Consider the following 57,671-nt stretch of genomic DNA (forward strand, 5'->3'; position numbering starts at 1 on the left):
GTCATAGACTGCGCTCAGATGGGAGCGGCATCCTTTTGCGATTCCCTGAAACTTTTTTCCCAAACCAAACTTTTGTAGCAAAAGATACAGCAGACAGCCCGGCCCGAAGGGAAACGCCCAAAATATTCGTATTCTTTCAACAATATATCATCTTGTTTCTGTTAAATATAAATCAATTTTCGGTTTTAATTTAGCCTCAGTTAGCCATTTTAAATGTGAATCTGTATTTTTGTGTAAAATATTATAATTTAAGTATGAAAAAAAGTATTGTATTGTTAACATTGTTTGTTATCTCAAATTTAAGTGCTCAACAACGGCCTAAGTTAGTTGTAGGTATTGTAGTTGATCAAATGAAAATGGAATATTTATATCGATTTTCAGATGACTTTTCTCCAAATGGTTTTAAGAAATTAATGAATAGTGGGTATACTTTTCAGAATATGCATTATAATTATATGCCAACTTATACGGCTCCGGGACATGCTTCAATTTATACTGGGACGACACCAGCGACACATGGAATTGTTGGTAACGAATGGTTTAGCAGAACAACTGGAAAAGAAATGTATTGTACAGATGATGCTGGTGTAAAAATAGTTGGAGATGGAACAGTTGAAGAAGGCGCAATGTCTCCTAAAAATCTTCAAAGTACTACTATTACGGATGAAGTAAGAATGGCTACCAATTTTGAAGGTAAAGTTATTGGAATGAGTCTTAAAGATCGTGGTGCAATTTTGCCAGCGGGTCATTTTGCTAATTGGGCTTTTTGGTACAGTAAAACTGGCTCTTTTATTTCTAGTACTTTTTATGGTGAAAAATTGCCGGAATGGGTGACTCAGTTTAATAATGAGAAACATTACATGACATATATTAACAAAGGCTGGGATTTGTATAAGCCAGCTTCAACTTATAATGAGAGTTTACCTGATAATAACCCTTATGAAGGTAAATTATATGGTAGTGCTGCACCAGTTTTTCCATATGATTTGAAAACAATGTATGAGAAAAATGATGCCGGAATTTTGAGAGCTACTCCTTATGGAAATGATTTGTTAGCTGAGTTTGCTAAAAAAGCTATTGAAAAAGAAGAATTAGGAAAGGATAATATTACCGATTTTTTAACTGTTAGTTTTTCTTCTACAGATTATGTGGGACATTTGTTAGGGCCACGTTCTATGGAGCTTCAGGATACTTATTTAAGATTAGATCAGACTATTGCTGACTTCTTAGCTTATTTGGATAAAACAGTTGGAAAAGGGAATTACTTGCTTTTCTTAACAGCTGATCATGCTGGTGCCGAAAATGTTATTTATTTGAAAGATCGTAAATACAATGTAGATAATTTTCCTTCAAAAGACTTTAGAAAAAATCTTCAGGATTTCTCTATAAAAACTTTTGGTGTTGATTTGTTACTAAATTATTCTAACTTCAATATTTTCTTCAATAAACAAATAATTAAAGATAAAGGTTTGGAGTTAACAAAAGTAAAACAAGCTTTTAAAGAGTATATGATTTCACTTCCACAAATTAAGAAAGTGTATACGGAAGAAGAAATTTTAGCTAATTCTGGAAATGATTATTATTTGAATTTTGTTGCAAAAGGATATGATGTTACTCAGGATGGTGATATGGTTATCATCAATAAGCCAGGAGATATGGAATATTCTGTTACAGGAACTTCTCACGGAACTCCTTATAGTTATGATACTCATGTGCCTGCTATTTTTTACGGATGGCACATTAAAAAAGGAGAATCATACGATAAAAAAGCGATTACTGAAATTGCCCCAACAATAGCTCAAAAAATTAAAGTTAGTTTTCCTAATGGAACTGAGGCAAAAGTGTTGCAAGAAGTTTTAGACGAGAAAATCGAGAAAATCGAGAAAAAATAGTTTTTCTATTTATATATAAAAGTAAAACCTGTCATAAAATATGACAGGTTTTTTTATACATAAAAAAAAAGCTTTTCAGTTAAGAAAAGCCTTTTGAGTAGTGTTTTTTAGTAAGCACTTATTATAATGTTAGCACTATGCGTTTGCTAACACTAATTCTTCGTTGTAAGGAAGATTCCATGCCTCAGCAACTCCTTTGTAAAGAATTTTTCCGTTAGCAATGTTTAATCCTTTTTTCAATTCTTCGTTTTCGTTACAAGCTTTTTCCCATCCCTTGTTAGCTAATTGTACCGCGTAAGGTAAAGTTGCGTTAGTTAAAGCTAGTGTTGATGTATAAGGAACAGCTCCTGGCATATTAGCCACACAATAATGAACGATATCATCAATAATAAAAGTTGGATTTTCGTGTGTTGTAGGAGTACAAGTTTCAATACAACCTCCCTGATCTACAGCAACGTCAACTACAACAGTTCCCGGACGCATTAATTTTAGCATATCACGAGTAATCAGGTGAGGTGCTTTTGCTCCTGGAATTAAAACAGCTCCAACAATTAAATCTGCATCTTTAATTGCTCTTGTAATATTGTAATGGTTTGACATCTCTGTATTTACATTTGCTGGCATGATATCGTCAAGTTGACGTAAACGTGGCAAACTTAAATCCATAATAGTTACCTGAGCACCTAAACCAGCAGCCATTTTTGCAGCCTGAGTTCCAACGATTCCTCCACCTAAAACTAATACTTTAGCTGGCGGTACACCTGGAACACCACCTAAAAGAATTCCTCTTCCTTTCAATGGTTTTTCAAGATATTTTGCTCCTTGTTGAATTGCCATACGACCAGCAACTTCAGACATCGGTACTAATAATGGTAAACTACGATCTGCTTTTTCAACTGTCTCATAAGCTAAACAAACTGCACCTTTTTCAAGCATGGCATGAGTTAATGGCTCTGATGAAGCAAAGTGAAAATAAGTGAAAAGCAATTGATCTTTTTTGATTAAAGGATATTCAGAAGCAATTGGTTCTTTTACTTTAATGATCATTTCTGCGATTGCATAAACTTCTTCAATAGTTCCTAAAACTACTGCTCCTGCATTTGCATATTCATCATCGCTAAATCCACTTCCTACACCTGCAGTTGCTTGTACATAAACTGTATGTCCATGTTTTTTCATTTCAGAAACACCAGCTGGAGTTAATGCTACACGATTTTCGTTGTTTTTTATTTCTTTTGGAACACCTATTATCATCTTGTTATATTTTTTTGTTATCTTCTTGAATTTGTTTTACAAAGCTACTGATAGAGAATATATTATTGATATTGGAGGTATAAATAAGAAAATATTATTTTATTTTATACTTTTACAGAAAAATATTCTTTTTGGATAGGTTTAGGCTTCTCAAAAAAGAAAAAAAGACTAAATTTTACTAATTTAAGAAAACGTTTTCGTTATGGCTTTAGATGAAATTGACAAAAAAATCTTACGACTTTTGCAGGAAAATGCCCATTACACTTTAAAGGACATTGCAAATAAAATAAATCTATCTCTGACTCCTGTTCATGATAGGGTTAAACGCCTTGAGAAAGAGGGAGTTATAGAGAAATATGTTTCTATTTTGAACAAGAAAAAACTCGGAAATAATCTTACTGTTTATTGCCAGGTTACCTTAACGAAACAGACTTACGATACTTCTGAAGGGTTTAATCAATCCATTCTTAATTTACCGGAAGTGGTTGAATGTAATTACGTTTCTGGAAATTTCGATTATATGCTTAAAATTATCATTCCTGATATGGAAAGCTATCACCATTTTCATCAAAAAAAATTATCAATCTTGCCTGAAGTTTCCTTAATTAACACTGTTTTTGTGATTTCAGAAGTAAAAAGTACGACAGTTCTTCCAATTTAAAATAAACAAAAAACCACCAAGAAAACTTGATGGTTTTGAGAATAGTTGGTTTTAGTTTTATATTAATAATAAGTAAAACGTCTAACTTTAGCAATGTACTTTGCTAAACGAATTACCTGGTGACTATATCCATATTCATTATCGTACCAAATGTAAAGTACGATGTTCTTACCGTCTTTAGAAACAATTGTTGCATTGCTGTCATAAATCGATGGAGCAGAAGTTCCCACTATATCAGAAGAAACTAATTCATTATTTAAAGAATATTTGATTTGCTCTACAAGTTCTCCTTCTAAAGCGTATTTTTTCATTATTTTATTAATTCCTGCTATAGAGGTAGCTTTTTTAACTTCTAAGTTTAATACCACCAACGATCCGTTTGGAACGGGAACTCTGATAGCATTTGAAGTTAATTTTCCTTCAAGGGATGGAATTGCTTTTGCAACTGCAGTTCCGGCACCAGTTTCGGTAATAACCATATTTAATGCAGCAGCTCTTCCGCGACGGTATTTTTTATGCATATTGTCAACCAGATTCTGATCGTTTGTATAAGCATGAATGGTTTCTAAGTGACCTTTTGTAACCCCTAAAGTATCTTCAACTGCTTTTAAAATTGGTGTTATGGCATTTGTAGTGCAGGATGCTGCAGAAAAAATATTTATTTCGTCAGGATTATATTCAGTATGATTAACGCCGTGAACGATATTTGGAACTCCTTTTCCAGGTGCAGTCAATAAAACTTTGCTAACTCCATTTGAAGTTAAATGCCTTTTTAGCGTTTCCTCAGTTGTAAAAGCACCAGTATTATCAATAACTAAGGCATCGTTGATTCCGTATTGTGTGTAGTCTATTTCTTCGGGAGTATTGGCATTTATAATGTGAACAGTGGTTCCGTTTATAATTAGGGCATTATTTTTTGGATCTGCAATTACTGATCCCTGAAAATCCCCATGAATTGAATCGTAACGTAATAGAGAAGCTCGTTTCTCTAAAATTGAAGCGTCATTTTTGTCGCGGGTTACAATTGCTCTTAAACGCAATTGGTTTCCTTTGCCGGTTTTTGACATTAATTCTCTTGCTAGCAAACGTCCAATTCTACCGAATCCATATAAAACAACATCTTTTGGCTGAATTTCTTTTGTTGATTTTGCTTTTTTCAATTTTTCCATAACAAAATATCTTGCATCCGGATATTTCTCTTCTTCTAAAAGATATTCGTAGGTAAGTTTTCCTAAATCTAATTTTGCAGGTGGAAAATCTAAGGACAAAATTACTTTTGCAATTTCAACAGAATCAAAGACACTAATGGGCTTTCCTACGAATTCACCTGCGTATTGATGTAAATTGATTATATCACTGACATTTTTATCCAATAATTGGTTTTTGAATAGAACCATTTCGATGGATTTGTCATACCATAAATCGCTTATGACTTTTATTAATTCGACACCAGCTCTTCTTCGGTCGACTTGTAATGATACCTCTTTTTGGTATAAAGTTTTTTTACTCATAATTGATCAAATTGAAAAAATAAATAGACGACTATTTTTAAATTTGGCGCAAAAGTATCCATTTCAATCGATTTCGTAAACTATTTTGTGATTTATTTTTGAAAATAAAAAAGCCACCTTAATTTCTTAAGATGGCTTTTTTTGAGTTTCAGTCCCAGTCTCAGTTTTCAGTTTTTGACTGAAGACTGAGACTGATAATTGCGACTAAATAATGATTCTGAAGATTTCTCCATTTCTGTTTATCATTTCGATACGGACACTTTGTCCTTCGTCTTTTTTGCTTAAAAGTTTCGAAACGGTTTCAACATTTGTTGCTTTTACATTATCAATGCTTAAAATAATATTTCCTTGCAACTCATTTTGATATTGCATTAAATTGTCATTGGTTATGTTTTTAATTTTTACACCATAATCAATTCTGAATTTCTTTTTATCAGCGGCATCGATATTTTCTAATTCTATACCTTTAAATTCGGTACTAAAAAATTCATTTTTACTTAAAGTTACCGGAACTGTTTTGGTTTGCCCGTCTTTCATATAAGTAACCTTGACAACATCGTTTGGTCGTTTTGTGTTGATGTACCCAGAAAGATCAGCATAAGTTGCAATGTTTTGATCATCTAGTTTTACAATGATATCTCCTTTTGTAAGGCCCGCTTTTTCTGCTCCGGAATTTTTAGAAACTTTACTGATATAAAATCCCTGAGTTTGAGTTACTCCTAATTCTTTTGAAGCAGTACTATTTAATTCACCACCTTCAACACCTAGAATACCTCTTTGAACATTACCAAATTCCATAATGTCTTCGATAATTTTTCTGGCGATATTAGACGGAACTGCAAATGAATATCCAACATAAGATCCGGTCATTGACGAAATCATCGTGTTAATTCCAATTAATTCTCCTCTAGTATTTACTAACGCTCCACCACTATTTCCAGGATTTACAGCTGCATCAGTCTGAATGAATGACTGAATACCACTGGTGTCTAAATTTCGGGCTTTCGCCGAAACAATTCCCGCAGTTACAGTTGATGTAAGGTTGTACGGATTACCAACTGCCAAAACCCATTCGCCAATTTTTACATTGTCAGAATTTGCAAAAGCAGTGTAAGGTAGTTTTTCATCGGCATTGATTTTTAATAGTGCGATGTCCATTTTTGAATCGGTACCAATCAATTTTGCCGTATATGATTTCTTGTTGTTTAAGGTAATTTCAATTTCTGAAGCGTCTTTAACTACGTGATTATTCGTCACGATATATCCATCTTCAGAAATAATAACACCAGAACCAGTTCCTACTTGTTCCTGTTGTTGTTGACCACCGTATCCATAGAAAAATTCCATCATCGGATTACTGACTGTTCTTCTTGAAACATTCTTTACGTGAACAACAGTATGGATTGTCTTATCCGCAGCAGCTGTAAAATCAACTGTTTCAGCTGACAATGCAACATTTCTGCCAAATGAATTGGGGGCGAGCGTAACAACAGAATTTTCTCTTCCAAAAAAAGAATTGTTGCCATCAAATAATAATTTGTAAGCACCAAGTGTAGTAGCACCACTTAGTAATGACACTAAAAATAAGCTTGAAAATCTTTTCATAATTAGGATTTATGTTTAAGTTACTAACGTAAAATTAAAGGAAAAAATTATTTCAAAAAATGCTTTAACGCTCTTTAACATTGATTAACATTTCATTAATTAATAGTTCGTACTTTTGTACTTATTAATAGACTAAAAATGCAAATAGAATTTTATAAATATCAAGGTACGGGCAATGATTTTGTAATGATTGACAATCGTACTAATTTTTTCCCAAAGGAAGATATTCAACTGATTGAGCAATTGTGCGACAGAAGATTTGGCATTGGCGCTGACGGACTTATTTTACTCGAAAATGATTCGGATACTGATTTCAGAATGGTTTATTACAATTCTGACGGTAACGAAAGTTCGATGTGTGGAAACGGAGGTCGTTGCTTGGTAGCTTTTGCAAATCAATTGGGCGTGATCAAGAATCAGGCAATTTTTATGGCAACGGACGGATTACATCATGCTTCTGTTGGAAATGATGCCATTGTTTCTTTGCAAATGATTGATGTAGATGAAATACTAAAGAAAGATTCTTATACTTTTTTAAATACTGGATCTCCGCATCATGTTCAAATTGTTGAAGATTTGAAAAACTATAATGTAAAAGATAATGGAGCATCGATTCGTTACGGAGAATTATATGGAGAAAAAGGAAGCAATGTCAATTTTGTAAAGAAAATTGATGATGATACTTTTTCTGTTCGTACTTATGAAAGAGGTGTTGAAGATGAAACGTTAGCCTGTGGAACAGGAGTAACAGCAGTTGCAATTGCAATGAACGCGATAGGTCAAACTGACAAAACATCCATTAATTTAAATGTTGAAGGAGGAAAACTAGTTGTTTCTTTTGATAAAGTTGGAGATCAATTTACCAATGTTTTCTTAACTGGTCCTGCAAAATTTGTTTTTAAGGGAACAATTGAAATTTAAAAAAATCCAATTTTTAAATTCCAAAATCCAAAAATTAGAGAAGTCAAAATCTAAAATCAACAATCTAAAATTACAATGATCACACTCAAAGGAGAAAATATCTATCTGCGTGCATTAGAACCTAATGATTTAGAGTTTGTGTATGCGATGGAAAATGATCAGAGCATTTGGGAAGTTAGCAATACGTATACGCCATATAGTCGTTTTTTGGTTCGTCAGTATCTTGAAAATGCACATCAGGACATTTATGAAGCCAAACAATTGCGGTTGGCTATTTGTCAGGATGAAGATTTTCCTGCTATTGGATTAATTGATTTATTTGAATTTGATCCGAAGAATAATAAAGCGGGAGTTGGAATCGTTATCCAAAAGAATGAAAATAAAAGACAAAATATTGGTTCTGAAGCATTAGAACTTTTAATTAAATATGCTTTTTATAATTTAAATTTACATCAGCTCTATGCAAATATTAGTGTCGAAAATGTAGCAAGTATAGCTCTTTTTACTAAATTTGGTTTTGAGAAAATAGGAATTAAAAAAGATTGGATCTTGCTGAACAACCACTATCAAGACGAGGCAATGTACCAGTTAATTAACAAACAAATTTAAAATTTAGACTTTGAGCTTAAAAAAAATTATCACGATAACTGCTGTAGCCGTAATTTCAGGTTTAATGATTTACGGATTTATTTTAATCAGCAGGATTTTTAGCGCCAACACCAAATTTGAGGAAAAAGAACTGTATGTTTATGTTCCAACGGGTGCAAATTATACCGATGTTAAAAAAATATTAGAGCCGTATATTAAAAATTTTGAAAACTTCGAAATGGTAGCCAATAAAAGAAGCTATCCGGAAAATGTAAAATCAGGTCGTTTTTTGCTTAAAAAAGATATGAATAATATGGATTTGGTTCGTGCAATGCGATCTAATGTTCCGGTTAAATTAGCTTTTAACAATCAGGAACGTTTAGAGAATTTTGCCGGAAGAGTTGGTTCTGAAATTGAAGCGGATAGTTTATCCTTAATGAAAGCGATTAAAGATTCGACTTTCATGGCTGCTAATGGTTTTAATGAAGACAATGTTTTCGCCATGTTTATTCCAAATACTTATGAAGTATATTGGAATACTTCTGCTGAAAAATTCCGTGATAAAATGATCAAGGAATATCACAATTTCTGGACAGATAAAAGAATTGCAGAAGCAAAAGAACAAGGTTTAACACCTGTTCAGGCAACAATCTTAGCTTCAATTGTTCATAAAGAATCCGTTAAGAAAGATGAAAGACCTAGAATTGCCGGAGTGTATTTGAACCGTTTGCGTTTAGCAATGCCTTTACAAGCTGACCCAACTGTAATTTATGCCTTGAAATTAAGAGACAATAACTTTGATCAGGTTATCAAAAGAGTTTTTTATAATGATTTGGTTATGAAGTCTCCCTACAATACTTATGTGAATATCGGGCTTCCTCCGGGACCAATTGCAATGCCTGATATTACAGCTCTTGAGGCAGTATTAAACCCAGAAAAAAACGATTATATTTATTTTTGTGCTAGTGTTGAGCGTTTTGGATATCATGAGTTTGCTTCAACTTTAGCAGAACATAATGTAAATGCAAAAAAATATTCTGACTGGATCGCTAAGCAAGGAGTAACGAGATAATTTTTTTGAAAATTATTTCCATAAAATATAACCGAAGTTAAAGCTTCGGTTTTTTTATGGAAATTTTTGAAGTGTTGTGAATTTGAAAAATTATAGTGCAGAAAATACATTTGCATTCTTACTTTTTTATTTCGAGCAATAAAAAACCAAAGAAAATGACATTCATTTATATGTAAAAAAAATGAAAAACATGTAAGTTAAATATTGTTATTTTAACATATTTGCTAAAAATTTGCTAAAAATGATATTTTGAAGATTTATTTTTTTGAGGTTTTTGAGGAAAATAAATAATGCTTATTAACGCTCGAAAACTGCACTAATAAAGGGCTAGGGCAGATATTTGTATTCTTTGAAAACGTGTAATGTGTTGGATATCAGCATTGTTTGTTTTTGCTTACCTTTGCACCGTAGAAATTTCAAGAGGGTGACAGCGTTTTGAAGAAAAACAATTTATGATAAAGAAATGGTATTTTTATGCGAGTTTAGTCGTTATTATTACATTTTTAACTTTGGGTTTTAAACCCTTTAATCTAGAAACCAAACCTTGGTTTTTAATAGAAAAAACAGATGGATCAGAATACTTATTTCCATCGCTAGATAAGGATGATTATCCTGAATCAAACAAATTAAACGTCCCATACACGGGAAATCATCTAATCGGTTTTAAAGAAGCAGTTGCTTTTAAAGAGTCTCAGGGAAAATATCGTTTGGTAAATTCACTTGGTTACATGGGCAAATACCAATTTGGTCCTCAGGCATTGAGATCTATTGGTGTTCGTAGTGGAAAAGCATTCTTAAAAGATCCTGCTTTGCAAGAAAAGGCATTTATTGCGCTATTATCCAAAAATAAATGGATTTTGCGTAATGAAATCGAACGCTATGAAGGAAAAATCATTAACGGAATTGCCATTACCGAATCTGGAATTTTAGCTGCTGCGCATCTTGGTGGTGCCGGATCAGTCAAAAACTTCTTTAAAAATAAGGGAAACAGGTTTTTTAGAGATGCCTATGGAACTTCATTAAGAAGCTATATGAAAGCTTTTGGCGGTTATGATCTCTCTTATATTGAAGCAGATAGTAACGCTACAATAAACGACTAAAAAGTAAAAATTAAAAAATCCCGAGTTAATCGGGATTTTTTTATGGAATATATTTAATCAATTAATATTTCTAAAATTTTAATTGCTGCTTCGCTAATCTTTGTTCCTGGTCCAAAAATGGCTACTGCACCGGCATCAAATAAATATTGATAGTCTTGTGCTGGTATAACACCACCCACAATTACCATAATATCTTCGCGACCATGTTTTTTAAGTTCTTCGATAACCTGCGGAACCAAAGTTTTATGTCCTGCAGCTAAAGAAGAAACACCCAATATATGGACATCATTTTCAACAGCTTGTTTTGCAGCTTCAGCGGGAGTTTGGAAAAGTGGACCAATATCAACATCAAAACCTACATCGGCGTAGCCTGTGGCCACTACTTTTGCACCTCTGTCATGCCCGTCTTGTCCCATTTTGGCAATCATAATTCTTGGGCGTCTTCCTTCTTGTTTTGCAAAGGCATCAGCTAGTTGTTTTGCCTTTGCAAAATTTTCGTCATTTTTTATTGCTGCACTATACACACCGCTAAAGGATTTAATTTGTGCTTTGTACCTGCCAAAAACACTTTCCAGAGCATCGCTTATTTCGCCTAATGTTGCTCTTTCGCGAGCCGCTTCGGTTGCGATTTCCAGTAAGTTTCCTTGTCCGGTTTTGGCACAATGAATTAATTTTTCCAGTGATTGATTTACTTTTTCAGTATTTCTTTTTGCTTTTATATCTTCCAGACGTTCAATTTGTTGTTTACGAACCATTTGGTTATCAACATCCAAAATATGCAACGGATCTTCTTTCTCTAATCTAAATTGATTTACACCAACAATAATATCTTGCCCGCTATCAATTCGTGCCTGCTTTCTTGCTGCAGCTTCTTCAATTCTCAGTTTTGGAATTCCGGCTTCAATAGCTTTTGTCATTCCACCCAATTCTTCGACTTCTTCAATAAGTTTCCAAGTGTTTTCTAAAAGTTCATTTGTCAAACTTTCAACATAGTAACTTCCCGCCCAAGGATCAACAGTTTTTGTGATTTTAGTTTCTTCTTGTAAAAAGATCTGAGTATTACGTGCTATTCTTGCAGAGAAATCGGTAGGCAAGGCAATTGCTTCATCAAGTGCATTGGTATGTAAAGATTGTGTACCTCCAAAAGCAGCGGCAGTTGCTTCGATACAAGTTCTGGCTACATTATTAAAAGGGTCCTGTTCTGTTAAACTCCAGCCACTTGTCTGACAATGCGTTCGTAAAGCTAATGACTTATCACTTTTTGGATTGAATTGCTGAATTAATTTCGCCCAAATCATTCTTCCGGCTCTCATTTTAGCAATCTCCATAAAATGATTCATTCCAATGGCCCAAAAGAAAGAAAGGCGAGGAGCAAAGTCATCAATTGTCATTCCGGTTGATAGTCCGGTTCTAATGTACTCTAAACCATCTGCTAAAGTATAGGCCAATTCAATATCTGCAGTTGCTCCGGCTTCCTGCATATGATAACCCGAAATTGAAATAGAATTGAATTTGGGCATTTTTTTGCTCGTAAATTCAAAAATATCAGCAATAATTTTCATTGATGGTGTAGGAGGATAAATATAAGTGTTACGCACCATGAATTCTTTCAAAATATCATTCTGAATGGTTCCGGATAGTTTTTCAATTGCAACACCTTGTTCTTCAGCCGCTACTATATAAAAAGCCATAATAGGTAAAACAGCACCGTTCATAGTCATGGAAACCGACATTTCATCTAATGGAATCTGATCAAACAATACTTTCATGTCTTCAACAGAATCAATTGCAACACCTGCTTTCCCGACATCGCCGACAACTCTTTCATGATCTGAATCGTAACCACGATGCGTTGGCAAATCAAATGCAATTGAAAGTCCTTTTTGTCCTGCAGCTAAATTTCTTCTGTAAAAAGCATTACTTTCTTCTGCAGTTGAAAAACCTGCATACTGACGAATAGTCCATGGGCGTCTTACATACATTGTGGCATAGGGTCCACGTAAATTCGGCGCAAAGCCGGCTCCAAAATCAAGAAATTCTAGATTTTCAAGATCTTTTTCAGAGTATGTTTTTTTAAGCTCAATACCTTCAGCGGTTATGAAGTTATGAGTTAGGGGTTTTGAGTTATGAGTTGGCCCGCCTAACTCGTGACTTTTAACATCTAACGTTATATGTTTAAGGTCTTTTCTTATCATGGAGACACTTCGTTTGTTGGGTTATTAATTACTTTGAAAGAGATTATTCAAGTTCTAATCGTTCTTGTTCTAATTTCTCGGCTAATCTTTTTTCTATTATGGGTGTAATTAATGTTTTTCTTGGTTTTATTTTTACAAAAGGAAACAATTCTAAATCATGTTTCATTTTGTCTTCTTTGTTTGGATATTTATTCGTTCCTAATAAAACTTCTTTTTTTGAATCAAATAATTCCTGTTCTTTTGCAGCACTTTCCTGAATTTTCTTTTTAATTGTTCCGTCGTTCAAAAGTTTCAGAAATCCTCCATTTGCTTCAATATCTTTAAATAAAGCCAAACTTTTTTCTGCTAATTGGGTTGTTAAACTTTCAATATAGTAACTTCCATCGGCAGGATTATCTACTTTATCAAAATAACTTTCATGTTTTAAAACCAATAATTGATTTCTCGCAATTCGGTCTCCAAATTCGTTGTCTTTGTGATATAAAGCATCATAAGGCAAATTTGCTACGGAATCAGCACCGCCTAGAATAGCTGACATACATTCGGTTGTAGTGCGAAGCATATTTACATTATAATCGTAAATCGTTTTATTTCGTTTTGTTGGCGTAACCAAAAAATGACATTCAATTTCAGGATTATATTCTTTGGCAATTAATTTAAAAAGCATTCGTAAAGCGCGAAGTTTTGCAATTTCAAAGAAATAATTAGTTCCAACGGAAACCTGAAAAACAAAAGGTTTTGTTATGTTGGGCAAACGATTTAAATATTCATTTGCATGTGCTAAACTGTAAGCAATTTGTTGTGTGATATTGGCGCCTGCATTTTGATATAAACCTAAATCTATGCTTAGTAAGGAAAGGTTTGTAGTTGCTTTTGCAATATTCTCAATCGTTTCAAAATTATTTTTGTCTGATGTTGGAAACCAATTTCCTTCTCGTGCAAAATGACCAATCGGATCAATATTACAATAAAAAACAGCTTTTTTTTGTAAAGAAATAGTGTCTAATTTTTTTACGAAATCGATTGAAATAAAATTCAAATTAAAGTAAACGATTCGGTTTTCTAAAGGAAGAGTTTCTAATAATTTTTGAATATCTATTTTTTCGTTTTCAATCGTAAAACGTAAACTTTCTGCACCTCTTTCAATGGTATTAATAGCTCTTTGAATCGATTTATCGATATCATAAACAAAAATATTTTGACAGATTTTAAAATTCGAAGCTTCAGTTTTTATTGTTGCCGCTTTTGAAAATTCATCTCTGTGATAAAAAGGCTTTACCTGAATATCTTCCGGAGAATTCCAAATTACAGTTTGGTTGTATTCGGCTCCATCTAATTCAAACTGAATTTTTTGTTTCCATTGTTTGGATGAAATCGGGTTAAAATCGTCGAATAAGGTAGTGGCCATGGAGTGTTTTTTCTGATTATTCTTTTTCTTGAATGGTATCTCCTTCAAATTGGATGATGTAAATATCTTCGCTGTCTTTTTTCATAAAATACTTTTCGCGAGCATATTTTTCTATTTGTTCAGGATTTTTAAGTTGTTTGATCTGTTCCTGATCTTTGTTTATTTCTTCCTGATAATATTTTTTATTGTCTTGTAATTCATTGATTTGCCCATCTAAAAAGCGATGATCAAAATAGGAGTAATTGTCTAAAAATAACATCCAGATAACAAAAAACAGCAACACCCAAACATATTTATTGCCTAGGAATTTAAACCATGATTTGTCTTTATATGGATTTTTCATTTTCATTTTTAATTAACCGATTGTGTCTTAGAATTTTGACTCGTCTTTCTAGCCCTGATGGAGCCGATATCCTTTTTATGTCCGCCGCGGCGGACATAAAAAGATAAAGGCGAGAGCGGGAAAGAGCTCCTAATTTTTATGGACTAAATTTACAATAAAAATTATAAAATTCGCTGATTAATTACGGCACGAACCACATCAATTGCTACAGTATTGTATTTGTCATTTGGAATAATGATATCAGCAAAAGCTTTTGATGGTTCGATAAATTGCTCATGCATTGGCTTTAAAGTAGTTTGATAACGGTTTAAAACTTCGTCAATATCGCGTCCACGTTCTGAAATATCTCTTTTTAAGCGACGAATTAATCTTTCATCAGAATCGGCATGAACGTAAATTTTAATATCAAATAATTCACGTAATTCAGGATTAGTGAGAATTAAAATCCCTTCAATAATCATTACTTTTCGCGGATGTGTTGATACAGTATCGTCGGTTCTGTTATGCTGAATAAAAGAATATACCGGCTGGTCAATGGTTTCGCCAGCTTTTAAAGCTTTAAGATGTTTTACCAATAATTCAAAATCGATCGCTCTTGGATGATCAAAATTGATTAATGCTCTTTCGTCAAATGACAAATTGCTGGTTTCCTTATAGTACGAGTCCTGAGAAATTACCCCAACTTCCGTATCTGGCAATTCGTTCATGATTTGGTGTACTACTGTTGTTTTTCCACTTCCTGTTCCCCCTGCAATTCCTATAATGAGCATAAATTTGATATTATATATTTATTCGGCAAAAATAATAATTTAAGTGAATTGTCTAAGCATATTATTGATTTAAACCATATAAGTAACGTAAGTAAATTTAAATAAACAGATGTTTAAACAAAGTATTATTTAACTGAATTTATATCACTTATATGGTAAAAACTATAAAAAAAATCCCGAGAGCAAAGTCATCGGGATTTCGTGCAATCAGTATAGTTTTAATAAAATATTCTGAATTTAGTAAGCACTTGTAATTATTTATTCTTTTTTGCTTTTATCATCATTTCAAGCTGATCCCAAAGTTCTTCCGGAATTGCTTCTAATAAATTGAATTGTCCAGCGCCTTTTAACCATTCACCTCCGTCAATTGTAATGACATCTCCGTTTATGTACGCTGAGAAATCGGAAACTAGATAAGCTGCTAAATTGGCTAACTCCTGATGATCACCTACACGTTTTAATGGTACTTTTTTGGCCATATCAAACTTTTCTGCAAGATCTCCGGGTAATAATCTGTCCCAGGCACCTTTTGTAGGGAATGGTCCCGGAGCAATTGCGTTAGAACGGATTCCGTACTTTGCCCATTCTACGGCAAGACTTCTTGTCATTGCTAAAACTCCAGCTTTGGCGGTAGCACTTGGAACCACATAAGCAGAACCAGTCCAGGCATAAGTCGTAACAATATTTAAAATTGTTGCCGATGTTTGTTTACTGTCAATCCAATGTTTTCCAAAGGCAAGTGTACAGTTTTTAGAACCTTTCAGTACAATATCGATAACAGTATCAAATGCATTTGCAGATAAACGTTCTGTTGGTGAAATGAAATTTCCGGCAGCATTGTTCAAAAGAACATCTACTTTTCCAAATTCTTTCAAAACTGCCTGAAGCATATTTTCTACTTCTTCATAATGACGAACATCACATTGAAGCGGTAAACATTTTCCGCCAGTTTCGGTTTCAAGTTCTGTAGCAGTTGCTTTTAGTTTGTCTAAATCTCTTGAAGTAATCGCTACCTGAGCGCCTAATTCTAAGAAATATTTAGTCATTGCTTTTCCTAAACCACTTCCACCACCTGTAACTACAATGACTTTTCCTTTTAAGGCATCATCGCGCAACATTTTATCTGTATAGCTCATACTTTTTTCTTTTTATTGCAATATTAATTAAATAAATAGGATGCGTGCATAATAATGTTATAAAATTTTGATAAATTTTATATATCGCACAATTTTTTTGCTGCAGACTCCAGAGTGAAATTGTCTTTAGCGAAACAAAAACGTATTAATTTTTGATCTTTGTGATCCGAATAAAAAGTTGAAATTGGAATTGCAGCAACACCGTGATCTGTAATTAGTTTTTTACAAAAGGTCACATCATCATTGTTTGAAATATTTGCGTAAGAAGCGACTTGAAAATATGTTCCTTCACAAGGCTTTAATTCGAATCGGCTGTTTTGAAGGAGTTTTTGAAAATAATCTCGTTTTTCCTGATAGAATTTTCCAAGTAAATTCACATTTACAACATCTAAATATTGACTGATTGCAACCTGAGAAATACTGTTGACGCTGAAAACCAAAAATTGGTGTACTTTTTTGATTTCTTTCATCAAATATTCCGGTGCGACTGTATAGCCAATTTTCCAGCCTGTAATATGAAATGATTTTCCGAAGGAAGAAACCATAATACAGCGATTCAAAAGAAAATCTTTGGTGTGAGCTGAAATGTGTTTTTCTTCAAAAGTGATGTATTCGTAAACTTCGTCAGATAAAACTAGAATTTCAGGATATTTTGAAAGTAGTTTTTCAAGTTCTAAAAAATCATTTTCCGTCAAAATTTTTCCTGTCGGGTTATGCGGATTATTGATGATAATCATTTTTGTTTTCGACGAACATGCTTTTTCGATTGTTTCCCAATTTGGTGTATAATCGTCATTTAAAGCAACGCGAACCGGTTTTGCATTGCAAAGTAAAACAGGTGATTCATACGAGTCATAACTTGGATCCAGAATAACAACTTCATCCCCAGTTTTAACTAAAGCTAAAATAGTAGTGAAAATTCCCTGCGTTGCACCGGCTGTGACCAAAAGTTCTAAATCAGGATTTATAATTCGGTTATAAGAACTCTGAATTAGTTTAGCAATTTGATTCATCAATGGCGGATAACCTGCCATTGGTGTATATTGATGCACGTTTTCTTTGGATAATTTCGCCAGAATATCGGTCAGTCTTTCGTCCACAGGAAAGTTTGGAAATCCCTGCGACAGATTAATTGCATTATATTCGGCTGCCATTTTGGACATTACCGTAAAGATGCTTGTGGTTATGTTTGGAAGTTTACTCATGAAAAAGTTTGATTTGGAAAAACTTGTGAGTACAATATAAGGTAATTTTTATTTTATTGAATAATTACTTTACGAAATTATTTACAGAAACAGGTATTGAAAAAAATGTTCTAACCACATTATTGTTTTGCTTTCCAGGAATCCATTTAGGAGACATCTTTAGAACACGGATAGCTTCAGCACCGGTTCCATGGCCAATATCTCTTAAGACTTTAATGTCACTTAGCGACCCGTCTTTTTCTATTATAAAAGTTATATAAACTCGCCCTTTTATTTGCGGATTTTCTGGATTTTTATAATTCTCTTTTAAATAGCGATCAAATGCTTCTTTTCCTCCTGGAAATTCTGGCTTTACTTCTAGACCAGCTGTATTGTAGACTTGGTTTTCTTCATTTATAACAACTCCTTTGTAATTGTTTATATTCTCTGGAGTTATTTTTACATCTTCAGTTTGAGAAGATATATTTTGTGCCACGCAAATTAAAATCAGAACTAAAAGTTTTTTCATTATAGGGTGTTTTTAAAGTTAGTTTACATTTTATGCAGGATAAAAATCGTAGGACGGTTATGTAAATCAACTTTCAGTTTCTTCCAATCGGCAACGCGCATTGTTTTAATAAATTCGGTTGGTAATGTAATATCTGTAGCAATGCAAAGATGTGTTGAAGGATTTAGAATTTGCAAAAGATCTTCAACTAGCTTATTATTTCTATAAGGCGTCTCAATAAAAATCTGAGATTGATTTTTATCCTGAGATAATTTTTCAAAATGTTTTAAGGCAGATTTTTTCTCGTCTTTTTCAATTGGCAAATAGCCGTTGAAAGTAAAGCTTTGTCCGTTCATACCGGAAGCCATCATTGCTAATAAAATAGAGGAAGGACCTACTAAAGGCACGACCTGAATTCCTTTTTCATGAGCTAATTTTACAATTACCGCACCTGGATCTGCAACGCCTGGACAACCAGCTTCGCTCATTAAGCCTACATTTTTTCCTTCTAATAATGGTTTTATGAAATCTAAATGTTCGCTTGGTTCAGTGCGTTTATTGAGTGTGAAAAGAATTAATTCCGATTGTTTTTTCTCCGGAGAAACTGCTTTTATTGATTTTCGTGCTGTTTTTTCGTTTTCAACAATATAATGGTCTATAAAATCAATGCTTCTTTTTACGGTTTGAGGCAAAACATCCATAGGATCGCTTTCGCCCATTGTCGTTGGAATTAAATATAGTTTTCCTGGAAGTTTCATGTGATTTATTTTATAGATTATAAAAATGAAAAATTTCAATTATTTAATGGTTAAAATAATTGAAAGTAAATAAGTTAAGAATGTTTTTTGATAAGTTTTTTAGAAATGATCTCAGCAGCTTCGTCTAACATTTGGTAAACATTGTCAAAACCATTTACAGCGCCAAAATAAGGATCTGGAACATCTACATTTTCACCCGGAAATAATTCGTTTAAAATAAGATGAACTTTATTTTTATGTTCTGGAGTTTTTGCAAGATGAAGGACATCACGATAATTCGAATTATCCATTACATAGATATAATCGAATTCATCAAAGTCGGCAATTTTGAATTGTCTTCCTTTTTGATTGTCAATGCATAAACCGTTTTTTTGGGCAACCGCAATAGAACGTTTGTCAGGTGCGTGACCCACATGCCAGGATCCTGTTCCAGCTGAATCAACTTTGAATTTGTCTTTTGGAAGTTTAGAAGCTAAAATTCCTTCGGCTAAAGGAGATCTGCAAATATTTCCCAAACAAACCATTAAAATTTTTACCGGCATGATTCGCGTTTATAGCGTTAATTTTTTGTTGATGTCTTCGACAAATTTTTTGAATTGTTTGTCTGTAGAAACTAAATTGTCAACGGTTTTACAAGCGTGTAATACGGTAGCGTGATCGCGATCTCCAATTTGTGAACCAATGTTTGCCAAAGAAGCCTTAGTGAATTTCTTTGCAAAAAACATAGCTAATTGTCTCGCCTGAACAACGTGTCTTTTTCTGGTTTTAGATTGAAGTGTTTCAATATCCAACTGAAAATAATCAGACACAATTTTTTGAATATAATCGATAGAGATTTCTCTCTTTACATTTTTAACGAATTTCTCTACAACACTTTTGGCTAACTCGATTGTAACTTCTTTTTTGTTGAAAGAAGATTGGGCAATTAATGAAATAATAGCGCCTTCAAGTTCACGAACATTGCTTTTGATGTTACGGGCAACATATTCAATGATGTCTTCCGGCATTTCAACACCATCGCGGTACAAAATGTTTTTCAAGATTGAAATACGAGTTTCGTAATCTGGCTGATGTAACTCAGCAGATAATCCCCATTTAAAACGAGATAATAAACGTTGCTCGATATCCTGCATGTCAACAGGAGCTTTGTCCGAAGTTAAAATTACCTGTTTTCCGTTTTGGTGCAGGTAATTAAAAATATGGAAAAATACGTCCTGAGTTCCTGATTTTCCAGATAAAAACTGAACGTCATCAATAATCAAAACGTCAATTAACTGGTAAAAGTGAATGAAATCATTACGATTATTCTTTTTAACCGAATCAATATATTGTTGTGTGAAAATTTCGGCAGAAATATATAAAACCGTTTTTTCTGGGTATTTATCTTTTACTTCAACACCAATAGCGTGTGCTAAGTGTGTTTTTCCTAAACCAACTCCACCAAAAATCAATAACGGATTAAATGAAGTTCCTCCAGGTTTATTGGCAACAGCCATACCTGCAGAACGCGCCAAACGATTAGAATCACCTTCAAGGAAATTATCAAAACTGTAGTTGGCATTTAATTGCGACTCAATTTTTAAATTTCTAATTCCGGGAATTACGAAAGGATTTTTAAGTTCCGGATTTAAGTTCTTAAACGGAGCATCAACCTCTTGCGGTTTCATTGGCACTCGGTTGGAACTTGGCAACTGTTCGGTAAATGGTTGTTTATTACCATAAGTGTTCTCCATTTTAATTTTATAGAGTAACTTTGCGTTTTTCCCCAGTTCTTTGGTAAGCGCAACTTTCAATAATTTAACGTAATGTTCTTCTAACCATTCGTAGAAAAACTTACTTGGTACTTGAATATATAACGCGTTGTCGGTTAGCTCAACTGATTTGATTGGTTCAAACCAAGTTTTATATGCTTGATCTTGAATATTGTCCTTTATAAAAGACAAACAGTTTTCCCATACCGATTGAGCAGTTTTAGTCATAGATTCAGATAAATTTTTTTATTATTGATAAAGATTCTCCTAATAAAAAGGGAGCAATTTTATTCCGTATTTCGGGATAACAAATATGTGAACAAATTTCTGTAAAAAAAAATATTTTGGGGTCTAATTTTATAAAAAAATGTTGTAAGTAAACTTTTGGAAGTTAATTTTTTTTAATCAATAAATAATGAAAAATCATCAAACGCAAGTGCGTGTTCGTTACTCTGAAACAGACCAAATGGGGGTCGTTTATCACGGAAATTATATCCCATATTTTGAGATCGGACGCGTGGAATGGCTGAGAGATAAAGGGATTTCGTATAAAAGCATGGAAGAAAGCGGAATCGGGTTGCCAATTGTTTCAATGCAAATAAATTATAAAAAATCGGCGCGCTATGATGAGCTTCTTACGATTCATACTACTTTCAAAAGTCAATCTTCTGTTAAGATTGAATTCGACTGTGCAATCTTTAACGAAGCGAATGAGTTATTAACAACTGCCGTGTTTATTTTAGTATTTATTTCGTTAAAATCAGGTCGCCCAACAGCACCTCCGGATTATATTTTAGAATTATTTAAAACACTTGTATAATTGTTAAAATGATGCAGGTTTTTGTGTTAATTTATATAATTTTGATATCGATTTCAAACATTAAATCAAAAATGTCGAATACTGATTCGGCATTTTTTTTTCGTGTTTTTGTGATTATCTTGCCAATTGGAAGTCCGGATTCTTCATCAATTTCCATTTCCTGAGATGTAATCTCCAATTTTTTTTCTTTAATAACGCGCATCACTTTGTTCATATTTTTATAATCAAAAGAGATTAAAAAATGAACATCGATTGTTTTTTCTACAATTTCACAAACTTCAAGTGTCATTTGTGCGGTTGTTTTATAAGCTGCTATCAATCCGCCAACACCCAATTTGACTCCGCCAAAAATTCGGACCACAACTATTAAAACATTTGTTAGTCCAAAAGACTGAATTTGACCATAAATAGGAGCTCCGGCTGTATTGCTCGGCTCACCGTCGTCATTGGCTCGATAGGATATTTTAGGAGCTGTTCCCAATTGATATGCATAACAGTAATGAACGGCATGAGGATGCTGTTTTTTTAAGTTTTCAATAATGGGTTTTACTTCGTCTTCATTTGCTATGGGAAAGGCATAGCCAAAGAACTTGCTTCCTTTTTCTTTAAAAAGGACTTCTTCAGACTCAAAAGCAATGGTTTGATACGTATCGTTATATTCCAAAAGTAAAATTCTAAAGTATTTTTTTATCAAATAAATCCACAACATCTTCCTTACCTACTTGTAAATTCCAGACATTGAAACCTAAAGCAGCGGCAGAATCTGTGTTTTCTTTTTTATCGTCTATAAACAAAGTACGTTTTGGCGATAATTCATGTTTGTTGATTAAATATTGAAAAACATCAGCATTTGGTTTTCGTTTTCCAATTTCAAAAGAGAAATAAACTTTTTCAAAACATTGATAGAAATCACTATAAAATGAAATGCCACTTTTGGTTTCGAAAGTTTCAATATGAATAGAATCGGTATTGCTCAGTAAAAATAAGCGATATTTTTTTGAAAGCATTTGAAGAAATTCTAATCGATATAATGGGAAATCAGCTAAAATGGCATTCCAGGCTTCCAGAATTTCTTCGATCGAAGCATTGGGAAGTTCTTTTTGAAAACCTGTCAGAAAATCATCGTGCGAAATATCTCCGGTTTCAAACAACAGATTCAAACGATCTAATTCTGAGTTCCATTCGGTCATGCCTAGTTTCTGCAATCCTGAAATAGTAGCCTGTTTATCTAAATTGATAAAAATATCTCCAAAGTCAAAAATTATAGTATCAATCATGATTTCTAACGTATATTAATTCGTCGTTTTGAATATGAGTTTTCGTTGTAGACTTCTTTTGAAGAACCGGGGCTTTTGTTCCTGTATTAAAAATAATTTCTCCAATAAAAATACGAGCTTCATCCCAAATGTCCTGGTCGATAAATGCTTGTAAAGTTTTTAAGCCGCCTTCAATAATAATAGACTGAATTTGGTTTTGATACAAAACAGCTAAAATCTGTGGGATTATATTTTGATTAAAATCAATTACTTCAAAGGTAGTGTTTTCTGCTGAAAAGTTAATTTGAGATTTCGTAAATATGATAGTTTTTACACTGTTATCAAAAATAAAACTCTCTTTTGAAATGCGATTATTCTGATCTAAAACAACTCGTAACGGATTATTCCCGGACCAATCTCTAACGTTTAATTTCGGATTGTCATCAATTACGGTTTGCGTGCCAACTAAAATAGCCTGTTCTTCACTACGCCATTTATGAACCAATTGTCTCGAATAGGTATTGGTAATCCAAACGGGTTCTCGTTCCTGATTAACTAGTTTTTCAGGTGCCAGAAAGCCGTCCTGACTCTCGGCCCATTTTAATATAATATAAGGTCTCTTCTTATTATGAAAGGTAAAAAAACGTTTATTAAGTTCGTGGCATTCTTTTTCTAAAACGCCTACGGTCACATTTGCTCCTGCTGCAATTAGTTTTTTAATTCCGTTGCCGGCTACTTTTTCGTTTGGATCCACAGTTCCCACAACGACATTCGGGATTTCATTTGCAATAATTAAATCACAACAAGGTGGTGTTTTTCCAAAATGACTGCAAGGTTCTAAACTTACATAAATAGTAGCTTTTTTTAATAATGATTTGTCTTTTACAGATCGAACTGCATTGACTTCTGCATGTGGTTCTCCTGCTTTTTTGTGCCAGCCTTCACCTATAATTTTATCTTCGTAAACAATTACACTTCCCACCATTGGATTTGGGTAAGTTGTCCCAAAACCATTTTTGGCAAGTTCTATACAGCGTTTTATATATTTCTCATGTGTATTCACCTTACAAAAGTAATTATTTTTGGGTTTAATCCCGATAGTTTACATATAGTTAGGAAACTTTCGAAAAACTATTTTTACTTTTGTATATATTACAAGAATAAACGAAATATGGAAAATTGGCTTATTAGAAAGATTAAAAAAGAAGACAATCAGGCAGTTGCAAAATTAATACGATCAGTTTTTGATGAAATGGAAATTCCTAAAGTGGGTACAGCTTATGAGGATCCTTATTTAGATTTGATGTTTGAGGAATACAATAAACCACGATCCGTTTACCTTGTGGTTGAAAATGAAGGTGAAATAGTGGGGTGTTGCGGAATTGCACCTTTAGAAAATGGAGATCCTGCAATTTGTGAATTGCAAAAAATGTATTTTTTGCCTGAAACACGAGGTTTAGGAATTGGAAGTAAAATGATGGAAAAATGTTTGGAACAGGCTAAAGCTTTTGGTTTTGAAAAATGTTATATAGAGACGATGCCATTTATGCATGCGGCTCAAAAATTATATAAAAAATCAGGGTTTGAATATTTAGATGCGCCGATGGGATGTACCGGCCATAGTTCATGCCCGGTTTGGATGTTGAAAGATTTGTAAACAATTGTAACAAATTTGGTTTTGCAATACTTATTTGAAAGAAAATTGGCTTTCGCCCGAAAAGATAATACTCAAAGACCCGAAATGAAAATTAAACAATACCGCACTCAATTTATAAAAGAATTATCGCCTTTTTACGATGCGTATGAAGCGGAAAGTTTTTTCTATTTAATTTTAGAGGATAAGCATAAATTAAGACAAATTGATTTAGCCTTAAATCATGAATTAAATTTTTCGGAAAGTGATTTTGTAATTTGGGATTCATTGTTGGGTCAATTAAAAAAAGAGGTTCCGATTCAGTATTTACTTGGGAAAACAAGTTTTTACGGTTTGGATTTTGAAGTGAATGAAAATGTTTTGATTCCCAGACCAGAAACGGAAGAATTGGTTGAATGGATTATAAACGAGAATTCAAAAACAGATAAAACTAAAAAACTTAGAATTTTAGATATCGGAACGGGAAGTGGCTGTATTGCTATTTCGTTGGCTAAAAACCTTCCGAATGCTGAAGTTTTTGGTTTTGATGTTTCGAAAAAAGCTATAGAAACAGCCAAAAGAAACGCTATAAATAATAAAGTTGATGTAACTTTTGTCCTTTTGGATATTTTAGAAACCGATCTGCTTACCTGCAATTTTGATATTATTGTTTCGAATCCGCCTTATGTTCGAAATTTAGAAAAAGAAGAAATCAAAAAGAATGTTCTGGATTATGAACCACATTTAGCTCTTTTTGTGGATGATAATGACGCTTTGGTTTTTTATAGAAAAATAGCTGTTTTGGCGAAAAGTAGTCTTTTAGAAAATGGTCAATTGTTTTTTGAAATCAATCAGTATTTAGGAAAAGAAATGACAGATTTGTTAGAGACAATGAATTTTAAAAATATTGAATTGAAAAAAGATATTTACGATAATGACAGAATGATGAAAGGGAATATTTAATTTTTAAAGCTTTACAAAAAGTTCTTGAAAGATTGAAATTTCTAATTTAGCCCCGATAGCAGTGGAAATCCTTTTTTGCTGGGGTTCAGCAAAAAAGATTGAAACGAATAGCGGGACAAGACGTCTTATAAAGCGATTCGCTTCTGCTTCTATAAACTCATCGGATTTTTACAATACAGTAACTGATAACTGTGACTGAAAACTGAAAACTAAAATCTACTCGTAACGCAAAGCCTCAATAGGATCTAGTTGAGAAGCTTTTATAGCAGGATATAACCCGGAAACTATGGCAACCATAAAACTGGTCGCAAAAGCGGCAAAAATCGCCATCCACGGAATAACAAATGCAAAACTCATTGCAGCCGCAAATGCAAAACCAATCAAAATTCCTAATACGATACCCACCATACCTCCAATTTGCCCGATCAATAAAGTTTCGATAAAAAACTGAACTGATATAGTGACTTTTGTCGCGCCTAAAGCTTTACGGACCCCAATCTCGCGGGTACGTTCTGTAACCGAAACAATCATAATGTTCATCAGCGCAATAGACGATCCGAGAATCGTAATAATACTGATAATCCAGGAAGCCCAACCTAAATATTTAGTGATTCCTAGAATTCGATTAATCAAATCGTCGCTTCGGCCAATGCCAAAATTATTATCACGAACCGGACTCAGTTTACGCACTCTTCGCATGGTACTTGTGGCATTATCAACAGCTTCGTCTAAAAGTTCTTTTTTAGAAACCATTACGCTCATCGTGTAATTGATGTTTGGAGCGGTAAATAAGGAACGTGCCACCTGAATTGGAATTAAAACACGCAAATCCTGACTGTTTCCAAACGTTGATCCTTTTTCTTTTAGAACTCCAATGACTTTAAAACGGGCGCCACGAATCGAAATTACTTTATCAATTGGGTTGACATCTTTTAGTAAACCTTTTTCAAAATCAGAACCTACAACGCAGGAATATGTATTGTTGTCTATATCAAATTGATTAAAGGAACGGCCTAAATTTATTTCTAAACCTGAGTTGCTGATGAAATGTTCGTCGACACCAAGCACTTTAATTTCAGGATCTGTTTTTTGATCTAAATATTTTACTTCTGCCGTTGATGTTGCGGTAAAGGAAAGAGAAGTTTCTGTAAAAGGATATTTGTATTTGTTTTTGAAAGCAACTGCTTCAGGGTAAGAAATAATTGGATTTATAATTTCGCGTTCATTTCCGCCACGATTCTTAACGTTGTTTTCGTACTGATTGATGTTGAAGGTGTTGGCTCCCATAGAAGCAAAATTGGTCGAAACGGTATTTTCAAGAGCCGTTACAACTGTCAGGATTCCAACAAGTGCTGTTATACCAATCGCGATGATTAATACGGTAAGAATAGTTCGCAGCAATTGTGTTTTGATGGAACCAAAAGCAATTCGGATATTTTCTTTAAATAATTTTAGCATCATGACCAATTTGTCACGAAAATACGTTTTTTGTTACAAGTTTGTTTTCTAACTGCCAATATTTATTTTAAAAAATAAGATATTTGCAGACTATTTAGGATTTCAATATTTTGATTTCTAAAATCCATTAATCTAAAAAGGTTTTGAATTTTAAGTTTCCAAAGAAACTAAAATCTAAAATCTACAATCTAAAATAACAAAGATGGCTTCAAAACCAAGCATCCCACAAGGAACAAGAGATTTTTCGCCTGCAGAGGTGTCAAAACGTCAATATATTATTCAGACGATAAAAAACAATTTTGAGAAGTTCGGTTTTCAGCCGATTGAAACTCCTTCGTTTGAAAATTCAGATACCTTAATGGGGAAATATGGCGAAGAAGGAGATCGTTTGATTTTTAAAATATTGAATTCAGGTAATTTCTTCTTCAATAAAAATAAAATCGAATTACCGGAATCTATTGAATCGCTGCAAGTTAATTCGGCTGAAACAATTGACCTTAATCAAAGAATTGAGCTGAATAAATTTACCGGAAAAATTTCGGAGAAAGCCTTGCGTTACGATTTAACAGTTCCGTTTGCAAGATACGTGGTACAACACCAAAACGAAATTGAATTTCCTTTTAAAAGATATCAGATTCAGCCCGTTTGGAGAGCAGACAGACCACAAAGAGGACGCTACAGGGAATTTTATCAATGTGATGCTGACGTTGTTGGTTCAAAATCATTATGGCAGGAAGTAGAATTGGTTCAGTTGTACGATACAGTTTTTACTTCTTTAGGTTTAGAAGGTGTTACCATCAAAATCAATAACAGAAAAATATTATCCGGAATTGCTGAAGTGATTGGCGCTTCTGACAAATTGATTGATTTTACGGTTGCCCTTGATAAACTGGATAAAATTGGTGAAGACGGAGTAAAAAAGGAAATGATTGAAAAAGGAATTGCTGAAGAGGCTTTGGTTAAAGTGCAACCGCTTTTTAGTTTCACAGGAACTTTTTCGGATAAAATAAACCAGCTTTCAGATCTGTTAGCTTCATCAGAAGAAGGAATGAAAGGAGTGCAGGAATTGAAATTTATTTGTGACAATGTGGCTACTTTAGGATTGTCGACTGCGACATTAGATCTTGATGTGACATTGGCTCGCGGATTGAATTATTATACAGGAGCTATTTTTGAAGTAGCGGCGCCAAAAACCGTTTCGATGGGTTCTATTGGTGGAGGTGGAAGATATGACGATTTGACTGGTATTTTTGGTTTGAAAAATATGAGTGGGGTAGGAATTTCTTTTGGCTTGGATAGAATTTATCTGGTTCTGGAAGAATTGCAATTGTTTCCGGAAACAGTGGCGGCAACATCAAAAGCATTATTTATTAATTATGGAGATGCTGAAGCGTTGTATGCTTCTCAGGCAATCCAAAAATTAAGAAAAGAAAATATAAAAGTAGAATTATACCCTGACAACGTAAAAGTAGGAAAACAGTTTCAGTATGCAGATAAAAGATTGATTCCGTTTGCGGTAATTGCAGGCGATCAGGAAATTGCGTCAAATTCCTATTCGCTTAAAAATTTAGTGACAGGAGAGCAAGTTTCAGTTGATTTCGAAGGATTGAAAAATGCATTGTTAGGTTAACTATTTGAAACGTAGGTTTTTGTCGTAAATGGCCCAGATTTAAAGGGATTTCTTCTTGAATATCTTCCTGAAATAGTTGCCGGGGAAGAAAAAAAACTTTTAATTTGCCGACCTTAAGTTACGGGCGTAGTTCAAGGGTAGAATAGCGGTCTCCAAAACCGTTGATGGGGGTTCGAATCCCTCCGCCCGTGCAATATTTTTTACCGCAAAGAACGCAAAGATTTTTATTTAAGATACTTTAAAAGGTAAAGTTCGCAAAGCTAAATCGATACAAAGCTTTGCAAACTTTGCCTTTTTATAAAGCCTAAGAGTAAAAAGTCTTTGCGTTCTTTGCGATAATTTTTTTCGCTTTTCAGGTTTTTAGTATTGATCTGGCTGAGTAAAAAACATAAAAAAAAGCTTCGCCTAAATTGCAGACGAAGCTTTTTTTAATATAAGGTAAACTTGAATTAATAATTATTTATAAAGCCGAGGCTAACCCTTAAATTCAATTTTGATAGGTAATAATTTAGTTTTCATTTTGGATTTCAAATATACTATAAACTATATCGTAATAGTCTTAAAATTATACTAAATTTTTTAACCTAAATTTGTCGTTTTAAAAGACTCATTTTTAATAAAGTGACAATTTGACATTTTAAAAGATTTGGCAGTACTTTTGCAATCCAACAAAAAGAATAAAAAATGAAGTTTAAAGATATTTTTAAAAATAAAAGTAATATGACTACGGAAAATACAGAGTTCGATCAGGAATTAGATGATGTAACGTTAGAAAACAATGCCAACGGTGAGCAATTAATTGTTGAAGAATTAAGTGTTGAAGAGCAATTGGCTCAAGACTTGGCAAAAGAAAAAGATAAATTTTTGAGATTATTTGCCGAATTTGAAAATTACAAAAAAAGAACTTCAAAAGAACGTATCGATTTGTTTAAAACTGCAAACCAAGAAGTTTTGTTAGCAATGCTTCCTGTTTTGGATGATTTTGACAGAGCGACTGTAGAGATCAACAAGTCTGACGATGAAAATTTGAAAAAAGGAGTTGAATTGATTCACGAAAAACTAAAAAGTACTTTAGTAGCTAAAGGTTTAGAGCAGGTTGAAGTAAGAGCAGGTGATGCTTTTAACGCTGACTTTGCTGAAGCAATTACTCAAATTCCTGCACCTTCTGACAAATTGAAAGGTAAAATTGTTGATGTTATTGAAAAAGGATACAAATTAGGAGACAAAATTATTCGTTTCCCTAAAGTGGTTATTGGAAACTAAAAAATGCAAATAAAATTCTAAATGCCAATTTTTTAAGTATTGGAATTTGGAATTTGTAGTTTGGAATTTAAACCTAATTATGAAAAAAGATTTTTACGAAATACTAGGCATTTCAAAAAATGCTGACGCTGCCGAAATAAAAAAAGCTTACCGAAAAAGTGCTTTGAAATATCACCCGGATAAAAATCCAGGCGACAAAGAGGCAGAAGAAAACTTTAAACTTGCGGCAGAAGCTTATGAAGTTTTGAGCGATCCGAACAAAAAAGCGAAATACGATCAATACGGACATCAGGCATTTGATGGTTCTGGCGGATTTGGCGGTGGCCACGGTGGTATGAATATGGATGACATTTTCAGCCAGTTTGGTGACATTTTTGGTGGAGGATTTGGCGGTTTCGGTGGAGGTGGAGGCGGTCCTCGTCGCGCTAAAGGAAGCAATCTTCGTATTAAAGTTAAACTGACATTAGAAGAAATTGCAAATGGAGTTGAGAAAAAAGTAAAAGTAAAACGTAAAGTTCAGGCTAAAGGTGTTACCTACAAAACGTGTTCGACTTGTAATGGTCAGGGACAGGTAATGCGTGTAACGAACACTATTTTAGGAAGAATGCAATCTGCATCAACTTGTCCTACTTGTGGTGGTTCTGGACAAATTTTAGATAAAAGACCTTCTGAAGCAGATGCTCAAGGGATGGTTTTAGAAGATGAAACTGTTTCTATCAAAATTCCTGCGGGAGTTGTTGACGGAATGCAATTGAAAGTTTCTAATAAAGGAAATGATGCTCCAGGAAACAGTGTTCCAGGGGATTTAATTGTTGCCATTGAAGAATTAGAGCATGAATTTTTGAAACGTGAAGGTGAAAACATTCACTTTGATTTATACATTAGTTTCCCAGAGGCTGTTTTAGGTGTTTCTAAAGATATCGAAGCAATCAACGGAAAAGTTCGTATTAAACTGGAAGAAGGAATTCAATCTGGAAAAATCTTGAGATTAAAAGGAAAAGGTATTCCAAGTATCAACGGTTACGGAAGTGGAGATTTATTAGTTCACGTAAACGTATGGACGCCTAAAACGTTGAACAAAGAGCAAAAACAGTTTTTTGAAAATGCCTTAAACGACGAACATTTTGTTCCGAGTCCTGAAAAATCAGAAAAATCATTTTTTGAAAAAGTAAAAGATATGTTTTCATAAGCTAAACTTTTTTAGAAATGTTTAAATAAATATAAAACCCATTCTAACATAAATTTAGAATGGGTTTTTTGCGTATTAGTACTCAGATTCGCTGTGAATTATTTACTTTTACAGGCGCAAAGCCACAATGGTCAAATTGACCGCAGAAAATCTAAAAAATCGCATGAGCAACTTACTCGAAGTACATAAAGTCGTAAAAAAATACGGTGATTATGTAGCGCTTAACGAAGTTTCATTAAATGTGCCAAAAGGCAGTATTTACGGATTATTAGGTCCGAATGGAGCTGGAAAAACTTCCCTTATCCGTATCATCAATCAAATTACTTTGCCAGATAGCGGAGAAATAATTTTAGATGGAGAAAAATTACAGCCTAAACACGTGCAGACTATTGGCTATCTTCCGGAAGAAAGAGGTTTGTATACTTCGATGAAAGTGGGAGAACAATGTTTGTACCTGGCACAGATGAAAGGACTTTCTAAAGCAGAGGCAAAAGTACAATTGGAATATTGGTTTGACCGCTTAGGAATTCAGGGTTGGTGGAACAAAAAAATTCAGGAACTTTCTAAAGGAATGGCACAAAAAATTCAGTTTGTTGTTTGTGTACTGCATAAACCTAAGTTGCTGATTTTTGATGAACCCTTTTCTGGTTTTGATCCGGTTAATGCGAATGTGATTAAAGATGAAATTTTGGCATTGAAAGAACAAGGCGCAACCATTATTTTTTCAACACACCGAATGGAAAGTGTTGAGGAACTTTGCGATCATATTGCGCTAATTCATAAATCAAATAAATTAATTGAAGGAAAACTAAGCGATGTAAAGCGTCAGTTTAAAACGAATAGTTTCGAGGTTGGAATCCTGACAAATAATGTCGAAGGCTTAATGTATGACATCACACAGAAATTTACTGTTTCATCAGCAAATTTTAAATCCTTAAATGATGATTTGAAATTAAATATCCAGATTGGAGACGCTGCACCAAATGAGTTATTGCATATTTTAACGCAACGCGGACAAGTGACGCATTTTGTAGAAAAAATTCCGAGTGTAAACGATATTTTTATTCAAACAGTAACGGGATAGATCGTTAGATTGTTAGACTGGCTTAGATCTTTAGACTAAAGCCAAAAAAAATCTAACAATCTAAGAAGTCTAAAAATCTAACAATCTAAAATAAATGAGTATAATTTCGTTAATTATAAAAAGAGAATTCATTGCAAAAGTGCGCAATAAGTCTTTTGTTGTCATGACTTTTTTGAGTCCGTTGTTGTTTGTGGCAATTGCCGGATTTATCGGTTATTTGAGTTCAATGAAAGCCGAAACCAAACGAATTGCGATTCACGATGAAACGGGTTTGTTCGCCAATGATTTTTTGAAACAAAATAAGAAAGACGGTGAGTTTAAATACTTAAATTTATCTGAAATAAGTGTAAAAGCTTTAAAAGACAGTATTACTAAAGAAGATTTCAGCGGTCTTATTGTTATTCCAAAAACTAATAATTTAAGTGATTTAGAAAGTAAAATTGAGTTTGTTTCGAACAATAGTCCAAGTATCAACTTTATTGAAAACACGCAGGATATTATTGCCGGAAAAATTACAAAATTAAATTTGGAAAAAGCTAAATTGGATACTCTTGCAATTCAGAACGCTCAGGCTGATGTCAATATTCATTTATCAAAAGCTTCCGGAGAAGAAAGTTTAAAAGGTTTAAATGAAATTAAAATTGGAATTGGCGGTGCATTTGGTTATTTGATTATGATGTTTATTATCATTTATGGAAATATGGTTATGCGAAGCGTAATCGAAGAAAAAACAAACCGTATTGTCGAAATCATTATTTCATCAGTAAAACCATTTCAATTAATGATTGGTAAAATCGTTGGAACTTCGCTTGCAGGATTATTACAATTTTTGATTTGGGCGATAATCGGTCTGGGATTGATGTTTGCAGCGTCGGCATTTTTTGGAGTCAATGTTGGACCAACAGCCAGAATTTCACCAGAATTAATGCAGTCAGCACAGCATGAAATGTCTGGAACGGCTCAAATGTATATTAGTGAATTATGGAATTTGCCAATCGCCAGTATCATTATTGGCTTTGTGGTTTACTTTGTTGGAGGTTACTTTTTGTACAGTTCTTTTTATGCCGCAATTGGAGCAGCAGTCGACAATCAAACAGATTCGCAACAATTTCTTTTGCCTATTATTATGCCGCTTATTTTAAGCGTTTACATAGGATTCTTTACAGTAGTAAATGATCCACACGGAACCGTTGCGGTAGTATTTTCAATGATTCCGCTAACATCGCCAATTGTCATGCTAATGCGTATACCGTTTGGCGTACCGTGGTGGCAAATTGCGATTTCGGTATCATTATTGTTTGCTACCTTTTTCCTTGTAGTGTGGTTCGCAGCTAAAATTTACCGAGTTGGTATTTTGATGTATGGTAAAAAACCAACTTGGAAGGAATTGTATAGATGGCTTAAATATTAATTTTTTTAAAGTTGCTAAGGTTCTAAGGGACTAAGAGGCTAAGTTTCTTAGTTTCTTTATAAATAAAAACCTTAGAACCTTAGCAACTCAGAACCTTAGAACCTCAAAAGAAATGAGTAAAATACTAATTATTGAAGACGAAGCAGCGATCAGAAGAGTTTTGGTAAAGATTTTATCAGAAGAAAATGATACATATCAGGTAGATGAAGCTGAAGATGGTGTTGCGGGACTTGACAAAATAAAAAACAACGATTACGATTTGGTTTTGTGTGATATCAAAATGCCAAAAATGGACGGTGTTGAGGTTTTAGAAGAAGTAAAAAAGATCAAACCGGAAATTCCGATGGTCATGATTTCTGGTCACGGTGATATGGAAACAGCGATTCATACCATGCGTTTGGGGGCTTTTGATTATATCTCAAAACCGCCAGATTTAAATCGACTATTAAATACCGTTCGCAATGCTTTAGATAAAAAACAACTGGTAGTTGAAAATAAAATCCTGAAGAAAAAAGTAAGCAAAAATTACGAAATGGTAGGGGATAGCGAAGCGATCAGTCATATTAAATTAATGATTGATAAAGTAGCTCAAACCGAAGCCAGAGTTTTAATAACAGGTCCAAACGGAACCGGAAAAGAATTAGTAGCACATCAATTACATGAAAAAAGCGAGCGTGCTAATTTTCCATTAATTGAAGTGAATTGTGCTGCGATTCCGAGTGAATTGATCGAAAGCGAATTGTTCGGTCACGTAAAAGGGGCCTTTACATCAGCAGTGAAAGACCGCGCCGGAAAGTTTGAAGCAGCAGATAAAGGAACTATTTTTTTAGATGAAATTGGAGATATGAGCCTTTCGGCGCAAGCCAAAGTGTTACGTGCTTTGCAGGAAAGTATGATTACGAGAGTGGGTGCTGAAAAAGATATTAAAGTTGATGTTCGCGTAGTTGCTGCAACAAATAAAGATTTAAAAACTGAAATTGCCGAAGGTCGTTTCCGTGAAGATTTATATCATCGTCTGGCTGTGATTTTGATTAAAGTGCCACCATTGAATGAAAGACGTGATGATATTCCGGCTTTAGTAAGACACTTTGCTGAGAAAATTGCTTCTGAACAAGGAAATGTTGTTAAAGTATTTTCGCAGCCAGCCATTAAATTATTGCAGGAATACGATTGGACAGGAAATATCCGTGAACTTCGAAATGTAGTCGAAAGATTAATCATTTTAGGTGGAGCAGAAATTTCTGAAACCGATGTAAAAATGTTTGCAAGCAAGTAGGTGCTTCGCACGCAATAGGCTTTAGGCAATAAGCTTTAAGCTATTAACGATGTAGAATTTTTGCCTATAGCTTATTGCTTAAAGCTTATAGCATTTTAAAATATAAATAATTTTAGCTTACGGCTTATAGCCTAAAGCCTAAAGCATTAAAAAATGAAACTAAAAAAAATAAACGAGAAGTTACAGGATGCCTTAATTGAAAACGGTTTAACAGAAGCAAACATCTTGCAGATGGAAACTTTTTCAACCATAAAGAGTGGTGCAGATTGTATGATTATCTCTCCAAAAGGAACCGGAAAATCGACAACAATTGTATTGAATGTGATCCAGCAATTGGTGGGACATACAGAAGAATCACCACGTGCTTTGATTATTGTGGAAGACAAGGAAAAAGTGCTGGCTATGGAAGCTCTTTTTGAGAAATATGGAAAATATACCAATCTTGAAGTTTACGGTGTTCATGACAAAGGGGATATGGACTACGATAAAAACTATATTTCAACCGGAGTTGATGTTTTAATTGGTACACCAAACAAACTGAGTGATATGTTTACCACTGCAGGTTACAATGTAAACCGCTTAAAAATGTTGATTTTAGATGATGCAGATCCAATTTTGAGATTGCGTAATGAAACTAAAATCATGCGTATTTCGAACAGTATTGCAAAAACACAGCGTATTATTTTTGCTGAAATATTGACAGAACGCATCGAAATTCTTGCCGATAAATTCCTATTAGAACCTTATTTCTTTGACATGGATGAAGAAGGTGAGGAGGAGTTGGACGAAGAAGAGGATGGAATTGAAGAGGAGGAATAAGTTTTCAGTTGCAGTTCACAGTGTGAAGTGAAAAAACTGATATTTCAAAAATCAGCTAAATAATAAAAAATAATAAATATAAATGTTATGGGATTAATGAAGGTATTTTCAGGAAGTGAAGTTTTAGCAATTGCTTTGCAGGAAAGATTAGAAGAAGCTGGAGTAGAAACAACAAAAAAAGATAATATTCAATCAGCGCGTTTGGGAGGCTTCGGACAAAGCGATTTAGCTGTTGAAGTTTTCATTCAGGAAACTGATTTTGCAAAAGCAAATCCGGTGATTGAAGATTTCAGAATGAGCATTTAGATAAGTAATCAGTCTCAGTATTCAGTCACAGTTTGCAGTTACAACACTGAAAACTGAGACTGCGACTGAAAACTAAATAAAAGTATGCAATATAAAATGTTAGTGCTCGACATGGATGATACCCTGTTGACAGACGATCATAAAATATCGGAATTAAATAAAAAAGTACTTCTTGAGGCTCAGAAAAAAGGTGTTTATGTGGTTTTGGCTTCCGGCCGCCCAACATCTGCCATGACAGCCTATGCTAAAGAACTGGAATTAGATTTGAATGATTCTTATATCATTTCCTTTAATGGTGCTATAATTAGTACAGTAAAAGATGATCTTGTTTTATTTGAACAAAAACTGACTGTAGAACAAATTCATGAACTATACGATTATAGTGTGAAAATGAAAACTCATATTATAACGTATCTGGATAACGAAATTATCAGTGAAACAGATTCTGAGTATATTGAAATCGAAAAAGAAATAACAGGACTAGCGCATATTAAAGTTCCAAGTTTTAAAGACGCCGTTTCTAAACCTGCGGTAAAATGTATATTATTGGCGGAGCCATCTTATTTAAAAGGACTAGAGCAGGATTTGAAACTAGCAATGCCTCATTTAAGTATAGCAATGTCAAAACCTTTTTTCCTGGAAGCAGCTCAATACGGAATCGATAAAGCAGCAAGTATAAAAATCTTAGCAGAGAAACTAAATATTCATCAAAGTGAGATTATTGCTGTCGGTAACGCAGGAAATGATTTAACCATGATCGAATATGCCGGTTTAGGAGTTTGGGTTGATAATGTAACGCCTGAATTGCGTGACAGGGCTAATGTAATTGTAGCGTCAAATAATGACAACGGTGTTGCCGAAGTTGTTCAGCGCTATATCTTAAATAATTTTGTTTGTGAAGAAGTCAATTGAAACGGAACGTCTGCTTTTGAGAGAACTGGAACTTTCTGATGTAGAAGGCATGTTTGAATTGGAATCTAACTCAAATGTTCATAGATATGTGGGTAATAAACCTATTAGCCATATTGAGGAAAGCCGGGCTTATATTGAGTCCGTTTATCAACAATATGCAACTTATGGAACAGGCCGTTGGGCTGTCATTCTAAAAGAAACCAATGAATTTTTAGGCTGGTCCGGAATAAAGTTTATTACAAATGAAATCAATAATCATAAAGAATTTTATGAAATTGGATATCGTTTTATAGAAAAACATTGGGGAAAAGGATATGCTACTGAAGCAGGGAAAGCTTTTATAGATTATGCTTTTAACGAATTGAAAGCTGATGTTCTTTATGCTTATGCAGATGCAGGAAATGAAAATTCAAGAAGAATCCTTGAAAAACTTGGTTTGAAATACATCAATTCGTTTGAATACCAAGAAGAAATAGAAGTTTGGTACGAATTGAAAAACCCAAATTTATTTTAAACCAGAGAAATGCGTCCCAAATCTTTGTAAACTTTCCTCATAAAGGTTTGCAAAGATTTGGAAAACAACTCGTAATTTTTATTCTCTGATTTTTTTGGTATTATTTTTTAGCTACAGAAACAAAATACTTATTTCCATCACCCATAGTTAATTTTACACGCTCGTCGCAAAGATCGATTGCAAAATTTACACTTTCGTAACAGCTGCAAGTTGTGTTTTTGTCTTTAGACATTTCAGTTTTACAGTTATTGTTTTTGAAAGTCGCCAATTGTGGTGTGTATAAGCTTACTAAATCTGTAGAAGCAGTAACTAGCGAAATAATACTTGCTGAATTATTGTTTGTAATTCTATAAACAATTCTATCAGTATAATTCACTTCATTTACAGTCACTTTGCGAATATAAGTATAAGCAGTTGAACCTTCACCTGGCTCTTTTACTTCAAATTTAAATCCAACCGCACGGATAGCAATATCAAATTGTGATTGAGAGTTTAAACTCGCCCAATTCGTTAAAGTGCTAATAGAAGGAAATGGATTTGTAGCAGCCGGAGTATTAGTTTGCGCTTGCGAACTAAAAACGGTTAAGAACATCAAGCAGATCGTGGGTAAAAATGCTTTCATATAGAATTTAATTTATAATTTTCGCCTACTCTTTCTGGTTTTCGGCCTGCCCATTTTTTATTATAACAAAACAACAACATAACGAGTAAAAAACAAAATTGTTATGTGTAATTTGTTTATAAAATAATTTAGTTGTTTTTGGTGAAGTGAAAATACTTCGAAAAATTTTCTAAACAAAGCTAAATGTAAGAAAATTTCAATTTAAATCGTAAAAAAATGTATTTAATCGATAATATTTGCATTTAATCGATATTTTGTCATTTTATTCTTATTGAAAATATTTTTTGTATTTCTAAAATAATCTTCTTTCCCAAATATACTTTGTTTGGATTACTGTTTTTTATGCTAAATCAAAATATATGTTTCGTGCAAAATATTGATATATAGTATATTATTGATTTTATTTTAAAGAATATTGTACGTAAATTTGCAAACTCTTCAAAAGAGTTATGTAAATATAATATCTTACTACTTAAAACGTAGTTTATTCCTATGGAAAATAGAAAAAAAGTTGCTTTTTATACGCTTGGTTGCAAACTGAATTTTTCAGAGACTTCTACAATCGCCAGAAACTTCAACGATGAAGGTTTTGATCGTGTCGATTTTGAAGAAGTTGCAGACATTTATGTTATCAATACCTGTTCGGTTACAGAGAATGCAGATAAACAATTTAAGCAGGTTGTGAAGAAAGCAATGAAGCTCAATGAAAAGGCTTTTGTGGCGGCTGTTGGTTGTTATGCACAATTGAAACCAGAAGAATTAGCGGCAGTTGATGGTGTTGATTTGGTTCTGGGGGCTACAGAGAAATTTAAAATTACCGATTATATACATGACTTAAGCAAAAATGATATGGGAGAAGTTCATTCCTGCGAAATTGCTGAAGCCGATTTTTATGTTGGAAGTTATTCTATTGGAGACAGAACCCGTGCTTTCCTTAAAGTTCAGGATGGTTGTGATTATAAATGTACTTATTGTACAATTCCATTAGCAAGAGGAATTTCACGAAGTGATGCTCTTGAAAATGTTTTGCAAAATGCTAAAGAAATTTCAGCTCAAAACATCAAAGAAATTGTTTTAACAGGAGTAAATATTGGAGATTACGGAAAAGGAGAATTCGGGAATAAAAAACACGAACATACTTTTCTTGATTTAGTTCAGGCTTTAGATAAGGTTGACGGAATTGAGCGTTTACGAATTTCATCAATCGAGCCTAATTTATTGAAAAACGAAACTATAGAGTTCGTTTCTAAAAGCCGCACTTTTGTACCACATTTTCATATTCCGCTACAATCAGGAAGCAATGATATTTTGAAATTGATGAAACGTCGTTACTTACGAGAAGTTTACACGGAACGTGTAAACAAAATTCGTGAAGTAATGCCGCACGCTTGTATTGGTGTTGATGTTATTGTTGGTTTTCCTGGAGAAACAGATGAGCACTTTTTAGAAACCTATCATTTCTTAAATGAAATGGATATCTCGTATTTACACGTTTTTACGTATTCCGAAAGAGACAATACGGAAGCCGCTAATATGACAGGTGTTGTTCCTGCAAATGTTCGTGCAAAACGAAGCAAAATGTTACGTGGCCTATCCGTTAAAAAACGTCGTGCTTTTTATGAAACTCAATTAGGAACGAACAGAACGGTTTTATTTGAAAGTGAAAATAAAGAAGGATACATTCATGGTTTCACAGAGAATTATGTAAAAGTAAAAACGCCCTGGAACCCAGAATTGATTAATACATTGCAAGAAATCAATTTGACAAAAATCGACGAAGACGGAAGTGTTCGTTTAGAGTTTTTAAATAAATTGGAGGAAGCTTAGCACATAGTTTGTCGAATGACAAAAAATAACAAAAGCCCTTTTTAAAAGGGCTTTTCTGTTTTATAAATAAATTCTACTTCTGATTGTCCGGAATTACCAATTTCAATGAATTGATGTAATCCGTATCAAATTCAATTACTCTGATTTTTTCGGGATTAAAACTCAATTCGCCTCCAAACTGACCTCTAGTGTCTAAGAAATCAATGGTAAGCTCTTCATCATTTAATTCAAGCAATTTTCCTAAATAAGCTGATTTAGCCGATTTTTTTGAAATCTGAAAAATGCCATATTTATTGGTTAAGAAATTTACAATCGTAGATAAATCTCTAATCGGGATAATATCTTCTGCATTTGTTTTTAAACCTTTTAAGCGGATTACTTTTTCAGTAAATGCAAGATCCTCATCTCTGTGGATGGCTTCTATGTTTTTATTTTTTAGAATCACAAAACCATCTAAAATATAATCAACCGGATTATTTCGAAGTAAAATCCAGTCATCAGAATAATCAATAAGGAATCCAGTAAAAATTTCTTTTTTATCTGTGAATTCTATTGCAATTAATTGTCTTAAATATTGTTCCATTTGTTAGTTTTATTTGTTTAAATTCCAATAATTAAATTCTAAATTCCAATTCGTGCGAGATGATTATTTTTAAAATTTCTAAAAGAAATTTCAACCCGCCATTGGAATTTGGAATTTAAAAGTTTGAAATTTAAATTTAAGGATTTGTAGACCAAATACTGCTGTTTTTGATGAAAACTCTACGGTTTAATTTAAGTTGAGCAATCAATAATTCTGCAATATCTTCAGATTGCATTACTTTCTCTGGATTACCGTCTGTTAAATTTAAATCTTTAGCCATATCGGTTGCGACGGTACTTGGGGTTAATGCTGAAACGCGAATATTGTGTTTTCTCATTTCCTGCATTAAAGAATCCGTCAATCCTAAAACGGCAAATTTTGAGGCGCTGTAAGCACTTGTTAATGCATTTCCGTTCAACCCTGCTGTTGATGAAATATTAATAATATCACCCGTTTGTCTTTCGATCATATTTGGAATAACAGCACGGGTTGTATAATAGGTTCCCATTAAGTTCACCTGAATGATTTTTTCCCATTCGGCTGGTTCTAATTCCATGAATTTTCCGAATGAAGCAATTCCGGCATTATTAATTAAAATATCTATTGTTTTAAATTTTGATAATGCTTTTTCTACCGCACTATTTATAGAATTAATATCTGAAACGTCTGCAGCCAACGCCAATGATTTTACGCCTAAATTCGATGCTTCATCTGCCAATTGATCAATATCGGTTTGGGTTCTTGAAACTAAAATTACGTTTACGCCTTCTTTTGCTAAGGCAAGTGCAATCGCTTTTCCAATTCCTTTTCCTGCTCCTGTAATTAGGGCATTTTTATTTTTTAAGTCTGTCATGGTAGTATTTTTAGAAATGCAGAAAGCATCATTTTAGTAACACAAAAATACAGTTTTTGCTTCCTAAAATAATGCTTTAAATGTTTTCTTAATCTAAGTTTAACAACTTTTTTATTCTTTCAGAACCATATCGATACACATTACAGCAGCTAAAATTAATTGTCTAAGCGGGCTATCCTGCGCTACAGTTTCTTCTATTTGAAGAACATAATTATCAGCGCTGGTAAAAAACTCTTTACCCATTCCTGCCCATTTTTTACTTACCTGAGCAAGCTGTTTATTTTCATGGCTGAATTTAAAATCCCAACCCGTCCATTTTCCTTGCAAAGTAGCAACTGGTCTTTCATTTTTATCTAAAATCTCAAATTTGCCTCCAATAGAAAAGAATTTTTGTTTGAATGTTCCAACCAGACGATCTTTCTCATCAAAAATTTCAACGGTAGAACGGAAGATTGCAACACCACGTTTTACAGCAATTATTTTTTCACCAGAAGCTGTTGTGATTTCAACATCAAAAGGAGTCATTCTTTTGTAATCTGTAAAGCGAAGCATTTTAGTGAAAAATCCCAGATTGTTTTCTCTGCAATTCATTATGATTTGATTGCTTTCGGGATTATAAATATCATAATTGTTAGCGGCCTTAAACATTCCAACGTGTTCTTTTACAAGAAATAAATTCTGATTTAAAATAGGGTTCATGAAATTTTGTTTGAAATTGATTTGTACTAGAATGACTTTTGAATGATTTTTCAAAAGGAATCCAAATGTAAATAAATATTGGTTAATAATCGAGATGAATTAGATGCTTAAATGAATTTTATTCGTCGTTATTGTTTTGATTGTATTTCTTTTTTGTTGTAATAATAATAACTCCGTTTCTGCCTTGATTTCCATAAATGGAAGTAGTTTGAGCATCTTTTAGAACTTTTATCTCTTGAATATCATTTGGATTGATTCTAGAAAACTGTTTAGAATTTATTACAACGCCATCCAAAATATATAAAGGTTCATTAATAAGAGATCTCGACGGAGCACAAATTATGATTCTGGTAGCTTTAGTTTCTTTAGAAATTGTATCAGGATTTATTTTCTCTTGTGCGTGAGTTATGAAACAAATAAGCATAGCAATGCCTAATGAAAGAATTTTTACATTTTTCATGAAAGTGATTTTTAAGATTGATGTTGGAATTAATCTTTGTCAAAGTCTGAAACTTTGACAAAGATTTCTAAGTAAGATTATTTTTTGTCGGCTGGCTTTCCGTTTTTGGTTGTAATAATTACAACTCCTTTTTTTCCTTTTTCGCCATATTTTGCAACAGCTTCCAAGTCTTGAAGAATAGTAATGGTTTTGATTTCCTGTTTGTTCAAAGGTGCATACGGACTCGTAGGATTATCTCCGAATAAATCATTTTCCGAATAATAAACACCATCAATAATATATAAAGGTTCGTCTAAAACTACTAACGATTCTACGTTTTCGGGTTGTAAGTTTGGAAGTTCGGCCTGCATCATTTCATCTCTTTTTGCATCGTTGCTATGAGACAATGCTTTTCCGTTTAAGATAACCAATGGCGTGCTTTTTTTAGCTCGTTCTGCTTGTTGTCCGGCAGCTTTTGCTGCAAAAGCTTCTCTTTCTACCTTTCTTGAATAACCAAAATCAGCAACTTTATCTTTTTCGACTGAACGTTCGTCCTCATTAATATAACCTGAAGAAACAGATTCTGAAATTGGTGCGCTTACTTCTTCATAAACAGGCGTAGAAGCTGTTCCTGAACCTACCGCTTCTGCAACTGAAATTTGTTCATTGTTGGCAACTGTAGTTTGCTGTTCTTTTATTTGTTTGTCTAAAATTTTGACTGCTTCAGCTTTCGGAACTAGTTTTGAATCTTCGACAGCAACTGCATCTTTCTTAATTTCTGCATTCTGAATTACTTCTTCATTCTTCTCATTTACTACAACTTTTGAAGCTGGAATTGTATTGTTTTGATCTGTTTTAAAAAATTGAGAACCTAGAGAAATTAATAATAAAAGAGAAGCTGCAATGGCAATTTTTTTCCATAATGAAATGGCTTTTTTATCTTCTTTTTTGTCCAGTTTCTCTTCAACGCGGGCCCAGACCTTGTCCATTCCCGGAAAGTCTTTTTGTTCCGAGTTGTGAGCGGCTTCTTTAAATTTATCGAATATTTTATCTTGATTGTCCATGACTACTTTGCTTTTTGATAATACAATTTGTTTACTAATTCCTTCAGCTTGGTTTTAGCTGCATTCAATTGTGATTTTGAGGTGCCTTCAGAAATATTCAGCATCGCTGCAATTTCTTTGTGCCCAAAACCTTCAATAACAAAAAGGTTAAAAACAGTTTTACAGCCGTCCGGAATATGGTTTAGTAAATTGAGTAAATCTTCTTCTTCCAGTGAGTTAATCTCATCTGTAAAAGGTTGTGACAGCAATTTGACATCATCAAGATACATATTGAAATTGGTGTTTTTCTTGATAGTTGCCAAACAGTGATTGACGGTTATTTTTCGCGCCCAGGCCTCAAAAGCTTTTGGTTCTTTAAGCTGATCCAGTTTAGTGAAAACAGTGTAGAAAGCATCGGCCATAGCTTCTTCAATTTCTTCTTCCTTTTTTAGGTACCGTTTGCAAACGCGATACAATTTTGGAGCCATATGTTCATACACCTGACGCTGGGCATCACGGTGCATTTTTTTGCAGTTAGAAATGATGGTTTCGTTTATCACAATTGTTGTCTTTATACTAAAGAGAGCTTAAAAATGAAAAAGGTTGGGAAGGCTATGAAAAAAATTTTAGAAATGGTGTTTATAATAGTTTATAAATTTTTAGTCTTTGTGTTTCTCTGTTATTTCTTTGTGAATTTCTGTGTTAAAGCTATTACACAAAGATTACAAATAATCCGCAAGATTGCACAAAATGAAATGTAATATTTATTTAATCGGCAAACTCAACTTAAAAATCTTAGTTTCCAACAATTCAGTATCATTATCCTCACAAAGCAAAAACTCAATTTTGTTGTTTTCTTTTTTAAAAAAAGTCAAACCTTCAAATTTATTAGTTGAGGTTATTTTTTGAGTGAAATCGATTTTCATGGTTTTAAGATCGATTCTTCCGATGAAACTTCCTAAAATTTCGCCGTCATCATAAGTCGATTTGGTATCTTCTGCGGTAGAAAGGAAATAGATTTTATCTTCAACTAAAATAGCATCGGTAAAACTGGAACGAACGCCTTTTATTTTTGGTAATTTATAATTGGTTGCTACCAAAGCAAATTCTTCACCCAGACTTTTGGCGTGAATCGTAAAAATGGTGTTTTTGTTGGATATTCCATTACCGCGGTTGAATAAATACCAGTTTTCGCCATCGAAAATAGCACCTTCCAAATTGAAATCTTCCGGTTTTATTTCACCGAAACTTTGCATTAAGGCATACAAATCGACTAAATCATTCTTCTGTAAAATGGTTTTCGACTTGATATCGAAGGCAATCATTTTGTTTCGGTTTATGGTGGAGCCGGAACCAAAAACATATAAAGTATCATTATGATGCGTTACCGATTCGAAATCGGGTTTTATGTTTTTGGGAATGTTTTGCGACGGATTGTCAATTAAAGGATGATGACTTAATTGTTGATTTTGCATATTGTATTCGTATAAAAATCCGCTATTATCGCCAATGATATAAAGTGAATTGTTATTGAAGAATAATCCTGATGCTGATCCGATTCCGATGATTTGAAATAATATTTCTAATGTGAATTTTTCCATGTATGTTGTTTTGAAAAAGAATGTCTAGCCCTGATAGAAATGAAAATACTTTGAAAAGAAATTGTATTTTTTACTGGCAGAACAAAGCGACCAACGGAAGCTCTTGGTATGGCTTGTAAAAAAATAATTTATTGAAAAAGTATTGCAATGAATAGCAGGAATATGCTTCGTAAAATTAGTATATTTATAATATAAAAATGGAAAAATATGAAATCGCCATATTAATAATTGTCTAAAAACAATAAGGCATAAAAGGCGATAACATATATGACCAATAAAAAATAAATTTAACATATATGAAATCGATAGATCCAAATGATTTTAAAGTTACAGATAAAATAAAGTTAGCCAAGATTTCGACTTTGCTCAATATTGAGGCCAATGACGATGAAAAAGAGGAAAAGCTGGATAAGGTTCAGAAGAAATTAAGCGATTTGCAGGACGTTATGTATTCGCATAATAAATATGGCGTTTTGATTTGCCTGCAGGGAATGGATACATCCGGGAAAGATAGTCTGATCAGGGAGGTTTTTAAGGAATTTAATGCGCGTGGGGTTGTGGTGCACAGTTTTAAAACACCCAATTCGACCGAATTGGAACATGATTATTTATGGCGTCATTACTTGGCACTTCCGGAAAAAGGAAAGTTTGCGATTTTTAACCGTACACATTACGAGAATGTTTTGGTAACCCGTGTACATCCGGAATTTATTCTCGCGGAAAATTTACCTGGAATTAATTCGGTTAAGGATATTACGCCAAAATTCTGGAAAAAAAGAATTGATCAAATTAATAATTTCGAAAAGCATATCGCTGAGAATGGAACAATTGTAATGAAGTTTTTTCTCCATTTAAGCAAAGAAGAGCAGAGACAACGTTTACTACGTCGTTTGGAAGAAGGAAAACACAACTGGAAATTCTCTCCCGGAGATCTAAAAGAACGCGAACACTGGGATGAATATCAAAAATATTATGAAGAGGCTATTAACAGAACTTCGACTGAACATGCGCCGTGGTATATCGTTCCTGCTGATGATAAAGAAATGGCGCGATATATAGTTGCTAAAATTATTTGGGAAGAAATGCAAAAACATACCGATATTAAAGAACCAGAGTTAGACGATAAGATTAAAGCCAATATCGAATTGTACAAAAAGGAGTTAGGTGGTTAATTAGATAATTAGAAAATGTGTCAATTAGATAATTTTTTGATCATATTAAACCCGATTGGTTTTTAAGAACTTGTCGGGTTTGTTTTTTGCAGATGTTTTTTTAAAACTACTAATTGCTTTAAACAACAAAACCCGACAGACTATGAGGATCTGTCGGGTTCATACCAAAAACAAAAGAATAAATGAACGTATTTTTATAAATCAAATCCGTAGGCAAGACGTAAGGCCACCTGATTGGTTTTGAATTTGTTGTAGTCCTCGTAGCGGACACTGATATCGATATATTTGTTAGCGTACCCAATTCCTGGCGCCCATAAAAAAGTCGTGTCGTCATATCCGTTTGTAACGGCAAAACCAGCACCAACTTCACCTAAAACATAGAATTGATCTTCCCAAATGAAGGCTTTAAAACCTGCTTTTGCAGGAATAAATCCAAGATCTTTTTGATCAACTCCACTGTCATCTTTTCCCATAAATAAGTTTGTAAAACCTGTGGTCAATGTCAATGATGTTCTTTTAGACAAATCATATTGTAAACGAACATCTCCACCAAGAGACCAATCGTAAGCATTGTCAGTTGGTAAACCTCCGTTTAAACCAAATCCCAATCTAAAACCTTGATCATAATTTTTAATTTCACCTTCAGTTGTTGCAGTTGCAGTATCTTGAGCGAAAGTTGTGTTGGCAGATAAAAAAGCTATAGCAGCTAGGCAGATAAATTTCAGATTTCTTGAGATCATAAGGTATTTTTTTTAAATTATTAATGATGTAAAAGTAGTAGTGAGGTGTTTTGGGATCGTTATATAATTTTCTAAAATTGTTATATAATTTCAAAATCGGTTTGGTTTTTTGTTTTAAAAGTTTTGGAATTTGTCCCGAGACTTCAGGATTGCAATTTTAATATTGTCTTATCTTTTTTAATAATATCACAGAATCCAAAGCTTCTGATTATCTTTGCCGACTTAAAAAGAATAGAATTGAACTTAGCAGTATACAAAGGAGTTTTCGTATAACTTAAAGTTAGCTTATCCTGATTTCCCGATTTCGCATTATTTGGCAGAATATATGCCATGGAAAGCAGAAGGCTTATGGATTGGACTTTTAGCAGGATTAACTTAAGCAGCTGTATTTCTGTATATTCGTTTTCAATACTTAACCAAAAAATTAATTAATAATTCAGTTTCAAATAGTTAAATTTGAAGCATATAAAACAATAATAAAATGGAATTACCTAAATTTTTACTTGGAGACAATACTGACTTTCCAGATGATATTTTTATCGTTCACCTTGACTACCCAAGATTTATAATCAATTTAAAAGATGATGAGGTTGAATTTTTAGAAGAAGCAGAAGATCTTGATGAAGCTGAATTAAATGCAGAAATGGAAGGCCTGATCGAAAAAGCAAATGAATTTTATGACAGAGAAATAAATCGTTACGAGGAGTAGAGACGCACTGCTGTGCGTTTCTACTTAATTTTTTTAAGTTATTTTTTACGTTCTAAATCTTTCTAATGAAAAAATTAAGTTTTTTAAAACCCATTTTCAATTTTATAGCAATCGGATTGCTAATTACTACTTTAAGCCGAATATTTTTATTTTTTCTTTTTAAAGACAGAGTTGTCGAAACACCAAATTTCTGGTACATCTTCCCAATCGGTCTTCGAATGGATTTGATTTTACTATGTTATTTGTCTTTTCTGCCGGCTGTTTTAATTACTTTTTTACCGAATAAGTGGTTGAAGTTTACTAATAAGTTTTTAGTAATTTATAGTTTCTTATTCCTGTTTCTGATTTTATTTGTGGAATTAGCTTCGCCGGATTTTGTAAAACAATACGATACGCGTCCGAATAAAATTTTCTTAGATTATCTAATTTACCCTAAGGAAGTTGCCGGAATGCTTTTAAAAAGCTACCTGACTTCGATTATAGTTACTTTCCTAATTTTAGGAGGGGTTATCTATTTTGCTTTCAAAAATGGGAAAAAATATTTCTATACTTCACTTGCTGATTATAAATTCAAATTAATGATTTTTCCATTAGTTGCTTTTTTATTGTTTTTTGGAGCGCGTTCAAGTCTGACTTCAAAGCGTCCAATTAATGCCAGTAATGCTGTTTTCTCAACAGATCAGTTAACAAATACTTTAGGGTTAAATTCATTTTATACCGTTGCATTTGCTGCGTATTCCATTAAAAATGAAGGAAACACCAAGATGTACGGAAAAATGGATGAAGCTGAAGCAATCGCGCGTGTAAAGAAATACATGATTGCCGGTCCAAATGATTTTACCGATGCAGATATTCCATTTCTGCATGTACAACAACCAGACTCTGTTAAGAAGAAACCTTATAATTTGGTTATTTTTTTACAAGAAAGTCTTGGTGCAGAATATGTTGGGATTTTAGGTGGAAAACCATTGACACCTGAATTTGATAAATTGTCAAAAGAAGGCTTATTGTTTACCAATCTATATTGTACAGGAACAAGAAGCGTACGTGGAATTGAAGCGGTTGTAACCGGATTCTTGCCTTCACCTTCAGAAAGTGTCGTAAAATTAGGAAACTCACAACAAGGTTTTTTCACACTTGCTGATGCCTTGAAACAAAAAGGATATGACACTAGTTTTATTTACGGTGGAATGGCGAATTTTGATAATATGGCTTCATTTTTCAACGGAAATGGTTTTCAGGATATTGTAGATCAGGAAGATTTTGAATCAGATGGAAAAAAATATGCTTTTAAAGGGACCTGGGGTTATTCAGATGAAGATTTGGTTACTAAAGCAAATAATTATTTTAAGGCAAAAGGAGATAAACCTTTCTTCTCATTAATGTTCTCGACTTCAAATCACGAACCTTTTGAATATCCTGCAGGAAGAATCAAACCTTTTGATAAGAAACCTGCAACTGTAAATAATGCCATGAAATATGCCGATTTCTCCATTGGAAAATTCTTCGAAATGGCTAAAAAAGAAGCGTATTTTAAAAACACTATATTCATTGTTATTGCTGATCATAACACAAGAACATACGGTAAAAATTTAGTGCCAATTAATAAATTCCATATTCCGGCTTTAATAATGGGACCAGGAGTGAAGAAAGGTACAGTTTATCGCAATTTGGCAAGCCAGATTGATATTCCGCCAACCTTATTAGGTTATTTAGGAATTCCTTTTGAAACTCCAATGGTTGGTAGAAACTTAAATAAGTTAGATGCCAAAACGCAAGGAAGATCAATCATGCAGTTTAATGATATCAATGCATTCAGAGTCGAAAATCAGGTTGTAATTATGCAGCCTAATTTGAAACCATTGCAATTTGAAATCAAAAATGATACTACTTTAATTCCGGTTAAATTAAATGAAGAATTAGCGAAAGATGCTTTGGCGCATGTGATTACAGCAGGAAATTTATATAAAGAGAATAAGTATAAATTGAGAGGAACAAAATAGGTTCATAGCAACAAAGGAACAAAGGTTCAAAGAAACAGAGTGTAAAACCCTTTGTCGCTTTGAACCTTTGCTACTTCGAACCTTTATTAAAATACATTTTCAACAAAAGCTGGGCAGCTGCAAAAGGTGAAATCTCATCATTTTGCACTGCTTTTTTGTTTTCTTCTAATTGCGAAATAATTTCAGGCTGATTGTAGAAATTTAATTTCAATTGTTCATTAATAGTTTCCATCATCCAAAAATGATTCTGTTCTTTTCGCTTTTCAGAAAAGAAACCAGTTTCATTTGTCATTTGAACATAATCAGAAATGGTATTCCAGATATCTGAAATGCCTTCTTTGGTGATAGCGCTGCAAGTGGTAACCTTTGGCTGCCAGTTTGATTTTTTGGGAGGAAATAAATGCAAAGCTCTGTTGAATTCCAATTTCGCCTGATTAGCCTTTTTAATATTGTCGCCATCTGCTTTGTTGATGACAATAGCATCGGCCATTTCCATGATACCACGTTTAATACCCTGAAGTTCATCTCCGGCACCAGAAATTTTTAGTAATAAGAAAAAATCCACCATACTGTGAACAGCAGTTTCGCTTTGACCAACGCCAACGGTTTCAATAATGATGGTATCATAACCAGCGGCTTCACACAAAATAATCGCTTCACGGGTTTTTCTCGCCACACCGCCTAAAGTATCTCCGGAAGCACTTGGTCTGATAAAAGCATTTTCGTCTTTTACCAATTCTTCCATTCGGGTTTTATCCCCTAAAATACTCCCATGCGAAAGTGAACTACTAGGATCGACAGCCAAGACAGCTACCTTTTTTCCAAGTTGCGTTAAAAACGTTCCAAAAACTTCAATAAAAGTACTTTTTCCAACGCCGGGAACACCTGTAATTCCAATGCGGATGGATTTATTGGCATGTGGCAAACATCCTTTAATAACTTCATTTGCTTTTTCAGCATGTTCAGGATTGGTACTTTCTGCCAAAGTTATGGCACGACTTAAGGCAGTTGTGTTTCCCTCCAGGATTCCTGTAATTAATTCTTCTGAAGAAGGTTGCTTTCGCCTGTTTTTCTGAATTTGACTAATAGCCGATACATTGATAATTTCAGGAGGTGAAATACCGGCTTTTTCTTGTAAACTGCTGGATTGTTTTTTTGGACTTGACAAAATACATTTTTTGGTATTGTAAAAGTACAGAAAACAAAAACAGTTTCAAAAAGTTAGTTTGCCACGAATTACACGAATTTACACGAATTTGTTATTCTGTTTTTGTCATCCTGACGAAGGAAGGATCACACACGGAACTCCTCATAGAAAGTCGCCAATCTTTGTAGAGCTTCTAGTGTGGTCCTTCCTTCGTCAGGATGACAAACAGTACCTATTTTTACTAAAAAACTAGTGAAAATTCGTGTAATTGGTGGCAAACAAAAAAATTAATACCCAGCAGTAAATCGAACTTGATGGTGTTTTGGAGTTTCGGCTTCATCAGCAATTACAACAGCCAGATCTTCTACAGATAAAATACTTCTTTGTTCGTCATTGAATACTGGGTTTTCTAATCCTAAACGGTATTTCCCGGTTCTTCCTGTTGTCGTTCCGGCGTGCATTTCGAATGCCGGACTAAAAAAGGCCCAATCCAATTCTTTTTCTTCCTTAATAATATTCAGGTAATCACGTGCAGCAGTCGCAGCAACATAATATTCTTTCGGAAAATCGGGTGTATCTACAGCTTGTAAATCGGGTGCGACAAATAAACTTCCGCCACCTCCGATAACAATAAAACGTTTTACTCCTGATTTTTTTACTGCTTCCTGAACAGATTTTGAACCAGCAATAAAATCGTCATAAATGTTTGGATTGGTCCATCCGGCGTTGTAAGCACTAATGATAAGATCATTTCCTTTTAATATTTCGGCTAATGCATCTGAATTAAAAATATCTGCAGTTACCCAATTCACATTTGCAGTTTCTTTCGGATTTCTTGCAATAGCAGTAATTTCGTGATTTCTGCTTGTTAATTCATTTAAAATGGCTGATCCAACAAATCCTGTTGCTCCAATAAGTGCGATTTTCATAATATATAATTTTAATTAGTAATAAAAAATGTTACAGTTTTGTGTAAAAAAATAGCTTAGAACTGATTCGAAAAATCTTCTAAAGAAATTCCTTCTAGTTGCAAACTAACTTTCTGATTCATATCCGCATATAAAGCGGCTAAATTTTGATTGATTTTTTTTCCAACCGGACAATCCGGATTCGGCTGATTTTTAGCATATCCCAGATTAATGGTTTCAAAAGTCATTTCGAATATCTCTTTTAATGAAATATTCGACGGATCTATAGCTAATTTTGTTCCGCCATTTTTACCTTCTTTGCTTTCTACAATATGATGTGCTTTTAAATTGGCAATTTCTTTCCGCACCAAAACAGGATTCAGGTTAATACTTCCCGCAATATATTCAGATGATAAATAATCATTTGGATATTTGGTGAGCAAAGTAAGAATGTGAATCGTTATGGCAAATTTACCTGAAATCATACTGTAATAAAATATGTTACAAATGTAAAGTGTTTTATTGAACAAAAAAAATATTTTGACGGTTTTTTAGTTCCTGGTCATTAGCTCTTAGTAATTAGTTTTGGTGGATAAGTAATTGTCTGGGGATTTTAGTGAAATTATCTTTAAAAAATGACTAGACTAATTACTAACGACTAAGCACTAATTACTAAATTATAAATCCTTATTTTTGCGATCAACCTACGATATGAACAACTTTATTCAGATATTCTTCTTCTTGTTTTTAGGATTGCTTTTGCAAAATGTAAAGCGGTTTCCAACCCATATCTACAAGACCATCAATAAAATTGTCATTTATATATGCTTACCGGCCATTACTTTATACCATATCCCAAAAATAAAATGGAACAATGATTTATTGTTTCCAATAGGAGCGGGCTGGATTAGTTTTTTCCTGGCATTTGTTTTCTTTCATTTTTTAGGGCGACGATTGGGCTGGTCAAATAAACTTATTGGTTGTTTAGTGCTGACAGCAGGATTGAGTAATTCCTCTTTTTTAGGTTATCCTATAGTAGAAGCTTTATTTGGGAAAAAAGGTTTAGAAACCGCTATTTTGGTGGATCAGCCAGGCACTTTTGTTGTCGTTTCAACTTTAGGTGTGTTTGTAGCGGCTTTTTACTCAAAAGGAAGTCCGGATGCGTGGAGTATTATTAAAAAAGTACTTTTCTTTCCACCTTTCATAACGTTTGTGGTAGCCTGCTCTTTGAATGTTTCTCAATATGATTTAGACTTAGATCTTCAATCTGTTTTATTGAAAGTGGGAAGTTTGGTTACGCCACTAGCTTTGTTTTCTGTCGGATTGCAATTAAATTTTGATAGAAAAAGTCAGCATTGGCGGTTTTTGCGATTAGGGCTTTTTTTCAGACTGATCGTGACACCATTCATTATTATGGTTTTATATGTTTTCATTTTCAATCAACATTCGGAAGCAATTAAAATTACTATAATAGAAATCGCAATGGCACCAATGATTACAGGCGCAATATTAGCTTCGACCTATGGTTTAAAACCAAAATTAAGCAGCATGATGATTGGTTTCGGAATCCCGATATCTTTTATAACCCTCGCGATCTGGTACTTTATTGTTGGTTTTATATAGGATATTTTGACCCATTTTAATAGTTTAGAATAAAATTGATAGAAAAAGTAGAGTTTAGTTTTTTTAATTATATTTTTTAGTAATTTTAGAGGAACTAAAAAAATATAATTATGTCAACATTAAGATTAGGCGATATAGCTCCGGATTTTCATGCAGAAACCACTGAAGGACCAATCAATTTTCACGAATGGTTAGGAGATTCCTGGGGAGTTTTATTTTCGCATCCATCAGATTTTACTCCAGTTTGTACAACAGAATTGGGAACAGTAGCCAATTATCTTCCGGAATTTACAAAAAGAAATACAAAGGTTATCGCTTTGAGTGTTGATGGTTTAGAGTCACACAAAGAGTGGATTAAAGACATTAACGAAACTCAAAATACAACAGTAAATTTCCCGATCATTGCAGATGAAGATAAAAAGATAGCCACTTTATATGATATGCTGCATCCAAATGCAAGCGATAAATTTACGGTGCGTTCTGTTTTTGTAATCGGTGCCGATAAAAAAATCAAACTGACTTTAACGTATCCGGCTTCAACAGGAAGAAATTTTGACGAATTGCTTCGTGTTATTGATAGTTTGCAATTAACAGCAAATTACAGCGTAGCAACTCCGGCAAACTGGAAAGACGGCGAAGATGTAGTAATTACTCCGGCAGTTCCAGATAGTGATATTCCGGCTAAATTCCCAAAAGGGCACACGCCAATAAAACCCTATTTGCGTATGACACCGCAACCGAATAAATAAAAGGTGCTAAGATACTGAGGTTCTGAGGGACTAAGATTTTATGGTTTTCAAAGAGTAAAAACTCAGAACCTCAGAATCTTAGTCCCTTAGAACCTTTTTCCTAAGTTCTCTTCATCAACTCACTCATTCTTTTTTTATCTCCTACAACCCAGATAATATCATTTTTTCCTAATACGATATTGGATTCCGGATTTAAGATTCGGTTTCCGTTTCTTTCAATTCCAACAACCATTCCACCCGTTTTTCCTCTAAACTGACCAATACTTTTATCAATAAATTCTTCTTGTGAAACTTCCAATTGACGTAATACAATTTGAGATTCCTCAACGGATGCAGGCGCTTCAACCTCGTTTTGATTTAAATATTTAGTAAATTCAGTAACTTGTGCATCCGTACCAATTACACACACTTCATCACCAGGAAATAAACGTTCATTTTTAGTCGGAATAGAAATCATGACATCACCTCGTTTTATATAGGCAATATTAATTCCCATTTGCTCACGAATGCGCAATTCTTCCAGCGTTTTTCCAGCCAAATTGGATTCTTTGCCAATATCAAAAAACGACATGTGACCGTCCCATGGCATCAGGTTGGCGTAACGTCTGTCTATTTTTTTATTTTCACGATCGTTGAGGTTTTTTAAGAAGTGGCTTTCAATTCGATGATATTGTTCATTTAGTTTTTTAGGGAATATTTGGTATACCGCAATCGCAATTATCAAGGCAACAAAAGCAACTAATGGTGAGAAGAAAATATTCAGTAAGAATCCAATGAAAAATAATCCTAAACTCATTCTGATCAAAATCATCATCAACAGCGCGCCACGGTATTTACGTTCTTCCCAAAGTAATTCTACTTCTTCGTCAGCAATGCGTCGCAGTGAGAGAGCCCATAGAAAAGGAGCAATAATAATTAATGTGATAAGGGCTGCCAATGTATTTCCAAATCGGGTGTCTGCCACTAAAGGTGCTACAAATTTGGATGATAATAGAATGACGGCTGCAATTATAGCCGTGTGTAAAACGATTTGTATAATGTAAGCATTTAGCACTTTTTGCCAAATACTAACTGATTTTATAGCTTGCGCATTGACACTATAACGGTTAATGTTTTTGACCCATTTTCGTGGTAATTTACGTTCCAGAAAATTTGAAAAAGGAACTGCATATTTCACCATAAAGGGAGTTGTAAACGTTGTTATGGCAGAAACCGCTACCACAACCGGATATAAAAACGAACTAGTAACATTCAATGTCATTCCTAAGGTGGCAATGATAAATGAGAACTCTCCAATTTGAGACAAACTCATTCCCGTTTGTACAGATTGTTTCAGAGGCTGTCCGGCGAGCAGAGCTCCAATGGTGGAACTTACAGATTGACCAATAATGGTAACAAGTGTTAAAATAGCAACCGGAAGCGCATGTGTATAAAGCATTTTAGGGTCAATTAACATTCCCACAGATACAAAGAATATCGCCCCGAATAAATCTTTTACAGGTTTAATTAAATGTTCAATATGTTCCGCCTGGGTAGTTTCTGCAATAATAGAACCCATTATAAAAGCGCCTAAAGCAGGTGAAAATCCAACATTGGCAGCAAAACTAACCATCATTAAACATAAGGCTAATGAAACAATTAATAGCATTTCATCTGTTAACAAATGCTTTGTTTTTTTAAGAAGGGTAGGGATAAAAAAGATTCCGCCTAAAAACCAAACGGTTAAAAAGAAAACCAATTTTAATACCGACATCATCAGCTCGCTTCCTGAGAATTGCTGACTTACTGCAATAGTCGAAAGTAAAACCATCATTAAAATGGCCACAATATCCTGAACAATAAGTGATCCGATAACAATTCCGGCAAACTTTTGCGCCTTAACGCCCAATTCATCAAAGGTTTTTAAAATAATAGTAGTAGAGGAGATCGATAAAATAACACCAAGAAAAATACTATCCATAGAAGCCCATCCCATCCATTGCCCGACCAGATAACCAATAATGACCATGGTGATAATTTGGGTAATAGCGGTAATAGAAGCCGTACCGCCAACTTTCATTAATTTCTTAAAGCTAAATTCGAGTCCCAAACTAAACAATAAAATGATGACACCAATTTCGGCCCAAACTTCCACACTTTTCATTTCGGTGATAGAGGGAAAAAAATCAAAATGATTTCCTGCTAAAAACCCAGCAATCAAATACCCTAAAACCAAAGGCTGTTTCATTTTTTTAAAAAGTAATACAGCAATTCCGGCAGTGATCAGGATCAATCCCAAGTCACTAATTAAAGGTCTCAAATGGTGTGTAGTTTCTGCAGCAGCGTATAAGGAAATCATAAAGTGGTATTTTTTGTTCAGGAGCTAATCCAGCTTTCCATTTTAAGCTTTTATTCAAAAAACATATTTTTAAAGTAGTTACAGGAGTTTCTCCCGAAGCGTCGGGAGCGCTCTGTATCTACAAAAAAATATAGTTTTTTTTACAAAAGGCTTTCCATTGTAATCTGGGCTAGTTCCCAATCGGGTTTATAGGGAATAAAAAAAGCTATCGTTAAAGATAGCTTTTTTTAGTAAAATATTTTAGGTTTTCTTTAAATTCCTGTGAAATTTGCAGGTGTTATCTGCATTAATTCTTCCTTAATAGCATCAGACACTTCTAAAGTCGCAATAAAATTATGAATTGCTTTTTTGTCAATAGCTTCATTTGTTCTTGTCAAACCTTTCAAAGCTTCGTATGGATTTGGATAAGCCTCACGACGTAAAATCGTTTGAATAGCTTCTGCAACAACTGCCCAGTTTTTCTCTAAATCTTCAGCAAATTTTGACTCGTTTAATAACAATTTGTTTAAACCTTTCAATGTGGCTTCAAAGGCAATAATGGTGTGTCCGATTGGAACTCCAATATTACGTAAAACAGTACTGTCAGTTAAATCACGTTGTAATCTGGAAACTGGTAATTTAGCTGCTAAATGCTCAAAAATAGCATTGGCAATTCCTAAATTTCCTTCAGAATTTTCAAAATCAATTGGGTTAACTTTATGTGGCATAGCTGATGAACCAATTTCACCCGCTTTTATCTTTTGTTTGAAGTATTCCATCGAAACATACGTCCAAATATCACGATCTAAATCAATAATGATGTTGTTGATCCTTTTTAAAGCATCAAAAAATGCGGCAAAATGATCGTAGTGTTCAATTTGAGTAGTCGGAAAAGAGTGGTGTAAACCAAGATCTGTTTCTACAAATTTATTTCCGAATTGTTTCCAGTCGATTTGTGGATAAGCTACATGATGTGCATTATAATTTCCAGTTGCACCACCAAATTTAGCTGCAAACGGAATGTTGAATAACAAACGCATTTGCTCTTCTAAACGCTCTACAAAAACAAGGATTTCTTTACCCAAACGAGTAGGAGAAGCTGGTTGTCCGTGCGTACGCGCCAACATTGGAATGTCTTTCCATTCTATGCTTAATTCTTTTAATTTAGAAATTAAAGTAATTAAAGATGGCATATAAACCTGTTCAAAAGCTTCTTTTGTAGAAAGCGGAATAGCGGTATTGTTAATATCCTGAGATGTTAATCCGAAGTGAATGAACTCTTTATATTGAGATAAACCTAGTTTTTCAAAAGCATCTTTGATAAAGTATTCCACCGCTTTTACGTCGTGATTGGTTACTTTTTCCGTTTCTTTAATCCAAAGCGCGTCTTCAGTTGAGAATTTTTTGTAAATATCTCTTAAACTGTCAAATAAATTTGGGTTTAC

At 33.7% G+C, this 57,671-nt stretch carries 57 protein-coding genes, 1 tRNA gene and 1 pseudogene (1 of these 59 running past the window's edge); 28 read left to right on the plus strand and 31 right to left on the minus strand.

What is annotated here, in order from left to right; all coding sequences use genetic code 11:
- Positions 1-194: hypothetical protein (locus AC6CH4_RS23940; protein WP_498107500.1), on the plus strand; the 194-nt coding region annotated here is incomplete at its 5' end.
- 60 nt (positions 195-254) lie between these two features.
- A complete protein-coding gene (gene pafA / locus AC6CH4_RS23945; RefSeq protein ID WP_498107502.1) occupies positions 255-1,892 on the plus strand; it encodes an alkaline phosphatase PafA in 1,638 nt (545 codons plus the stop codon).
- A gap of 135 nt (positions 1,893-2,027) precedes the next feature.
- Here pafA and ald read toward each other — a convergent pair whose 3' ends face one another.
- Positions 2,028-3,146, minus strand: coding sequence for an alanine dehydrogenase (gene ald / locus AC6CH4_RS23950; protein WP_498107504.1), 1,119 nt, complete (start codon positions 3,144-3,146; stop codon positions 2,028-2,030).
- 202 nt (positions 3,147-3,348) lie between these two features.
- Between ald and AC6CH4_RS23955 the strand changes: the two genes are divergently transcribed.
- Entirely contained in the window at positions 3,349-3,807 is a 459-nt protein-coding gene (locus AC6CH4_RS23955) for an Lrp/AsnC family transcriptional regulator (RefSeq protein WP_041516998.1), read from the plus strand.
- Between the two features lie 62 nt (positions 3,808-3,869).
- On the opposite strand, the gene AC6CH4_RS23960 is transcribed toward AC6CH4_RS23955, so the two are convergent.
- Both AC6CH4_RS23960 and AC6CH4_RS23965 read right to left on the minus strand, forming a co-directional pair.
- Positions 3,870-5,318 (minus strand): glyceraldehyde-3-phosphate dehydrogenase, encoded by a 1,449-nt coding sequence (locus AC6CH4_RS23960; protein WP_498107507.1) that lies wholly within the window; start codon positions 5,316-5,318, stop codon positions 3,870-3,872.
- Between the two features lie 204 nt (positions 5,319-5,522).
- On the minus strand, positions 5,523-6,923 hold the full coding sequence (locus tag AC6CH4_RS23965) for a trypsin-like peptidase domain-containing protein (protein ID WP_498107509.1): 1,401 nt from the start codon (positions 6,921-6,923) through the stop codon (positions 5,523-5,525).
- 138 nt (positions 6,924-7,061) lie between these two features.
- On the opposite strand from AC6CH4_RS23965, the gene dapF reads away from it, so the two are divergent.
- The 4 genes from dapF to AC6CH4_RS23985 all read left to right on the plus strand — a co-directional run bounded on the left by dapF (position 7,062) and on the right by AC6CH4_RS23985 (position 10,604).
- Entirely contained in the window at positions 7,062-7,844 is a 783-nt protein-coding gene (dapF, locus tag AC6CH4_RS23970; protein WP_498107511.1) for a diaminopimelate epimerase, read from the plus strand.
- Positions 7,845-7,919: 75 nt separating this feature from the next.
- The gene (locus AC6CH4_RS23975) at positions 7,920-8,453 is read left to right on the plus strand and encodes a GNAT family N-acetyltransferase (RefSeq protein WP_498107513.1); all 534 of its coding nucleotides are present in this window, start codon (positions 7,920-7,922) and stop codon (positions 8,451-8,453) included.
- 10 nt (positions 8,454-8,463) lie between these two features.
- Positions 8,464-9,504, plus strand: coding sequence for an endolytic transglycosylase MltG (mltG, locus tag AC6CH4_RS23980; protein ID WP_498107514.1), 1,041 nt, complete (start codon positions 8,464-8,466; stop codon positions 9,502-9,504).
- 452 nt (positions 9,505-9,956) lie between these two features.
- Positions 9,957-10,604, plus strand: coding sequence for a peptidoglycan-binding protein LysM (locus AC6CH4_RS23985; RefSeq protein WP_498107516.1), 648 nt, complete (start codon positions 9,957-9,959; stop codon positions 10,602-10,604).
- 53 nt (positions 10,605-10,657) lie between these two features.
- Here AC6CH4_RS23985 and scpA read toward each other — a convergent pair whose 3' ends face one another.
- From scpA to dnaA, 10 genes are all read right to left on the minus strand, one after another.
- Complete coding sequence (scpA, locus tag AC6CH4_RS23990) at positions 10,658-12,799, minus strand: methylmalonyl-CoA mutase (RefSeq protein WP_498107518.1); 2,142 nt, start codon at positions 12,797-12,799, stop codon at positions 10,658-10,660.
- Between the two features lie 43 nt (positions 12,800-12,842).
- Positions 12,843-14,207: a methylmalonyl-CoA mutase subunit beta gene (locus tag AC6CH4_RS23995; protein ID WP_498107520.1), complete on the minus strand. Its 1,365-nt coding sequence runs from the start codon at positions 14,205-14,207 to the stop codon at positions 12,843-12,845.
- Between the two features lie 16 nt (positions 14,208-14,223).
- On the minus strand, positions 14,224-14,556 hold the full coding sequence (locus tag AC6CH4_RS24000; protein ID WP_498107522.1) for an FtsB family cell division protein: 333 nt from the start codon (positions 14,554-14,556) through the stop codon (positions 14,224-14,226).
- A gap of 155 nt (positions 14,557-14,711) precedes the next feature.
- Positions 14,712-15,320 (minus strand): uridine kinase, encoded by a 609-nt coding sequence (udk, locus tag AC6CH4_RS24005; protein WP_192187364.1) that lies wholly within the window; start codon positions 15,318-15,320, stop codon positions 14,712-14,714.
- Positions 15,321-15,574: 254 nt separating this feature from the next.
- Positions 15,575-16,456, minus strand: coding sequence for an SDR family oxidoreductase (locus tag AC6CH4_RS24010; protein ID WP_498107525.1), 882 nt, complete (start codon positions 16,454-16,456; stop codon positions 15,575-15,577).
- 77 nt (positions 16,457-16,533) lie between these two features.
- Positions 16,534-17,661 (minus strand): methionine aminotransferase, encoded by a 1,128-nt coding sequence (locus AC6CH4_RS24015; RefSeq protein WP_498107527.1) that lies wholly within the window; start codon positions 17,659-17,661, stop codon positions 16,534-16,536.
- Positions 17,662-17,725: 64 nt separating this feature from the next.
- Positions 17,726-18,169, minus strand: coding sequence for an energy transducer TonB (locus AC6CH4_RS24020; RefSeq protein ID WP_498107529.1), 444 nt, complete (start codon positions 18,167-18,169; stop codon positions 17,726-17,728).
- Between the two features lie 23 nt (positions 18,170-18,192).
- Positions 18,193-18,906: an SAM-dependent methyltransferase gene (locus tag AC6CH4_RS24025; RefSeq protein WP_498107531.1), complete on the minus strand. Its 714-nt coding sequence runs from the start codon at positions 18,904-18,906 to the stop codon at positions 18,193-18,195.
- 74 nt (positions 18,907-18,980) lie between these two features.
- Positions 18,981-19,448, minus strand: a complete 468-nt coding sequence (locus tag AC6CH4_RS24030; RefSeq protein WP_498107533.1) for a low molecular weight protein-tyrosine-phosphatase — start codon at positions 19,446-19,448, stop codon at positions 18,981-18,983.
- A 9-nt stretch (positions 19,449-19,457) separates the two neighbouring features.
- Positions 19,458-20,885 (minus strand): chromosomal replication initiator protein DnaA, encoded by a 1,428-nt coding sequence (gene dnaA, locus AC6CH4_RS24035; RefSeq protein ID WP_192187370.1) that lies wholly within the window; start codon positions 20,883-20,885, stop codon positions 19,458-19,460.
- A 187-nt stretch (positions 20,886-21,072) separates the two neighbouring features.
- On the opposite strand from dnaA, the gene AC6CH4_RS24040 reads away from it, so the two are divergent.
- Positions 21,073-21,477 carry an acyl-CoA thioesterase gene (locus AC6CH4_RS24040; RefSeq protein ID WP_192187371.1) on the plus strand — a complete coding sequence of 135 codons (405 nt, stop codon included), beginning with the start codon at positions 21,073-21,075 and terminating at the stop codon, positions 21,475-21,477.
- Positions 21,478-21,508: 31 nt separating this feature from the next.
- Here AC6CH4_RS24040 and AC6CH4_RS24045 read toward each other — a convergent pair whose 3' ends face one another.
- Genes AC6CH4_RS24045 through ribD form a run of 3 tightly spaced genes read right to left on the minus strand, consistent with a single transcriptional unit; the run spans position 21,509 to position 23,796 of the window.
- Positions 21,509-22,141 (minus strand): IMPACT family protein, encoded by a 633-nt coding sequence (locus tag AC6CH4_RS24045; protein WP_498107535.1) that lies wholly within the window; start codon positions 22,139-22,141, stop codon positions 21,509-21,511.
- Between the two features lie 10 nt (positions 22,142-22,151).
- Positions 22,152-22,754 carry an HAD family hydrolase gene (locus tag AC6CH4_RS24050; protein WP_498107537.1) on the minus strand — a complete coding sequence of 201 codons (603 nt, stop codon included), beginning with the start codon at positions 22,752-22,754 and terminating at the stop codon, positions 22,152-22,154.
- Positions 22,747-23,796 (minus strand): bifunctional diaminohydroxyphosphoribosylaminopyrimidine deaminase/5-amino-6-(5-phosphoribosylamino)uracil reductase RibD, encoded by a 1,050-nt coding sequence (ribD, locus tag AC6CH4_RS24055; RefSeq protein ID WP_498107539.1) that lies wholly within the window; start codon positions 23,794-23,796, stop codon positions 22,747-22,749. The genes AC6CH4_RS24050 and ribD overlap by 8 nt, the downstream gene beginning before the upstream one ends.
- Positions 23,797-23,904: 108 nt before the next feature.
- Between ribD and AC6CH4_RS24060 the strand changes: the two genes are divergently transcribed.
- Together AC6CH4_RS24060 and prmC are read left to right on the plus strand one after the other, a co-directional pair.
- A complete protein-coding gene (locus tag AC6CH4_RS24060) occupies positions 23,905-24,390 on the plus strand; it encodes a GNAT family N-acetyltransferase (protein ID WP_498107541.1) in 486 nt (161 codons plus the stop codon).
- Positions 24,391-24,474: 84 nt separating this feature from the next.
- Positions 24,475-25,329: a peptide chain release factor N(5)-glutamine methyltransferase gene (prmC, locus tag AC6CH4_RS24065; RefSeq protein ID WP_498107543.1), complete on the plus strand. Its 855-nt coding sequence runs from the start codon at positions 24,475-24,477 to the stop codon at positions 25,327-25,329.
- Positions 25,330-25,545: 216 nt separating this feature from the next.
- Here prmC and AC6CH4_RS24070 read toward each other — a convergent pair whose 3' ends face one another.
- The gene (locus AC6CH4_RS24070; RefSeq protein ID WP_498107545.1) at positions 25,546-26,790 is read right to left on the minus strand and encodes an ABC transporter permease; all 1,245 of its coding nucleotides are present in this window, start codon (positions 26,788-26,790) and stop codon (positions 25,546-25,548) included.
- Between the two features lie 199 nt (positions 26,791-26,989).
- Here AC6CH4_RS24070 and hisS point away from each other — a divergent pair, with 199 nt between their 5' ends.
- The 11 genes from hisS to AC6CH4_RS24125 all read left to right on the plus strand — a co-directional run bounded on the left by hisS (position 26,990) and on the right by AC6CH4_RS24125 (position 37,191).
- On the plus strand, positions 26,990-28,417 hold the full coding sequence (gene hisS / locus AC6CH4_RS24075) for a histidine--tRNA ligase (protein WP_498107547.1): 1,428 nt from the start codon (positions 26,990-26,992) through the stop codon (positions 28,415-28,417).
- Positions 28,418-28,537: 120 nt separating this feature from the next.
- A tRNA-Trp gene (locus tag AC6CH4_RS24080) sits at positions 28,538-28,608 on the plus strand.
- Positions 28,609-29,101: 493 nt separating this feature from the next.
- Complete coding sequence (locus AC6CH4_RS24085) at positions 29,102-29,680, plus strand: nucleotide exchange factor GrpE (RefSeq protein ID WP_192187379.1); 579 nt, start codon at positions 29,102-29,104, stop codon at positions 29,678-29,680.
- 79 nt (positions 29,681-29,759) lie between these two features.
- Positions 29,760-30,869, plus strand: a complete 1,110-nt coding sequence (dnaJ, locus tag AC6CH4_RS24090; protein ID WP_498107549.1) for a molecular chaperone DnaJ — start codon at positions 29,760-29,762, stop codon at positions 30,867-30,869.
- Between the two features lie 163 nt (positions 30,870-31,032).
- Positions 31,033-31,953 (plus strand): ABC transporter ATP-binding protein, encoded by a 921-nt coding sequence (locus AC6CH4_RS24095; RefSeq protein WP_498107551.1) that lies wholly within the window; start codon positions 31,033-31,035, stop codon positions 31,951-31,953.
- Positions 31,954-32,047: 94 nt separating this feature from the next.
- Positions 32,048-33,364: an ABC transporter permease gene (locus AC6CH4_RS24100; RefSeq protein ID WP_498107553.1), complete on the plus strand. Its 1,317-nt coding sequence runs from the start codon at positions 32,048-32,050 to the stop codon at positions 33,362-33,364.
- Positions 33,365-33,476: 112 nt separating this feature from the next.
- Positions 33,477-34,640 carry a sigma-54-dependent transcriptional regulator gene (locus tag AC6CH4_RS24105; RefSeq protein ID WP_498107555.1) on the plus strand — a complete coding sequence of 388 codons (1,164 nt, stop codon included), beginning with the start codon at positions 33,477-33,479 and terminating at the stop codon, positions 34,638-34,640.
- A gap of 153 nt (positions 34,641-34,793) precedes the next feature.
- On the plus strand, positions 34,794-35,459 hold the full coding sequence (locus AC6CH4_RS24110) for a DEAD/DEAH box helicase (RefSeq protein WP_498107557.1): 666 nt from the start codon (positions 34,794-34,796) through the stop codon (positions 35,457-35,459).
- 87 nt (positions 35,460-35,546) lie between these two features.
- Positions 35,547-35,765 (plus strand): putative signal transducing protein, encoded by a 219-nt coding sequence (locus AC6CH4_RS24115; RefSeq protein WP_498107559.1) that lies wholly within the window; start codon positions 35,547-35,549, stop codon positions 35,763-35,765.
- An 84-nt stretch (positions 35,766-35,849) separates the two neighbouring features.
- Entirely contained in the window at positions 35,850-36,677 is an 828-nt protein-coding gene (locus tag AC6CH4_RS24120) for a Cof-type HAD-IIB family hydrolase (RefSeq protein ID WP_498107561.1), read from the plus strand.
- The gene (locus AC6CH4_RS24125; protein WP_498107563.1) at positions 36,661-37,191 is read left to right on the plus strand and encodes a GNAT family N-acetyltransferase; all 531 of its coding nucleotides are present in this window, start codon (positions 36,661-36,663) and stop codon (positions 37,189-37,191) included. The genes AC6CH4_RS24120 and AC6CH4_RS24125 overlap by 17 nt, the downstream gene beginning before the upstream one ends.
- Positions 37,192-37,291: 100 nt before the next feature.
- On the opposite strand, the gene AC6CH4_RS24130 is transcribed toward AC6CH4_RS24125, so the two are convergent.
- On the minus strand, positions 37,292-37,813 hold the full coding sequence (locus AC6CH4_RS24130; RefSeq protein WP_498107565.1) for a hypothetical protein: 522 nt from the start codon (positions 37,811-37,813) through the stop codon (positions 37,292-37,294).
- A gap of 492 nt (positions 37,814-38,305) precedes the next feature.
- Here AC6CH4_RS24130 and mtaB point away from each other — a divergent pair, with 492 nt between their 5' ends.
- Positions 38,306-39,640 carry a tRNA (N(6)-L-threonylcarbamoyladenosine(37)-C(2))-methylthiotransferase MtaB gene (gene mtaB / locus AC6CH4_RS24135; protein WP_498107567.1) on the plus strand — a complete coding sequence of 445 codons (1,335 nt, stop codon included), beginning with the start codon at positions 38,306-38,308 and terminating at the stop codon, positions 39,638-39,640.
- Between the two features lie 73 nt (positions 39,641-39,713).
- Here mtaB and AC6CH4_RS24140 read toward each other — a convergent pair whose 3' ends face one another.
- The 7 genes from AC6CH4_RS24140 to AC6CH4_RS24170 form a co-directional block, all read right to left on the minus strand.
- Positions 39,714-40,223 (minus strand): hypothetical protein, encoded by a 510-nt coding sequence (locus tag AC6CH4_RS24140; RefSeq protein WP_498107569.1) that lies wholly within the window; start codon positions 40,221-40,223, stop codon positions 39,714-39,716.
- Between the two features lie 136 nt (positions 40,224-40,359).
- Positions 40,360-41,076 (minus strand): 3-ketoacyl-ACP reductase, encoded by a 717-nt coding sequence (locus tag AC6CH4_RS24145; RefSeq protein WP_498107571.1) that lies wholly within the window; start codon positions 41,074-41,076, stop codon positions 40,360-40,362.
- Between the two features lie 111 nt (positions 41,077-41,187).
- A complete protein-coding gene (locus AC6CH4_RS24150; protein ID WP_498107573.1) occupies positions 41,188-41,775 on the minus strand; it encodes an LURP-one-related family protein in 588 nt (195 codons plus the stop codon).
- Positions 41,776-41,893: 118 nt separating this feature from the next.
- A complete protein-coding gene (locus AC6CH4_RS24155; RefSeq protein WP_498107575.1) occupies positions 41,894-42,235 on the minus strand; it encodes a TonB-dependent receptor plug domain-containing protein in 342 nt (113 codons plus the stop codon).
- A gap of 77 nt (positions 42,236-42,312) precedes the next feature.
- Positions 42,313-43,278, minus strand: coding sequence for a hypothetical protein (locus AC6CH4_RS24160; protein ID WP_498107577.1), 966 nt, complete (start codon positions 43,276-43,278; stop codon positions 42,313-42,315).
- 2 nt (positions 43,279-43,280) lie between these two features.
- A complete protein-coding gene (locus AC6CH4_RS24165) occupies positions 43,281-43,781 on the minus strand; it encodes an RNA polymerase sigma factor (protein ID WP_498107639.1) in 501 nt (166 codons plus the stop codon).
- A gap of 240 nt (positions 43,782-44,021) precedes the next feature.
- The gene (locus AC6CH4_RS24170; RefSeq protein ID WP_498107579.1) at positions 44,022-44,858 is read right to left on the minus strand and encodes a DUF6929 family protein; all 837 of its coding nucleotides are present in this window, start codon (positions 44,856-44,858) and stop codon (positions 44,022-44,024) included.
- A 296-nt stretch (positions 44,859-45,154) separates the two neighbouring features.
- On the opposite strand from AC6CH4_RS24170, the gene AC6CH4_RS24175 reads away from it, so the two are divergent.
- The gene (locus AC6CH4_RS24175; protein ID WP_498107581.1) at positions 45,155-46,030 is read left to right on the plus strand and encodes a PPK2 family polyphosphate kinase; all 876 of its coding nucleotides are present in this window, start codon (positions 45,155-45,157) and stop codon (positions 46,028-46,030) included.
- A gap of 194 nt (positions 46,031-46,224) precedes the next feature.
- On the opposite strand, the gene AC6CH4_RS24180 is transcribed toward AC6CH4_RS24175, so the two are convergent.
- Positions 46,225-46,770: a hypothetical protein gene (locus tag AC6CH4_RS24180; protein WP_498107583.1), complete on the minus strand. Its 546-nt coding sequence runs from the start codon at positions 46,768-46,770 to the stop codon at positions 46,225-46,227.
- Positions 46,771-47,065: 295 nt separating this feature from the next.
- On the opposite strand from AC6CH4_RS24180, the pseudogene AC6CH4_RS24185 reads away from it, so the two are divergent.
- From AC6CH4_RS24185 to AC6CH4_RS24195, 3 genes and pseudogenes are all read left to right on the plus strand, one after another.
- Positions 47,066-47,224 (plus strand): annotated as a pseudogene (locus AC6CH4_RS24185) (MATE family efflux transporter); the annotation flags it as partial.
- A 27-nt stretch (positions 47,225-47,251) separates the two neighbouring features.
- Positions 47,252-47,479: a DUF8828 family protein gene (locus AC6CH4_RS24190; protein WP_056196313.1), complete on the plus strand. Its 228-nt coding sequence runs from the start codon at positions 47,252-47,254 to the stop codon at positions 47,477-47,479.
- A 65-nt stretch (positions 47,480-47,544) separates the two neighbouring features.
- On the plus strand, positions 47,545-49,482 hold the full coding sequence (locus AC6CH4_RS24195; RefSeq protein ID WP_498107585.1) for an LTA synthase family protein: 1,938 nt from the start codon (positions 47,545-47,547) through the stop codon (positions 49,480-49,482).
- A gap of 70 nt (positions 49,483-49,552) precedes the next feature.
- Here the strand turns inward: AC6CH4_RS24195 and meaB are convergent, their stop codons facing one another.
- From meaB to AC6CH4_RS24210, 3 genes are all read right to left on the minus strand, one after another.
- On the minus strand, positions 49,553-50,650 hold the full coding sequence (gene meaB / locus AC6CH4_RS24200; RefSeq protein ID WP_498107587.1) for a methylmalonyl Co-A mutase-associated GTPase MeaB: 1,098 nt from the start codon (positions 50,648-50,650) through the stop codon (positions 49,553-49,555).
- 266 nt (positions 50,651-50,916) lie between these two features.
- A complete protein-coding gene (locus tag AC6CH4_RS24205) occupies positions 50,917-51,558 on the minus strand; it encodes an NAD(P)-dependent oxidoreductase (protein WP_498107589.1) in 642 nt (213 codons plus the stop codon).
- A gap of 56 nt (positions 51,559-51,614) precedes the next feature.
- Entirely contained in the window at positions 51,615-52,022 is a 408-nt protein-coding gene (locus AC6CH4_RS24210) for an RrF2 family transcriptional regulator (RefSeq protein ID WP_498107591.1), read from the minus strand.
- A gap of 208 nt (positions 52,023-52,230) precedes the next feature.
- Here AC6CH4_RS24210 and AC6CH4_RS24215 point away from each other — a divergent pair, with 208 nt between their 5' ends.
- Together AC6CH4_RS24215 and AC6CH4_RS24220 are read left to right on the plus strand one after the other, a co-directional pair.
- Positions 52,231-53,160, plus strand: a complete 930-nt coding sequence (locus AC6CH4_RS24215; RefSeq protein WP_498107593.1) for an AEC family transporter — start codon at positions 52,231-52,233, stop codon at positions 53,158-53,160.
- A 110-nt stretch (positions 53,161-53,270) separates the two neighbouring features.
- The gene (locus tag AC6CH4_RS24220; protein ID WP_026984920.1) at positions 53,271-53,909 is read left to right on the plus strand and encodes a peroxiredoxin; all 639 of its coding nucleotides are present in this window, start codon (positions 53,271-53,273) and stop codon (positions 53,907-53,909) included.
- 100 nt (positions 53,910-54,009) lie between these two features.
- On the opposite strand, the gene AC6CH4_RS24225 is transcribed toward AC6CH4_RS24220, so the two are convergent.
- Together AC6CH4_RS24225 and purB are read right to left on the minus strand one after the other, a co-directional pair.
- Positions 54,010-56,247: a cation:proton antiporter gene (locus AC6CH4_RS24225; protein WP_498107595.1), complete on the minus strand. Its 2,238-nt coding sequence runs from the start codon at positions 56,245-56,247 to the stop codon at positions 54,010-54,012.
- A gap of 251 nt (positions 56,248-56,498) precedes the next feature.
- Positions 56,499-57,671, minus strand: partial view of an adenylosuccinate lyase gene (purB, locus tag AC6CH4_RS24230; RefSeq protein ID WP_498107597.1) — the 3' portion only. Its footprint extends 174 nt past the window's final position; 1,173 of the gene's 1,347 nt are visible here — the last part of the coding sequence; its start codon lies off the right edge, out of view; it ends in the stop codon at positions 56,499-56,501.

The sequence above is a fragment of the Flavobacterium sp. GQ95 genome, assembly GCF_059758655.1.

Bases quoted from the DNA above. Each gene is read 5' to 3' on its own strand.
- pafA (WP_498107502.1), top strand. From the start codon at position 255: ATGAAAAAAAGTATTGTATTGTTAACATTGTTTGTTATCTCAAATTTA.
- ald (WP_498107504.1), bottom strand. From the start codon at position 3,146: ATGATAATAGGTGTTCCAAAAGAAATAAAAAACAACGAAAATCGTGTA.
- AC6CH4_RS23955 (WP_041516998.1), top strand. From the start codon at position 3,349: ATGGCTTTAGATGAAATTGACAAAAAAATCTTACGACTTTTGCAGGAA.
- AC6CH4_RS23960 (WP_498107507.1), bottom strand. From the start codon at position 5,318: ATGAGTAAAAAAACTTTATACCAAAAAGAGGTATCATTACAAGTCGAC.
- AC6CH4_RS23965 (WP_498107509.1), bottom strand. From the start codon at position 6,923: ATGAAAAGATTTTCAAGCTTATTTTTAGTGTCATTACTAAGTGGTGCT.
- dapF (WP_498107511.1), top strand. From the start codon at position 7,062: ATGCAAATAGAATTTTATAAATATCAAGGTACGGGCAATGATTTTGTA.
- AC6CH4_RS23975 (WP_498107513.1), top strand. From the start codon at position 7,920: ATGATCACACTCAAAGGAGAAAATATCTATCTGCGTGCATTAGAACCT.
- AC6CH4_RS23985 (WP_498107516.1), top strand. From the start codon at position 9,957: ATGATAAAGAAATGGTATTTTTATGCGAGTTTAGTCGTTATTATTACA.
- scpA (WP_498107518.1), bottom strand. From the start codon at position 12,799: ATGATAAGAAAAGACCTTAAACATATAACGTTAGATGTTAAAAGTCAC.
- AC6CH4_RS23995 (WP_498107520.1), bottom strand. From the start codon at position 14,207: ATGGCCACTACCTTATTCGACGATTTTAACCCGATTTCATCCAAACAA.
- AC6CH4_RS24000 (WP_498107522.1), bottom strand. From the start codon at position 14,556: ATGAAAATGAAAAATCCATATAAAGACAAATCATGGTTTAAATTCCTA.
- udk (WP_192187364.1), bottom strand. From the start codon at position 15,320: ATGCTCATTATAGGAATTGCAGGGGGAACAGGAAGTGGAAAAACAACA.
- AC6CH4_RS24010 (WP_498107525.1), bottom strand. From the start codon at position 16,456: ATGAGCTATACAGATAAAATGTTGCGCGATGATGCCTTAAAAGGAAAA.
- AC6CH4_RS24015 (WP_498107527.1), bottom strand. From the start codon at position 17,661: ATGAGTAAACTTCCAAACATAACCACAAGCATCTTTACGGTAATGTCC.
- AC6CH4_RS24020 (WP_498107529.1), bottom strand. From the start codon at position 18,169: ATGAAAAAACTTTTAGTTCTGATTTTAATTTGCGTGGCACAAAATATA.
- AC6CH4_RS24025 (WP_498107531.1), bottom strand. From the start codon at position 18,906: ATGAAACTTCCAGGAAAACTATATTTAATTCCAACGACAATGGGCGAA.
- AC6CH4_RS24030 (WP_498107533.1), bottom strand. From the start codon at position 19,448: ATGCCGGTAAAAATTTTAATGGTTTGTTTGGGAAATATTTGCAGATCT.
- dnaA (WP_192187370.1), bottom strand. From the start codon at position 20,885: ATGACTAAAACTGCTCAATCGGTATGGGAAAACTGTTTGTCTTTTATA.
- AC6CH4_RS24040 (WP_192187371.1), top strand. From the start codon at position 21,073: ATGAAAAATCATCAAACGCAAGTGCGTGTTCGTTACTCTGAAACAGAC.
- AC6CH4_RS24050 (WP_498107537.1), bottom strand. From the start codon at position 22,754: ATGATTGATACTATAATTTTTGACTTTGGAGATATTTTTATCAATTTA.
- AC6CH4_RS24060 (WP_498107541.1), top strand. From the start codon at position 23,905: ATGGAAAATTGGCTTATTAGAAAGATTAAAAAAGAAGACAATCAGGCA.
- prmC (WP_498107543.1), top strand. From the start codon at position 24,475: ATGAAAATTAAACAATACCGCACTCAATTTATAAAAGAATTATCGCCT.
- AC6CH4_RS24070 (WP_498107545.1), bottom strand. From the start codon at position 26,790: ATGATGCTAAAATTATTTAAAGAAAATATCCGAATTGCTTTTGGTTCC.
- hisS (WP_498107547.1), top strand. From the start codon at position 26,990: ATGGCTTCAAAACCAAGCATCCCACAAGGAACAAGAGATTTTTCGCCT.
- AC6CH4_RS24085 (WP_192187379.1), top strand. From the start codon at position 29,102: ATGAAGTTTAAAGATATTTTTAAAAATAAAAGTAATATGACTACGGAA.
- dnaJ (WP_498107549.1), top strand. From the start codon at position 29,760: ATGAAAAAAGATTTTTACGAAATACTAGGCATTTCAAAAAATGCTGAC.
- AC6CH4_RS24095 (WP_498107551.1), top strand. From the start codon at position 31,033: ATGAGCAACTTACTCGAAGTACATAAAGTCGTAAAAAAATACGGTGAT.
- AC6CH4_RS24100 (WP_498107553.1), top strand. From the start codon at position 32,048: ATGAGTATAATTTCGTTAATTATAAAAAGAGAATTCATTGCAAAAGTG.
- AC6CH4_RS24105 (WP_498107555.1), top strand. From the start codon at position 33,477: ATGAGTAAAATACTAATTATTGAAGACGAAGCAGCGATCAGAAGAGTT.
- AC6CH4_RS24110 (WP_498107557.1), top strand. From the start codon at position 34,794: ATGAAACTAAAAAAAATAAACGAGAAGTTACAGGATGCCTTAATTGAA.
- AC6CH4_RS24115 (WP_498107559.1), top strand. From the start codon at position 35,547: ATGGGATTAATGAAGGTATTTTCAGGAAGTGAAGTTTTAGCAATTGCT.
- AC6CH4_RS24120 (WP_498107561.1), top strand. From the start codon at position 35,850: ATGCAATATAAAATGTTAGTGCTCGACATGGATGATACCCTGTTGACA.
- AC6CH4_RS24130 (WP_498107565.1), bottom strand. From the start codon at position 37,813: ATGAAAGCATTTTTACCCACGATCTGCTTGATGTTCTTAACCGTTTTT.
- mtaB (WP_498107567.1), top strand. From the start codon at position 38,306: ATGGAAAATAGAAAAAAAGTTGCTTTTTATACGCTTGGTTGCAAACTG.
- AC6CH4_RS24140 (WP_498107569.1), bottom strand. From the start codon at position 40,223: ATGGAACAATATTTAAGACAATTAATTGCAATAGAATTCACAGATAAA.
- AC6CH4_RS24145 (WP_498107571.1), bottom strand. From the start codon at position 41,076: ATGACAGACTTAAAAAATAAAAATGCCCTAATTACAGGAGCAGGAAAA.
- AC6CH4_RS24150 (WP_498107573.1), bottom strand. From the start codon at position 41,775: ATGAACCCTATTTTAAATCAGAATTTATTTCTTGTAAAAGAACACGTT.
- AC6CH4_RS24155 (WP_498107575.1), bottom strand. From the start codon at position 42,235: ATGAAAAATGTAAAAATTCTTTCATTAGGCATTGCTATGCTTATTTGT.
- AC6CH4_RS24160 (WP_498107577.1), bottom strand. From the start codon at position 43,278: ATGGACAATCAAGATAAAATATTCGATAAATTTAAAGAAGCCGCTCAC.
- AC6CH4_RS24165 (WP_498107639.1), bottom strand. From the start codon at position 43,781: ATGCACCGTGATGCCCAGCGTCAGGTGTATGAACATATGGCTCCAAAA.
- AC6CH4_RS24170 (WP_498107579.1), bottom strand. From the start codon at position 44,858: ATGGAAAAATTCACATTAGAAATATTATTTCAAATCATCGGAATCGGA.
- AC6CH4_RS24175 (WP_498107581.1), top strand. From the start codon at position 45,155: ATGAAATCGATAGATCCAAATGATTTTAAAGTTACAGATAAAATAAAG.
- AC6CH4_RS24180 (WP_498107583.1), bottom strand. From the start codon at position 46,770: ATGATCTCAAGAAATCTGAAATTTATCTGCCTAGCTGCTATAGCTTTT.
- AC6CH4_RS24190 (WP_056196313.1), top strand. From the start codon at position 47,252: ATGGAATTACCTAAATTTTTACTTGGAGACAATACTGACTTTCCAGAT.
- AC6CH4_RS24195 (WP_498107585.1), top strand. From the start codon at position 47,545: ATGAAAAAATTAAGTTTTTTAAAACCCATTTTCAATTTTATAGCAATC.
- AC6CH4_RS24205 (WP_498107589.1), bottom strand. From the start codon at position 51,558: ATGAAAATCGCACTTATTGGAGCAACAGGATTTGTTGGATCAGCCATT.
- AC6CH4_RS24210 (WP_498107591.1), bottom strand. From the start codon at position 52,022: ATGATTTCAGGTAAATTTGCCATAACGATTCACATTCTTACTTTGCTC.
- AC6CH4_RS24220 (WP_026984920.1), top strand. From the start codon at position 53,271: ATGTCAACATTAAGATTAGGCGATATAGCTCCGGATTTTCATGCAGAA.
- AC6CH4_RS24225 (WP_498107595.1), bottom strand. From the start codon at position 56,247: ATGATTTCCTTATACGCTGCTGCAGAAACTACACACCATTTGAGACCT.